At 63.7% G+C, this 51,823-nt stretch carries 38 protein-coding genes and 1 pseudogene (2 of these 39 only partly in view); 23 read left to right on the top strand and 16 right to left on the bottom strand.

Going from position 1 to position 51,823, the window contains the following annotated elements; translation table 11 throughout:
• Positions 1-1,002, bottom strand: partial view of an FAD-binding oxidoreductase gene (locus tag ABIE52_RS31700; protein ID WP_064444035.1) — the 5' portion only. 399 nt of this gene lie to the left of the window's left edge; 1,002 of the gene's 1,401 nt are visible here — the first part of the coding sequence; its start codon is at positions 1,000-1,002; its stop codon lies beyond the left edge, outside the window.
• On the opposite strand from ABIE52_RS31700, the gene ABIE52_RS31705 reads away from it, so the two are divergent.
• From ABIE52_RS31705 to ABIE52_RS31720, 4 genes are all read left to right on the top strand, one after another.
• Complete coding sequence (locus ABIE52_RS31705) at positions 1,001-1,801, top strand: enoyl-CoA hydratase/isomerase family protein (RefSeq protein ID WP_007736151.1); 801 nt, start codon at positions 1,001-1,003, stop codon at positions 1,799-1,801. The genes ABIE52_RS31700 and ABIE52_RS31705 overlap by 2 nt on opposite strands.
• 93 nt (positions 1,802-1,894) lie before the next feature.
• Complete coding sequence (locus ABIE52_RS31710; protein ID WP_007736152.1) at positions 1,895-3,088, top strand: class I adenylate-forming enzyme family protein; 1,194 nt, start codon at positions 1,895-1,897, stop codon at positions 3,086-3,088.
• A gap of 35 nt (positions 3,089-3,123) precedes the next feature.
• Positions 3,124-3,885, top strand: coding sequence for a crotonase/enoyl-CoA hydratase family protein (locus ABIE52_RS31715; RefSeq protein ID WP_042450356.1), 762 nt, complete (start codon positions 3,124-3,126; stop codon positions 3,883-3,885).
• Between the two features lie 7 nt (positions 3,886-3,892).
• The gene (locus tag ABIE52_RS31720; RefSeq protein ID WP_019749316.1) at positions 3,893-4,858 is read left to right on the top strand and encodes an adenosine deaminase; all 966 of its coding nucleotides are present in this window, start codon (positions 3,893-3,895) and stop codon (positions 4,856-4,858) included.
• A 3-nt stretch (positions 4,859-4,861) separates the two neighbouring features.
• Here ABIE52_RS31720 and ABIE52_RS31725 read toward each other — a convergent pair whose 3' ends face one another.
• A complete protein-coding gene (locus ABIE52_RS31725) occupies positions 4,862-6,175 on the bottom strand; it encodes a D-arabinono-1,4-lactone oxidase (protein ID WP_042450351.1) in 1,314 nt (437 codons plus the stop codon).
• A 78-nt stretch (positions 6,176-6,253) separates the two neighbouring features.
• On the opposite strand from ABIE52_RS31725, the gene ABIE52_RS31730 reads away from it, so the two are divergent.
• Positions 6,254-6,901: a TetR/AcrR family transcriptional regulator gene (locus ABIE52_RS31730; protein ID WP_020908434.1), complete on the top strand. Its 648-nt coding sequence runs from the start codon at positions 6,254-6,256 to the stop codon at positions 6,899-6,901.
• 70 nt (positions 6,902-6,971) lie between these two features.
• Positions 6,972-8,147: an amino acid deaminase/aldolase gene (locus tag ABIE52_RS31735; RefSeq protein ID WP_007736155.1), complete on the top strand. Its 1,176-nt coding sequence runs from the start codon at positions 6,972-6,974 to the stop codon at positions 8,145-8,147.
• A 29-nt stretch (positions 8,148-8,176) separates the two neighbouring features.
• Here the strand turns inward: ABIE52_RS31735 and ABIE52_RS31740 are convergent, their stop codons facing one another.
• A complete protein-coding gene (locus ABIE52_RS31740) occupies positions 8,177-11,620 on the bottom strand; it encodes a TM0106 family RecB-like putative nuclease (RefSeq protein ID WP_192712345.1) in 3,444 nt (1,147 codons plus the stop codon).
• A gap of 83 nt (positions 11,621-11,703) precedes the next feature.
• On the opposite strand from ABIE52_RS31740, the gene ABIE52_RS31745 reads away from it, so the two are divergent.
• Positions 11,704-12,345: an alpha/beta hydrolase gene (locus ABIE52_RS31745; protein ID WP_082920627.1), complete on the top strand. Its 642-nt coding sequence runs from the start codon at positions 11,704-11,706 to the stop codon at positions 12,343-12,345.
• A 5-nt stretch (positions 12,346-12,350) separates the two neighbouring features.
• Here the strand turns inward: ABIE52_RS31745 and ABIE52_RS31750 are convergent, their stop codons facing one another.
• Entirely contained in the window at positions 12,351-12,968 is a 618-nt protein-coding gene (locus ABIE52_RS31750; protein WP_176450541.1) for a cysteine hydrolase family protein, read from the bottom strand.
• 92 nt (positions 12,969-13,060) lie between these two features.
• On the opposite strand from ABIE52_RS31750, the gene ABIE52_RS31755 reads away from it, so the two are divergent.
• From ABIE52_RS31755 to ABIE52_RS31765, 3 genes are all read left to right on the top strand, one after another.
• Positions 13,061-13,762, top strand: coding sequence for a FadR/GntR family transcriptional regulator (locus ABIE52_RS31755; protein WP_064444038.1), 702 nt, complete (start codon positions 13,061-13,063; stop codon positions 13,760-13,762).
• Complete coding sequence (locus ABIE52_RS31760; protein ID WP_064444039.1) at positions 13,759-15,129, top strand: FAD-binding oxidoreductase; 1,371 nt, start codon at positions 13,759-13,761, stop codon at positions 15,127-15,129. The genes ABIE52_RS31755 and ABIE52_RS31760 overlap by 4 nt, the downstream gene beginning before the upstream one ends.
• A gap of 78 nt (positions 15,130-15,207) precedes the next feature.
• Positions 15,208-16,203, top strand: a complete 996-nt coding sequence (locus ABIE52_RS31765) for an NAD-dependent epimerase/dehydratase family protein (protein ID WP_082920646.1) — start codon at positions 15,208-15,210, stop codon at positions 16,201-16,203.
• 56 nt (positions 16,204-16,259) lie between these two features.
• Here the strand turns inward: ABIE52_RS31765 and ABIE52_RS31770 are convergent, their stop codons facing one another.
• The 4 genes from ABIE52_RS31770 to ABIE52_RS31785 form a co-directional block, all read right to left on the bottom strand.
• Complete coding sequence (locus ABIE52_RS31770; RefSeq protein WP_042450345.1) at positions 16,260-18,047, bottom strand: AMP-dependent synthetase/ligase; 1,788 nt, start codon at positions 18,045-18,047, stop codon at positions 16,260-16,262.
• Between the two features lie 139 nt (positions 18,048-18,186).
• The gene (locus ABIE52_RS31775; RefSeq protein WP_003945151.1) at positions 18,187-18,885 is read right to left on the bottom strand and encodes a DUF8548 family protein; all 699 of its coding nucleotides are present in this window, start codon (positions 18,883-18,885) and stop codon (positions 18,187-18,189) included.
• Between the two features lie 126 nt (positions 18,886-19,011).
• Positions 19,012-19,638, bottom strand: a complete 627-nt coding sequence (locus tag ABIE52_RS31780; RefSeq protein WP_007736162.1) for a phosphoribosyltransferase — start codon at positions 19,636-19,638, stop codon at positions 19,012-19,014.
• Between the two features lie 55 nt (positions 19,639-19,693).
• On the bottom strand, positions 19,694-20,521 hold the full coding sequence (locus tag ABIE52_RS31785; protein ID WP_064444040.1) for a carbon-nitrogen hydrolase family protein: 828 nt from the start codon (positions 20,519-20,521) through the stop codon (positions 19,694-19,696).
• A gap of 102 nt (positions 20,522-20,623) precedes the next feature.
• Here ABIE52_RS31785 and ABIE52_RS31790 point away from each other — a divergent pair, with 102 nt between their 5' ends.
• Complete coding sequence (locus ABIE52_RS31790; protein ID WP_003945121.1) at positions 20,624-22,399, top strand: DEAD/DEAH box helicase; 1,776 nt, start codon at positions 20,624-20,626, stop codon at positions 22,397-22,399.
• 101 nt (positions 22,400-22,500) lie between these two features.
• On the opposite strand, the gene ABIE52_RS31795 is transcribed toward ABIE52_RS31790, so the two are convergent.
• The 4 genes from ABIE52_RS31795 to ABIE52_RS31810 form a co-directional block, all read right to left on the bottom strand.
• Complete coding sequence (locus ABIE52_RS31795; RefSeq protein ID WP_064444252.1) at positions 22,501-24,399, bottom strand: ABC transporter ATP-binding protein; 1,899 nt, start codon at positions 24,397-24,399, stop codon at positions 22,501-22,503.
• Between the two features lie 92 nt (positions 24,400-24,491).
• On the bottom strand, positions 24,492-25,088 hold the full coding sequence (locus ABIE52_RS31800) for an AMIN-like domain-containing (lipo)protein (RefSeq protein ID WP_007736169.1): 597 nt from the start codon (positions 25,086-25,088) through the stop codon (positions 24,492-24,494).
• A 56-nt stretch (positions 25,089-25,144) separates the two neighbouring features.
• Complete coding sequence (locus ABIE52_RS31805) at positions 25,145-25,555, bottom strand: YchJ family protein (protein WP_007736170.1); 411 nt, start codon at positions 25,553-25,555, stop codon at positions 25,145-25,147.
• Between the two features lie 22 nt (positions 25,556-25,577).
• Entirely contained in the window at positions 25,578-27,140 is a 1,563-nt protein-coding gene (locus tag ABIE52_RS31810) for a long-chain-fatty-acid--CoA ligase (protein ID WP_064444041.1), read from the bottom strand.
• Between the two features lie 262 nt (positions 27,141-27,402).
• Between ABIE52_RS31810 and ABIE52_RS31815 the strand changes: the two genes are divergently transcribed.
• The 5 genes and pseudogenes from ABIE52_RS31815 to ABIE52_RS31835 all read left to right on the top strand — a co-directional run bounded on the left by ABIE52_RS31815 (position 27,403) and on the right by ABIE52_RS31835 (position 33,653).
• A complete protein-coding gene (locus ABIE52_RS31815; protein WP_003945134.1) occupies positions 27,403-28,176 on the top strand; it encodes an ABC transporter ATP-binding protein in 774 nt (257 codons plus the stop codon).
• A gap of 4 nt (positions 28,177-28,180) precedes the next feature.
• Positions 28,181-30,715, top strand: a complete 2,535-nt coding sequence (locus ABIE52_RS31820) for an ABC transporter permease (RefSeq protein ID WP_019749299.1) — start codon at positions 28,181-28,183, stop codon at positions 30,713-30,715.
• Between the two features lie 68 nt (positions 30,716-30,783).
• Positions 30,784-31,230 carry a hypothetical protein gene (locus ABIE52_RS31825; RefSeq protein ID WP_007736175.1) on the top strand — a complete coding sequence of 149 codons (447 nt, stop codon included), beginning with the start codon at positions 30,784-30,786 and terminating at the stop codon, positions 31,228-31,230.
• Positions 31,231-31,337: 107 nt separating this feature from the next.
• Positions 31,338-32,513 carry an acyl-CoA dehydrogenase family protein gene (locus ABIE52_RS31830; protein ID WP_007736177.1) on the top strand — a complete coding sequence of 392 codons (1,176 nt, stop codon included), beginning with the start codon at positions 31,338-31,340 and terminating at the stop codon, positions 32,511-32,513.
• An 8-nt stretch (positions 32,514-32,521) separates the two neighbouring features.
• Positions 32,522-33,653, top strand: a pseudogene (locus ABIE52_RS31835) (acyl-CoA dehydrogenase family protein).
• A 58-nt stretch (positions 33,654-33,711) separates the two neighbouring features.
• Here ABIE52_RS31835 and ABIE52_RS31840 read toward each other — a convergent pair.
• Complete coding sequence (locus tag ABIE52_RS31840) at positions 33,712-35,058, bottom strand: DUF5691 domain-containing protein (protein ID WP_007736181.1); 1,347 nt, start codon at positions 35,056-35,058, stop codon at positions 33,712-33,714.
• Positions 35,059-35,162: 104 nt separating this feature from the next.
• On the opposite strand from ABIE52_RS31840, the gene ABIE52_RS31845 reads away from it, so the two are divergent.
• Both ABIE52_RS31845 and ABIE52_RS31850 read left to right on the top strand, forming a co-directional pair.
• On the top strand, positions 35,163-36,374 hold the full coding sequence (locus ABIE52_RS31845; RefSeq protein ID WP_192712346.1) for a hypothetical protein: 1,212 nt from the start codon (positions 35,163-35,165) through the stop codon (positions 36,372-36,374).
• A 136-nt stretch (positions 36,375-36,510) separates the two neighbouring features.
• Positions 36,511-37,281: a hypothetical protein gene (locus tag ABIE52_RS31850; RefSeq protein ID WP_003945109.1), complete on the top strand. Its 771-nt coding sequence runs from the start codon at positions 36,511-36,513 to the stop codon at positions 37,279-37,281.
• Positions 37,282-37,283: 2 nt separating this feature from the next.
• Here the strand turns inward: ABIE52_RS31850 and ABIE52_RS31855 are convergent, their stop codons facing one another.
• A complete protein-coding gene (locus ABIE52_RS31855; protein WP_007732210.1) occupies positions 37,284-38,231 on the bottom strand; it encodes an aldo/keto reductase in 948 nt (315 codons plus the stop codon).
• Positions 38,232-38,414: 183 nt separating this feature from the next.
• Between ABIE52_RS31855 and ABIE52_RS31860 the strand changes: the two genes are divergently transcribed.
• Genes ABIE52_RS31860 through ABIE52_RS31870 form a run of 3 tightly spaced genes read left to right on the top strand, consistent with a single transcriptional unit; the run spans position 38,415 to position 43,236 of the window.
• On the top strand, positions 38,415-38,840 hold the full coding sequence (locus ABIE52_RS31860; RefSeq protein ID WP_030536906.1) for a hypothetical protein: 426 nt from the start codon (positions 38,415-38,417) through the stop codon (positions 38,838-38,840).
• Positions 38,840-42,943 (top strand): cation-translocating P-type ATPase, encoded by a 4,104-nt coding sequence (locus ABIE52_RS31865; RefSeq protein WP_192712347.1) that lies wholly within the window; start codon positions 38,840-38,842, stop codon positions 42,941-42,943. Before ABIE52_RS31860 ends, ABIE52_RS31865 begins: the two co-directional genes overlap by 1 nt.
• A gap of 11 nt (positions 42,944-42,954) precedes the next feature.
• Entirely contained in the window at positions 42,955-43,236 is a 282-nt protein-coding gene (locus ABIE52_RS31870; RefSeq protein ID WP_030536904.1) for a hypothetical protein, read from the top strand.
• Positions 43,237-43,322: 86 nt separating this feature from the next.
• Here the strand turns inward: ABIE52_RS31870 and ABIE52_RS31875 are convergent, their stop codons facing one another.
• Positions 43,323-48,806 (bottom strand): ATP-binding protein, encoded by a 5,484-nt coding sequence (locus tag ABIE52_RS31875; RefSeq protein ID WP_030536903.1) that lies wholly within the window; start codon positions 48,804-48,806, stop codon positions 43,323-43,325.
• Between the two features lie 542 nt (positions 48,807-49,348).
• Entirely contained in the window at positions 49,349-50,122 is a 774-nt protein-coding gene (locus ABIE52_RS31880) for a hypothetical protein (protein WP_238592676.1), read from the bottom strand.
• A 215-nt stretch (positions 50,123-50,337) separates the two neighbouring features.
• Between ABIE52_RS31880 and ABIE52_RS31885 the strand changes: the two genes are divergently transcribed.
• Positions 50,338-51,069 (top strand): GNAT family N-acetyltransferase, encoded by a 732-nt coding sequence (locus ABIE52_RS31885; RefSeq protein WP_192712348.1) that lies wholly within the window; start codon positions 50,338-50,340, stop codon positions 51,067-51,069.
• A gap of 53 nt (positions 51,070-51,122) precedes the next feature.
• A protein-coding gene (locus tag ABIE52_RS31890) for a sigma-70 family RNA polymerase sigma factor (protein ID WP_003945115.1) crosses the window boundary here: on the top strand, positions 51,123-51,823 show its 5' portion. It continues 274 nt past the right edge of the window; only the first 701 of its 975 coding nucleotides appear in the window; its start codon is at positions 51,123-51,125; the stop codon falls past the right edge of the window.

Raw genomic sequence — 51,823 nt, forward strand, 5'->3', positions numbered from 1 at the left:
GAAGCATTCGCGGGCCGCCCACAAGCGCGTCGAGCCGGGGGCGTCGACCGCCACTGCCGGGGTCTGCGGTGGGCCGATGCGTTCGAGCAGCTCGGCCAGGTCTTCCAGCGGATCGTGGGCCGCGGACACCTCGGCGAGGAGGTACCACGGTCGCCCCGTCGGAACCGCGGCTTTCAAATGGCGTGCGGCCAGTTCGAGACCGCGCCCGTCCAACAATTCGAGTGCGTCGACGCCGTCGAGAGTGCGCAACACTCGCCCTGCCTCGACGACGTCTTGGAGTGCGTCGAAACCGATCAGCGACGTCACGCGGTAGGTCGGTATCTTCCGTAATTTCAGGTCGACGGAAGTGACCACCCCTAGAGTTCCTTCGCTACCGACCCACAGCGCGGGCAGGTTGTATCCGGAGTTGCCCGACAGCACTTTCGGTGACCGGCGCACAGTAGTTCCGTCGGGGAGTACCACCTCGAGTCCGAGCATCTGTTCGGCCATGTTCCCGTATCGAACCGTGTGCAGGCCACCGGCATTGGTGGACACCATGCCGCCGATCGTCGCAGTGTCCCGCGAGGCTATGTCGACACCGAACTTCAAACCGGCGGCGGCGGCCGCCGAATGTACCTGCGCGAGTGCCACTCCCGCACCGACGGTGATCCGACCGGCGGCAACATCGACTTCGCCGATGGCCTGGAGGCGTTCGGTGGAGAGCAGGACGTCGTCGTGCTCGGGCACCGTCCCGGCGACCAGACCGGTTCGCCCGCCCTGAACGGTGACCGGTACGCCGCGCGAGCGGCACACGTTCAGCACTGCCGAGACTTCGGCGGTATTTCCGGGTCGGACCAGAGCGCTGGCGCGCCCGCTGTAGCGCCCTGTCTGGTCGGTGGAACGGGTCGCCAACACGTCGGCGTCGTCGACGACGAACCGGTGTCCCACAACGTCCGCGAGTGCATTTCTCAGACCCTCCACCCGACGATCGTAGGCCGGTTCGATGTGGCAGTGTGGCGGCATGACTGCTCCCGAATCGCATCCCACCCGCCTCGAGCGCTTCACCACCGATGGTGGTGCCGAGGTGGCTGTCCTGACGTTCGCGCACGGACCACTCAATCTGTTCGATCAGGCCATGTTCGACGCCGTCATCGCCGATGTTGCAGCGCTGACCGAAAACCCACCGCGCGCTGTGCTTCTGCGCGCCGAGGGCAAGGTCAACTCGGCCGGCGTCGACGTCCATGTGTTCGACGGACTGAACCCGGAGCAGGGAGCGGAATTGTGGCGCGAACTGTTCGCCCAGATCTGCCATCCGCTCGAGGCGTTGCCGTGCCCGGTCATCTACGCGGCGCACGGGCTGACGCTGACTGCTGCCTTCGAGATCTCCTTGGCCTGCGACATCATCCTCGCGGCGCCGAAGGCGAAGTTCGGACTGGTCGAGACAGTGGTCGGTCTGACGCCGTCCATGGGTGGACCGCAGCGTTTGGCCGAGCGCGCCGGTTCCGGACGGGCTCGGGAGTTGGTCATGACCGGCGATCTCTACGACGCCGCAACCCTGCACTCGTGGGGCGTCGTCAATGCAGTTCACGACGATGTCGATGCTGCGGCGCGTGCCCTGGCGGCCCGGTTGGCGGACGGGCCCACGCGAGCCCACGACGCCACCAAGCAGATCGTGGCGGCCTGGCGTTCCGGCGGGATCGCCCACGCGGATTCGGTGACTCCCGGGGTGTCCGGTGCGCTGTTCGCCACCGATGACCTACGCGGCGCTGTCCGCAGTTTCCTCGAGGTCGGACCGGGCAAAGCGGTCTACTCCGGAAAGTAAGGTTGCGACGATTATCGCCAGAGACCTCCACGAACTGTGATCCACGTCATATAGTCGAATGGCCGGTGGGTTGTCAGTGACGTGGAGGTATCGATGCGGTCGACGCTTGTGGAATACCCGTGTTCGACTCAGCTCCTCGCCGACGCCCGTGTCACCCGTGCGGGTGACGGGGTGCTTCGGTACAGCCAACTCGACCCGTCGCTGTCCGAACTCCTCGATATCGCCGTTCATCGATTCTCCTCACGCATCGCGGTGGAGGAGGTCGACGGCGAGCAGGTCACCTTCGCGGAGTTGTGGGCCGAGGCGTCGCGGGTCGCAGGCGGGCTGAAGTCGCGAGGCGTCGAGATCGGTGACCGTGTGGCCATTCGCGTCGCCGCCGGGGTGAGGTGGATGGAGGCGTGCCTCGGCGTCATTCTCGCCGGCGGTGTTCCAGTCTCCGTGGGTGTTCATCTGAGCGACGACGCGGCGGACTTCGTCATCGCGGACAGTGGCTCGGTGTTGGTGCTCGACGGGGAACTCCCACACGGTGTTCCGTTCATCGACGACGGTGCCGCCCCGGAGGAGATGGCGATCCTCGCGTACACCGCCGATTCTTCGGGCGAAATGCTGGGCGTCGAGTTGAGCAACGAGAACGTGCTCTCCGCCATCGTCGGCATTCTGCACTCGCGCGATTACGGCGTCGAAGGTGTGCGCAATCTGTTGGTGGACAATGACTTCAAGTCGGTACGGCAATTCGTGCACGTGCTCGCGACGTTGGTGGTCGGTGGAACGGTGGTCCTCGCCGGCGACTTCTGGCGTGAGAGTGTGCATACCGTCGACATCGTGACCGGGCGGCCCGAGGACCTGCTCGAGCCTCGGTTGCTCACCCTCGGGCCGGCGGCGCGTGCCGGTTCGAGGTCGGTGCAGTGGATCGATTGCAGCGGGTCGCCGATCACGGTCGAACAGGAAGCCAAGCTGCTGACCCTGTTCCCGGCTGCTCGGCATGTGATCGGGTGGGGCAAAACCGAGACCTGTGGGGCTGGTCTCATTCTGCCAACCGAGTCGGCACCCACCCACCTCGGAAGCGTCGGAATCGCTTTCGGTGGAATGGAAGTGGCGTTGTACGGCCCGGATGCTCCAGGTGGTTTCGGTGAGTTGCTGTGCCGTGGACCGAGTGTCACGCGTCGGTATTGGAACTCGCCGCAAGCGACCTCGACGAGGTTCACCCAGGGGTGGTTCTGCACTCACGACACCGCGCAGATCGACCCCGATGGCTTCGTCCGTATTGTCGAACGCAACGTCGCGTAGTCACGCGAGCGTGGTCGACAAACGAGAGGGACATCATGGCGGACGAGGTTCTCACCGAGCGGCGCGGGCGGACACTGATCATCACCATCAACCGGCCCGAGGCGCGTAACGCCATCAACTCGGCGGTCAGTCACGCATTGGCCGCTGCGGTCGAAGAGCTCGATGCGGACGACGATCTGTCCTTGGCGGTGCTGACAGGAGCCGGCGGAAACTTCTGTGCCGGTATGGATCTGAAGGCATTCGTGGCCGGCGAGAACGTACTCGTGCCGGGACGCGGTCTCGGATTCACGGAAGGGCCGCCGCGTAAGCCGATCATTTCGGCGGTCGAGGGCTTCGCGTTGGCAGGCGGCACGGAACTCGTGCTTGCCACCGACCTGGTGGTCGCGTCGTCCGAAGCGAAGTTCGGTATCCCGGAGGTCAAGCGAGGGCTGGTCGCAGGTGGAGGCGGATTGTTGCGCCTGCCCAAGCGGATTCCGTACCAGAAGGCATTGGAACTGGCCCTGACCGGTGACAGTTTCACAGCCGAGGAGGCCTACCGCTACGGCTTCGTGAACACGGTGACCGAGCCGGGTAAGGCGCTCGAAGGCGCGCTGGAGCTGGCTGATCGCATCACCCGCAACGGACCGCTCGCGGTTGCGGTCACCAAGGAGATCATCGTCAAGGCCGGCGGTTGGTCCGACGACGAAGCTTTCGCGAAGCAGTTGCAGGTCATGGCGCCGGTGTTCGCGTCCGAAGATGCACGCGAGGGCGCGACGGCGTTCGCCGAGAAGCGCGCCCCGGTCTGGAAGGGGCGGTAACACCGACATGGCTACACCTGTCGCAGAGCTGCACATGCACATCGAGGGTTCTCTGGAACCCGAACAGATTTACCGACTTGCCGAGCGCAATCGAATGGACTTGCCGTACAAGGATATCGACGATCTGAAGTCGAGGTACGAGTTCACCGATCTGCAGTCGTTCCTCGATCTCTACTTCGCCAACATGGCCGTCCTGCGCACCGCGGAGGATTTTGCCGACCTGACGCGAGCGTACTTCCGCCGCGCGGCTGCCGCCGGCGTCGCGCATGCCGAGTTCTTCTTCAATCCACAGGCGCACGTGGTCCGTGGTGTTCCGCTGACCGAGGTCCTGGACGGGATCATGGATGCGGTGGCATCGAGTGAGCGCGAGTTCGGGCTCAGCAGCGCGGCAATCGCCGCCATCCTCCGAGATCAGCCCGTCAAAGACGCCGAGGAGATCTTCTCCGAGATAATTCGCCTGCAGGCTCCAATCGTCGGGCTCGGACTCGACTCCGCGGAGGTCGGCAACCCGCCGTCACTGTTCGAGGACGTGTTCGCCCGCGCGCGTGCCGAGGGTTTGCACGTTGTGGCTCACGCCGGTGAAGAGGGACCGCCCGAGTACATCTGGCAGGCGCTCGACATTCTCGGCGCCGAGCGGATCGACCACGGAGTCCGGGCACTAGAGGATCCTGCCCTGATCGAGCGTCTGGTCGACGAGGAGATTCCACTGACGGTCTGCCCGTTGTCGAACGTTCGTCTGCGGGTGTTCGATTCGCTGTCGGATCATCCGCTTCGATCGATGCTCGAGATGGGTTTGATCGTCACGGTCAACTCCGACGACCCGGCCTACTTCGGGGGATACGTCGACGACAATTTCACCGAACTGGGCCGAGCCCTGGGTCTGACCGAGGCCGAGCGAGACACCCTCGCCCGGAACTCGATCAAAGCCTCGTTTGCGAGCGATGCGCGAAAAGCGGAACTGCTGCGGCGCTGACCGTCAGTCGCCCAGCACCTGACGCAAGTATTCGTTGTCGAACACACGATTCGCGTCGTACTTGTCTCGAACGGCGACAAAGTCGTCGAGTCGGTCGTACGTCGGACGCAGGTCGTCGACGGTCCGGTTGTGCATTTTTCCCCAATGCGGCCGGCCGTCGACGGCGCGCGCGATGGCTTCCACCGCGGCGAAGTACTCCGTTTCGGGTCGGCGGTGGTACTGGTGTACCGCGATGTATGCGGTGTCGCGTCCGTGAGCAGTGGAGAGCCAGAGGTCGTCGGCGGCAGCGAAACGTACTTCGACGGGGAAAGCGACGTTGGTTCCGGACTTCTTCATCCAGCGATCGATTTCGTGAAGTGTCTCGGTGACGTGTTCGCGGGGAATCGCGTATTCCATCTCCTTGAACTTCACCCGGCGCGAAGACGCGAATACCCGGTAGCTGCGATCTGTGAACTCGCGGGCGCCGAGCAATCGGGACGACACGTTGTTGATTCTCGGGATCGCGGCCGGTGCCAGGGTGGCAACGCGGTTGACACCTTCGAAGAGTGTGTTCGAGAGGAGTTCGTCGTCGACGAACGCGCGGACCTTGCCCACCGGATCGGGTTCGGTATCTCCCGGGAGTCGCGTATTGCTCTTCGTCAGGACACGATCGGTGTGCGGGAACCAGTAGAACTCGAAGTGATCCAGGCCCAGGCGATCGCCCTCGAGGGTGTCCAGTATGTGAGACAGCGTGTCGGGTTCCTCGATTGCGCGAAGTGTGAATCGCGGAACGCAGGCGAGAGTGATCTTCGAAATGATGCCGATTGCGCCCAATCCGAGGCGGCCCGCTTCGAACAGCTCGACGTTTTCGTCGGCGCTTGCGGTAACGACGGATCCGTCGGCGAGAACGATCTCGATTCCGCGAATCTGTGTGGCGATACCGCCGAATCGTGCGCCGGTGCCGTGCGTGCCGGTGGACGTCGCGCCGGCCAGTGACTGGACGTCTATGTCACCGAGATTTGCCATCGCATATCCGCGTTGCCACAAGGCGTCGTTGAGAGCATGAAGGCGAGTGCCTGCAAAAACAGTGACCAGCGCACCGTCGTCGGTCGGTGTGATCGAGTCGATTCCGCTCAAGTTGTCCAGGCTGACGAGGACACCGTCAGTGACCGCGACACCGGTGAACGAGTGGCCGGCGCCGACGGCCTTCACACGTTGGCCACGCGAGGCGGCCTCGGCGACCAACGACGAAAGTTCACGGGTATTTGTCGGCGTCGCAAAGCGACGCGGCGCGGCGCTTTGAGTGCCCGCCCAGTTCTGCCAAGTGTCCGAAGCCATTACGCAATAATGTACTTGGACGGTCGTCCAGGCAAGTATTGCGCGAAGATTTTGTCATTTGCGTTCTACGATCATTGGATGCTGAACAGGCTCCCGGCGGACGAACGCCGCACACAATTGGTCGAGTCCGCCTTGTCTATTGCGGAACAGCGCGGTGTCAGTTCTGTGACGGTAAGGGCGGTGGCAGAGGAGGCCGGGGTATCGCTCGGCGTCGTTCATTACTGCTTCGAGAGCAAGGAAGCGCTGATCGCGGCAATGGGTGAAACGCTCATTCTGCAGCTCAGTGCGTCGATGCAGTATGCGTTCGCGCAGGTCCGCCATGCGCCGGATCTCAGTGGCGTGCAGGGGCTCAGGGAATTGCTGCACATCGGCCTGACCGGAATGTGGCCGACCATCGAGGCAACCCCGGATCGCCAGTTGTTGACCTACGAAATTACTGCGCAGGCACTGCGTAGTCGCAATCTCGGAGCCGAACGTGCTGGGGCGGTTGCATTTGAGCAGTACCGAATCATGGATGAGCTCGCGGTGTCGTTTCTCGAAGAGTGCGCCAAGATATCGGGCACGGTGTGGACGGAGCCGTTGAGTTCGATTGCGCGACTGAGTCTTGCGATGATCGACGGCCTTGTTCTGCGATGGCTGGTCGATCGTGACTCCGACGCGACTATTGCCGAGTTCGGAGAAATGGTTCAGGTAATCGCCAACAAAGCCGTGGTCGCGCCTCAGTAGAACCGCCATCCTGGACATACGTCCAGGATTGGTGATTGACTGGTCGCACGCCGCGACGATTGGATCATCTGTGACCAGGACCCTTGATCGACTCACTGCTGCCACGCGAGAACTCGACCCGCCTCTGGCTGCTCTGGATCTGACCACACTGCGCAGTAATGCAGCCGACCTGGTGCGCCGCGCCGGTGGAACCCCGGTGCGAGTGGCGAGCAAATCGGTTCGTTGTCGGACGGTTCTGGCTGAAACTCTCGGCGACACACTGACCGCGTCCGGCGGATTCCGCGGAATCATGGCGTACTCACTGCGCGAGGCTCTGTGGCTGGTCGGGCTCGGCGCACGGGACATCCTGATGGGGTACCCGACCGCCGATCGTGGCGCCATCGCGGATCTCGCTGCCGACGACACCGCTCTCGCATCGATCACCTTGATGGTCGACGACGATGCGCAGTTGGACCTCATTCGTTCGGCGTCGACGGGGGATGCGCCTGTCCGCGTGTGTCTCGACGTCGACGCGTCACTGCGGATCGGCCCGATCCATCTGGGCGTACGACGCTCGCCACTGCGCGAACCTGGCGCGGTCGCCGCACTCGCGGCGCGTGCGCGCCAACGCGGATTCTCCGTCGTCGGAGTGATGTTCTACGAAGCCCAGATTGCCGGCCTTCCTGACACCAGTGCTCCGATCGGTTGGGTCAAGAAAGCCTCTGCCCGCGAATTGGCGTCCAGAAGGGGCGCTGTGGTCGCGGCCGTCACCGATGCCGTGGGTGCACTCGAGATCGTCAACAGCGGCGGTACGGGGTCGCTGGAGGTCAGCTCGGCCGATCCTGTGGTGACCGAGGTAACAGCAGGCTCCGGACTGTACGTACCGACCCTGTTCGACCGCTACCGTGCCTTCCGTCCCGATCCGGCGCTGTTCTTCGCGCTGTCGGCCGTGCGCAAACCGACGCCGTCGGTCACGACCCTGTTCGGTGGCGGATACATCGCGTCGGGACCTGCGGGAGCCACCCGCGTTCCGTCACCGGTCTGGCCCGCCGGTCTCAAACTGCTCCGCAACGAAGGTGCCGGCGAAGTCCAGACGCCGGTCACCGGGAAGGAAGCCGGCAACATCGCGATCGGCGACCGTGTGTGGTTCCGTCACGCCAAAGCCGGCGAGCTGTGCGAGCGCTTCGACCGCGTGTACGTGGTCGAAGCCGACGGCACCCGAACCTCGGTTCCCACCTATCGCGGCGAAGGGCAGTGCTTCGGGTAGGGCAGTGTTTCGGGTAAGACAGGCTTCGGCTAGCTCGTCAGCCTCATGAACGCGCCCAGTTCGACCAATCCCGCAGGCGTACTGGGCATGTACTGCGTCAACGCGTGCGATCGAACGATGATCGCGCACCACTTGCCGCGTGAGACAGCAACATTGAGACGGTTTCGCGACAGCAGGAACGACATCCCTCGCGGGACGTCCTCGACGGCAGATGCGGCCATCGACACGATTGCCACCGCGGCCTCGCGGCCCTGGAACTTGTCGACGGTCCCGACCTCGACCTCCGTGAGACCGGCTTCGGTGAGATCGCGCTCAACGGTACCGACCTGGGCGTTGTATGCCGCGACCACGAGGATGTCCGCCTGCTCCAGGGGCCGGGTTCCCTCGAACTCGCTCGGGTCGGACCATGGCGTACCGAGAAGGCCCTGGATCTGGCGAACGATTTCCTGGGACTCTTCCGGGGAGTACGTGGAATTGCCGCGGTGATCGACGAACACCGTGTGCACTCCGGCAGCGAGTCCGTCGAGTTTTCTTGCCGCACTCACGGTTTCCTGGGAATGCAGCTTGCCCTCGTACGACAATGCGGACACGGGCGCACACAGATCCGGGTGCATCCGCCAAGTCTTCTCGAGGAAGTAGCCGAGTTCGGGTGGCAGTGCGCCGTGTCCCTCGGCGAGCCAACCGAGCGCCGATTCGTCGACAGGTTCGGGGTGAGTACCTTGGCTCACCTGCGGCAACTGCTGCGGATCGCCCAGCAGCAACAGGTTTCGCGCGGAAATCGCGACGGCAATGGTGTTGGCGAGCGCGAACTGGCCCGCCTCGTCGACCACGAGCAGGTCCAAGCTGCCCGCCGGAACACGATCGGTGTTCGCGAAGTCCCACGCAGTGCCGCCGATGACGCAGCCGACGCCTTCGGCCTCGGCGATGAATCTCGCATATTCTTCGGATGCGATGTCCTGCCATTCTGCGGTCTTGCTGCGGCTGCCCTTCTTTGCGACCAGTGCGGGGTCCACGCCGGCCTTCAGAATGCCGCCGAGCATGTTCTCGACCACCGAATGTGATTGTGCCACGACTCCGATTCGCCAATGGTGTTGTTCGATCAGTGTCTTGACGACACGAGCGCCCGTGTAGGTTTTGCCGGTACCGGGAGGACCTTGCACCGCCACGTAGGAATCGTCGAGGTCGAGAAGTGCGGCGGTGATGGCGTCGGCGTAGTTGTTGTCGGTGCCGACGGGCGGGAGCGGTGAACCCGAGAGGGTTCTCGGGGTGCTGCGCCGGAGAATGTCGACTGCCGCGATGTGTGGCAGTTCGGGCAGGCTCTCGCTGGCGTCGGACGCGGCAGCGGCGATGGACTTCTCCATGCGTCCGGTGGGAATCGGACGACCAGGTGCCAACGCGACCGGGGAATCGATGTATTCGTCACCGCTGAGCAGTTCTTCGACGGTGACCACGTCGAGTCCTTCGGACTTGACGACGGCGGTGACCTTGACGCTGCTGGTGCCGCGTTGGGTGGGGTTCTCGCTTGCAACGGCATCGGGGGAGGGGGTTGCGTAGAGAGCGAACAGATCACTGCCCGGACTCAAAGATGTTCCGGTGCCGAAACTTCCGGTCAATTGGATGTGGCGACGAAACTTCTTCTGCCGCGCGGTGCTCTTGTGCCAGTCCGCTTCGATTTCGGACTGTTCGACCACCATGACGTCGCGGATGTCCACCAGGTCTTCGATCGGTGTGACCAATCGGTCGAAGTGGGCCCACCAGTACGGCTTCCGCTCGCGATTGTGGTAACCGACTGCTGCGGCCAGTAGAGCAGCTGCCTGCTGATCGGGGGTGCGTGTCGAACCTGCCTTGTGTCCTGCGAATTCGCGGAGTGCGATTTCCGATTCGGTGAGTTCTTCGAGTGGAATCTTGATCTGTCCGGTCGGCTCTCGAAGTTCGACGCCGTGTTCTGCGGCGCGCTCGGCGAGCCAATCGCGCAGGCGGAGAGTGGATTCGCAGTCGTACTCGTTGTAGTCGGAGATGCCCTGAAGAAGTTCCCTGGCCTGGTCGGCTTGTCCGCCGTCGCGCAATTCGCAGTAGTCGGCATAAGCGACGACCGAGGCGGCGGCGTTGGTCACGTCGCCGTCGCGGCCGTGCTCACCCATGTAGAGCGGCTCGAGTTTCTTGATGCTGTACGAGCGTTGTCCGATCCGCAGGCACGCGCGGACGATCGGGTACAGGTCGACGAGCACGTTCTCGCTGAGCAGGGTGTCCACGGTCTGCTCGCCGACACCGTGACGTGCGGCCAAGCGCAACAGCGCCGATTTCTCGTACGCGGCGTAGTGGTAGATGTGCATGCCTGGATGAGCTTCTCGACGCGCGGTGACGTAATCGAGGAAGTCGAGGAGCGCCTGGCGCTCACCCTCGCGATCGTGTGCCCAGAACGGCTTGAACACGTAGTCGTCCGCAGGCCCTTCGACCACACCGAACAGATACTCCAACCCCCAATCGGTGGACCCGTCCTCGGCCCAGAGCGGATCGCCCTCGAAGTCGAAGAAGATGTCGCCGTCGTCGGGGATGGGGAGTCCGCCGAGCGCCGAGGGTTCGTAGACCTCGAATTCGGCGTCGCCGGACAGTTCCTGGCGTAGTTGAACCGCTGCCTGTGCGCGGAGCTTGTCGAGTGTTTCCCGGCGGATTCCCTCGACTGGGCCGGTGCTCGCGGCGAGTTCGTCGATTGTCGTGATCCCCGAGACGATCAGCTGTTCACGCTGATTGCCGCGGACACCCGCAACCAGCAGCAGGTCTCGATGGCTTTCGACCTCGACGCTGCAGGTGTCGCATCGACCACAACGCAGGTACCGATCGTCGAGCCACTGTGTCGGTTTCCCCTCGGCGCGGTGCTCGTCGAGGACTCGTTCGAGTTCAGCTCTACGTGCCGCGAATACCGGCGCGATGTCTCCGATGTCGTGCGACGACGTGCTGCCGTCGCCTAGCAGTAGATGAACTTGATCGGAGGCGGCAATTGCATTGCGCTCCAACGCATCCGCGTATGCGGCGAGTTGTAGAAGTGCCGACACCTTGGCGTGCCGGGAGAGCTTGCTGTCGTAGACCGCGTAGGTGTCGCCTTCGCGGACGAGGAAATCGCAGAACCCGAGGAATCGGCCGTCGAAAAAGGTTCCCTGATAAATGACTGGCGCGCCCGATCGTGCTGCCTCGACGGTGGCCAACGTGGCAGCGGTCAGGCCTGCGCGTGAGTGTTCCGGTCGCGGCATGACGACGACGCCGTCTCCGTGTTGATCGATGAACTTCTGAAGCTGTTCGCGCTCGTGCGAGTCGCCGAGGCTCGACGTCCGCTCGAGCATCGGATCCGCCTCGGCGGCCTGGGCCGCGATCAGACCGGTACGGGCGTCGAGTTGCCGCAGCAGTGCGAACTCGCACGAGGCCGCAGCCGAGAGGTCGCTGGCGCTGTAGACGATCTGATCATCGAGTAGGAACACAGGGCGATTGTGCCATCGCTCACCGACAAGGCAACCCACCAGTAATCGCCCACGAGCCGCGGATACCGGTAGCGGCGTGCAGAATGACGATCATGCCTTTCTTCGACGGACGAACCGGTCAGGTGCACTTTCGGCATTGGCCGGCGGTAGGGGGTGCGGTGCCCACGGTGTCACTGGTCTTTCTGCACGGTCTCGGTCAGCACAGCGGCCAGTATCACCGCTTCGCGGGCGCAATGACGGCGTCGGGGATAGACGTGTGGGCGATCGATCACACCGGGCACGGTTTGTCGGAGGGTGATCTGGGAGTCGGGGCTCCGCTCTCCGATCTTGCTGCCGATGCAGCCGCGCTCGCTGACATCGCTTTGGCGGAACTGCCCGAAGTCCCGCAGGCGGTGATGGGCCATTCCTTGGGTGCGGTGACGGCGCTGACGATGCTGGCTCATCGCGATCACGATTTTGCCTCCGCAGTGCTGTGCGGCATTCCGCGCAGTGCGGTCGAGCAACACGGGTGGGCGGAACTCTCCGACGCGGGCATCCCAGTCCTGGTCGTTCACGGTACCGACGACCGGATCGCCCCGGTCGATCCCGTCCGGGACTGGGCGCGGACGCTGCGCAACGTCGAGATGCGCGAGTTCGAGGACGCCGGTCACGACCTGCTGCACGAGAAGGTTCACGCCAGTGTCACCAACGTCAGCCGTGAATTCCTTCTCGCGCATTCCAGGTAGTCCTCTCAGGAGAGCGCGCCGAGCACCTCTTTCGACGTGACGGGATGCGAGAACATCGGGTAGTCGTAGGTGATCGCGTTCTCGTGTTCGGCGACCGAAGTTCCGGCTACACAATCGGTGAGTGTGATGACCCGGTAGCCGTTCTCGTATCCGGTGCGCATGGTCGATTCGACGCAGCAGTTGGTCAGGAAACCGCCGAGAAGTATCGTGCGAATTCCTTTGCTACGCAGAATGAAATCGAGGTTGGTGCTGGCAAAAGTGTCGAGTCCACGCTTGCCCTCGATGACGATGTCGCCGTCTTTCGGAGTGAGGTCGTCGACGATAGCGGCGCCCCACGAACCCTTCACGAAGGCCTTTCCGTCGACGACGCCCTTGAGGATTCCGTACGGATGCGAGGTGATTTCGTTGTATCCCTCGGCGAAGGTGATCGGTGCGTGCATCACGGTGACACCCGCCGCACGGGCCGCATCGACCAGCGCAGTGGTGTTCGCGAGGAGTCCGTTCGATTCCATGACTGGTGCGACGGCCTCGTGAAGAACACCGCCCTCGGTGGTGAAGTCGTTCTGGTACTCGATGAGCACGACGGCGGTGGTCGCGGGATCCAATTCGAGCTTGTCGGTCATGGTCGGCACCTTCTCTGTTGTGGTCCGGGTCACGAATCTCCTCAATTAAACAGTTTGTCAGACAAGCAGGCAAGGGGTGGTAGCGTCGCGGCATGGATACGACTCCGTTGTCGCGCATGCCGCTCAGCCTTGCCGTGTCGGGACGAATCCGCGCTGCCATTCTCGACGGTTCACTCCCGGTCGGTGAGGCATTGCCCACCGAACAGGAACTTGCACAGACGTTCTCGGTGGGTCGATCGACGGTCCGTGAGGCCCTTCGGGTCCTGCAAGCGCAGGGATTGTTGACCGGCGCGGACACCACTTCTACTGCCAGGCCTCGGGTGACGCACGAGCATACGGCCGATTCCGCGGCCACAGCTCTCAGCACGGCGTTGCAGGTGGGTGCAGTTCCATTGGGCGATCTTGTCGAATTGCGAGTGCTGCTCGAAGCTGCTGCGCTGCGCACTGTCGTCGCGGTGCCAAACGGCGCCCGGGATGCGATCGAGCGGATGCGCGTCGCAACCCTTGCCGACGACTCGGTCGCATTCCACGACGCCGATGTCGACTTTCACGTTGCGCTGGCCGGAGCCGGCGGGAACAAGGCGTTCGGGTTGGTCATGACGGTTCTCCGCGACAGCATCGCCGGCTACCTGCTGAGCGAACTCGACTCGCGCGAGAACTCGGCGGCCACGCTCGGCGCACTGTTGGCCGAGCACGAGGGTATCGCCGGCGCGATCGAGCGCGGCGCAGCTGACGAGGCCGCCGTTTTGGTCGAGCGCCATGTGCGCGGATTCTACGAAGGACGAACACAATGACCACGAGTATCGATCTGTTGGGTGAACGCTTGCAGAAAGCGGTGGGGGACAGGGCGACAACCGATCCCGACCGAATGGGCGCGTACGTCCGGGATCAATCACTGCTCACCACAGCCGGAACGCCCGCCGCGCTGGTCAAGGCGAAGACGGTCGACGACGTCGTTGCGGTCATGACGGTGGCGCACGAACTCTCCGTTCCCGTGGTGACACGAGGGGCAGGTACCGGGTTGGCCGGCGCCGCCAACGCACTCGACGGATGCATCGTCTTGAGCGTCGCGGGCATGGATCGCATTCTCGAGATCGATCCTGCCGCGCGCACCGCCACGGTGGAGCCTGGAGTGATCAACGGTGACCTGGCGGAAGCTGCTGCACAGCAGGGACTTTGGTACGTACCGGATCCGGGAAGCCGGTCCATCTCGAGTATCGGCGGCAACCTGGCGACAAATGCAGGCGGCATCTGTTGCGCCAAGTACGGCGTCACCGGTGATCACGTTGCGGCCCTGACGGCGGTACTCGCCGACGGGCGTGTGATCCGTACCGGTGCACGGACGCGCAAAAACGTTGCGGGGCTGGACCTGACACATCTGCTCGTCGGGTCGGAGGGCACTCTCGCGGTCATCGTCGAAGCCACGATGCGGTTGCGTACGGCGCCCACTGCCGCGACCACTGTGGTCGCCTTCTTCGATTCCGCGGAGTCCGCGATCGATGCCGTCCTCGCCGTGTCGGCGGTGGCCGAACCGTGTCAGATGGAGTTGATGGACGACGTCACCATCGGCGCCGTCAATCGGCTGACCAAGATGGGGCTGGACGAATCGGCCGGGGCGATGCTGCTCATCCAGTGCGACGGTAGGTCGGCGGCCGCCGAGGCAGCGGACTGCGCCGCGGCGTGCGAAAGCGCCGGGGCCCGAGAGGTTTTCCACACCGACGATCCGGTGGAAGGTGAAGAGTTCACCGCCGCGCGCCGCATGGCCTTGCCGGCTCTCGAGGCGTTGGGCACGGTACTTCTCGACGACGTCGCGGTGCCGGTGCCGGCGTTGCCGTCCATGTTGGAATGCATTCGTGAAGCGGCCGATCGCCACGGCGTCACGATCGGAACCTTCGGTCACGCCGCCGACGGCAATCTCCACCCGACCATCGTGTTCGACGCTGCCGAATCGGGTGCGCAGGATCGTGCGCGCGGAGCTTTCGACGACATCGTTGCCGGCGCACTGGCGTTGGGCGGAACGATCAGCGGTGAACACGGTATCGGGGTTCTCAAAGCGCCGTACATGGCGGACATGGTCGGCCAGACCGAACGCGAAATGATGCTTGCAGTGAAGGCTGCATTCGATCCGAAGAACGTTCTCAATCCCGGACGAGGTATCTGAGCGGTTAGTCCGTGCCTCAGTCGCCGGAAGTTGCGCTACCAGACGAACGTGTTGCCGCACGACGCTTTTCAAGTGACGATGGCCCTCATGAAGCTGTTGATGCTCGGAGGAACACGGTTCCTCGGCCGCGCTCTCGTCGATGACGCTTTGGCTCGGGGCTGGGAAGTGACAGTGCTCCATCGTGGGCTCACCGGAGCGCCACCACCTACAGCGGAGGTCCTGTTCGCGGATCGCACCGATCAGCGTGCGATGGTTGATGCGCTCGGTGATCGTCGATGGGATCTTGTCGTCGACACCTGGTCGGGTAGCCCCCGAGTGGTCGGTGAGAATGCACGCGTTTTGCGCGGTCACGTCGACCGGTACGCATACATCTCCAGTGGATCCGTCTACCAATGGGGCTTGCACGTAGACGAGACCTCGCCGGTGGTTGCCGCATCTGCGACCTCCGATGACAACAGCGATTACGCGTCCGCCAAACGTGGGGCCGAACTCGCTGTCCTGGAATCCTTCCCGGACGCGTTGCTCGCGAGGGCAGGGTTGATACTCGGCCCGCGCGAGGACATCGGGCGGTTGCCGTGGTGGTTGCAGCGTATCGCGGCGGGCGGACGTGTCGTTGCTCCCGGAGTGCCGACCAGACCGTTGCAGTACGTCGATGCCCGCGACATCGCAACCTTTGTCCTGGCCGGACTGGCCGCCGGGATCAGCGGGGCATACGACGTCATCAGCCCGTCCGGCCACACCACTACCTCCGGACTCCTCCAGGCGTGCGTGGTTGCCACCGGTTCGGACGCTGAACTCGTGTGGATCGACGAGGACAGGCTGGCGGCCGCTGGAGCGCAGCCGTGGACACAACTTCCGTGTTGGGTGCCGCAGGAGGGTGAGTTCGCGGGCTTCCTCGAAGCCGACACCGCCAAGGCGGGGCAAGCAGGGCTGCGGTGCCGGCCCGTCGAAGACACCGTGCGCGATACCTGGGAGTGGATGCAGCGGGAAACTCTGCCGACTCAGCGGGAGGATCGTGCGGTGCACGGCCTTCCATCCGAGATCGAAAAGGAACTACTCTCCGCCGGACAGTGAAACGAGTCTGGCCCGGTTCGCATTCGAACCGGGCCAGACTCGTGAAAGACGATCGATCAGGCGTACAGGTCGCTGATCTTGGTCTTGTGAGCTTCGTGAATGATGTTGCGCTTGAGCTTGAGCGTCGGCGTCAATTCACCGGTCTCCTGGGTGAAGTCGACCTCGAGGATCGTGTACTTCTTGATCTGCTCGGGGTTGGAGACCTTCTTGTTCGCGTCGGCAACGGCCGAGTCGATCTCGGCGATCAGGTCGGCGTTCTTCACCAGATCGGCAATCGGGGTGCCGGCGGGCAGGCCGTTGCGCTCGACCCAACCGGGCAGAGTCTCCGGATCGAGGGTGATCAGTGCACCGATGAACGGCTGACCGTCGCCGACGACGAGGCACTGGCTGATCAGAGCGTGCGCGCGCAGGGAATCTTCGAGGCCTGCCGGTGCGACGTTCTTGCCGCCCGCGGTGACGATGATTTCCTTCTTGCGTCCGGTGATGGAGACGTAGCCCTCGTTGTCGATCGAGCCGAGGTCGCCGGTGTGGAACCAGCCGTCGACGATGGATTCGGCAGTGGCCTTCTCGTTGTGCCAGTAGCCGGCGAACACGACCGGGCCCTGCAGGAGGAGTTCGCCGTCCTCGGCGATCCGTGCTGCATGGCCGTTGATCGGCTTGCCGACGGTGCCGACGCGCTGCGCGCTCGAGGTGTTGACGGTGATTGCGGCGCTGGTCTCCGTGAGTCCGTAGCCCTCGTAGATCGGGATGCCGACGCCGCGGAAGTAGTGGCCGAGGCGCGCGCCGAGGGCTGCGCCACCGGAGACTGCACGCTCGCACTCGCCACCCAGAGCTGCGCGCAACTTCGAGTAGACGAGCTTGTCGAATACCGCGTGCTTGAGCTTGAGTGCCAGTCCGGGGCCACCCTTTTCGAGGGATTCGCTGTATTCGATGGCGGTGGCAGCAGCCTTGTCGAAGATGCTGCCCTTACCGCCGTCGACTGCCTTCTGGCGAGCCGAGTTGTACACCTTCTCGAACACGCGGGGCACCGAGAGGATGAAGTTGGGCTTGAAGCCGGCGAACTGCTCGAGCAGCGTCGTCAGGTCCGACGTGTGGGCGACGGTGACCTTGGCGTCGAAAGCGCCGAAGGAGATCGCCCGCGCGAATACGTGGGCAAGCGGCAGGAACATCAGAGTCTTCTTGCCGGGGACCATGGACTCCGGCATCGCCAGGCGGCAGGCGTTGGACTCGGCGTAGAAGTTGGAGTGCGTCAGCTGGACACCCTTGGGGCGTCCGGTGGTTCCGGAGGTGTAGATCAGGGTCGCGGGCGAGGCAGCGGTGACCTGGTGACGACGAGTGTGCAGTTCTTCGTCGGTGATTGCCGAACCGCGACTGGACAGCTCGTCGATCGCACCCGACTCGATGACAAGAACCTCGCGGAGGGCTTCTGCGCCGTCGGTGACTTCCTTGTGAGTCTCCGCGTGCTTGGCCGTTTCGACGACCAGAAGTGTCGTCGCTGAATCCTCGAGGATCCACTGCGCCTGATCAGGGGAGGAGGTCTCGTAGATCGCGACGGTGCATCCGCCTGCAGTCCAGATGGCGTAGTCGAGAACGACCCACTCGTAGCGAGTCGCTGACAGGATAGCGACGCGGTCGCCGAGCTCGACACCTGACGCGATCAGGCCCTTGGCAACTGCGGAGACCTGCTTCGCGAATTCAGCTGCAGTGACGTCGACCCATCCGCCGTTCGACGGCCTCTTGAACGGCACGAATGTGGGGTCTTCTTCGGCGTGACGGAACACGGAGTCGGCCATGGATACGTTCTCCGGAATTGAGAACGACTGTGGAACTGAGAACTCGCGCACTATTGACCCCTCCAGTGACTACTGACATTTCTGATGTGCATTGCATCACATTAGTCGTCATTTTGCACTGTCGTTACTATTCGGTAGAACTGGTCGGGCGCTGACCTGCAGTTTAGTGTGACCGCCTGTTTACAGGTACTCAGGCGACGTGTTGGAGCGTGCGACCGTGCACGGACAGCCACCGCCGAATTGCGTAGTCCAATCGGTCCGGATCCACTCCGAGTTGCTCTGCAGTAGCTGCAAGGATCTCCGAGGTGTCTCCCGGCAACTCGGTGGTGCCGAGTGTCGCGCTGATGAAGGTGTCGGCAGCGGTCCCCAGATCGGTGTGCGGAATTCCGGCCAACATCAACAGGTGGGCCCAGGTCACTTCGGAACCGTCTCCGCACGCGTCCACCCAGGCATGGTGAACGGCTTCGAGAGCGTTGTCGGAATCGGCGGCCGACAGCAGGTCCTCGACGCTGTTGATCCGCAAGTGATGGAGTTTCTCGGCGACCTGTTGGATGTGCCGTGCCTCGATCGGGACACCCGTCGCCGTGTAGCGACGCTTGTACGAGCCGATCTTGCCTGCCCACTGGTCCGAACTGCCGGCTTCCTCGAAGGTGCGGAGTAGTTCACGTGCGCCATCCGTGACGGGTTTGTCCTCGCGGGCTTTCCGGTACGCCAGGTAGCGATCGACGACGGTCACTTCGCTGTGACCCGACGTGGACTGAACGGATTCGATGATGCACAGGGCGAGGCTCTGTCGATAAGCGTCTGACGCAACCCAGGCGGAAGGGTCGCCCAGGCGGTCACGGCACGCAGCTGCGACGGCGTCGACGGTATCGGTCGAGATGGTCACGGTTCCTCCAGAAAGCCGAATTCTTTTTGTTCCATTTGGGCTATCGGCACCGAGGAGCGAAATGTTGCACACATCACAAATTCTCAGAGATCTCTTGGACTGTGCTCAGGCTGGAGAGGTGTGCACTCAGGCGAGGAAGGACAGCACTTCGTCGTCGCTGAGTTGATGAAAGTCCTCGAATGCAGCACCGACGCCGCCTAACAGGGCAGGAACGAAGGGGCAGACGACCCGATCGGCGGAGCACGCGATCACTCTCATGGCTTCGGGGGACGCTACTGGGACAGCGACGATCACGGCGGCAGCACCCGCGGTGCGCGCGCATCGGCAGGCAACGGCGGCACTCGCGCCCGTAGCCATTCCGTCGTCGACGATCACCGCAGTGCGTCCGTGGAGGGAAACCGGGGTCCGCCCCTCGCGCAGGAGATGCGCCCGCCGTTCCAATTCGGTTCGCTCGTCGCGTTCGACGGCGACGAGTTCTCTTTTCGAGACGCGAACCGCTGCGATGACGTCGTGGTTGAGGACCCGCACGCCGCCCTCACCGATGGCGCCCATCGCCAGTTCCGGGTTGTACGGACTGCCGAGCTTGCGCACCACCACGATGTCGAGCGGAGCGTTTAGTGCCGCAGCCACCTCGGCTGCGACCGGAACTCCGCCGCGCGGGAGTCCGAGAACGACGGGCTTGTCGATACGCAAGGTCTCGAGCCGCCCGGCCAGAAATTTGCCGGCGGAAGATCGATCCCGATACTGGGTCACTGCGTTGTCCTCGAGAAGCTCGAACCCCGACCAGTTCGACGCTACTCGCTGCAGGTCACCGCGACGAGACTGTGAACCTCCGCAGCGCGAGAGCGGGATTCTTCTCGCGTACCTCGGTGATGCGAGCAGCCGAAACGAGTGCGGTGGCGACCCCGACCTGCTCGCCAAGTGAACACATCACGACGCCCATCGGGTCGACGATCATGCTGGCACCCGCGCCGCCGCGCGCGCTCTGATCTGCCGCTGCGATGTACATCGTGTTCTCGATGGCCCGGGCGCGCACGAGAGTGGTCCAGTGGTCTTCCTTGAGCGGCCCCGGCACCCACTGGGCGGGCAGGAGCAAGATGTCTGCGCCGACGTCGACGATGCGCCGGGTGACTTCCGGGAAGCGCAGGTCGTAGCAGGTCTGGAGGCCGAAGGTCAGGCCGTCGCACCCGAAAGTCTGCGGTTCGGTGATCTCGCCCGCGCGGATCACGGCCGACTCCTGGTAACCGAAAGCGTCGTAAAGATGCAGTTTCCGGTAGGTCGCCACCAGTTCGCCGTTCGGGTCCATCGCGACGAGGGTGTTGGAGATTCTGCTCACGTCGTCGATCCGCTCGTTCATTCCTGCCACGAGGAAGATTCCGAACTCCGCGGCGACCGACGCCAGCGCCGAACCGAATTCGCCGTCCAGGTCCTCCGCGGACTCGATCAAACGCTCATCCGTCTTCGGTGCGGTGAACATCGAGTATTCCGGCGCCACGACAACTTTCGCGCCGCGTGCTGCTGCATCGGAAGCCAGTGATCGCAGTGATTCGAGGTTGGCTTTCTTGTCCGTCCCCGGGGCGAATTGGGCAATCGCGACAACGGTCTGGGAGGGGGTGGCTGCGGTGGCTTCGGTCATGCTTCCTACGCTAGGCGAAACCCGCTGGGAGGGTGGATCTGTCGTAAAAGCACCCCCGGTATGTCGTCGTGTCTATACTCTATCCGCTAAACTGCTGGTCAAATGAGTGATATTGAGCGTGACCCCGAACCCCCAACATTTGCCGACCTCGACATCGATGATCGGGTACTGAAGGCACTGTCAGACGTGGGCTACGAGTCGCCCTCGCCCATTCAGGCTGCCACCATTCCGCCGCTGCTCGAAGGCAAGGACGTCGTCGGTCTCGCACAGACCGGTACCGGCAAGACCGCAGCCTTCGCAGTTCCAGTCCTGTCGCGGATCGACACGTCGATCAAGCAGACCCAGGCGCTGGTGCTTGCTCCCACGCGTGAGCTGGCGCTTCAGGTTGCCGAGGCATTCGGCAAGTACTCCGCGCACATCCCCGGACTCAACGTGCTGCCGATCTACGGTGGCCAGAGCTACGGCGTCCAGCTGTCGGGCCTGCGCCGCGGCGCACACGTCGTCGTCGGTACCCCGGGTCGTGTCATCGACCATCTCGAAAAGGGCACCCTGGATCTGACCAATCTCAAGTACCTCGTTCTCGACGAGGCCGACGAGATGCTCAAGATGGGGTTCCAGGAGGACGTCGAGCGCATCCTCCGCGACACCCCCGGCGACAAGCAGGTCGCCCTGTTCTCCGCAACGATGCCCGGCTCGATTCGCCGGATCTCGAAGCAGTACCTGAACAATCCGGTCGAGATCACCGTCAAGTCCAAGACGTCGACCGCCTCGAACATCACGCAGCGCTACATTCAGGTTGCTCATCAGCGCAAGCTCGATGCACTGACCCGAGTCCTCGAGGTCGAGGCATTCGAGGCGATGATCATCTTCGTCCGTACCAAGCAGGCCACCGAAGACCTGGCGGAGAAGCTGCGGGCCCGCGGGCACTCGGCTGCCGCGATCAACGGTGACATCGTCCAGGCACAGCGTGAGCGGACCATCGGTCAGCTCAAGAACGGCGCCCTCGACATCCTCGTCGCGACCGACGTTGCCGCTCGAGGCCTCGACGTGGATCGAATCTCCCACGTCGTCAACTACGACATCCCGCATGACACGGAGTCGTACGTCCACCGCATCGGTCGTACCGGCCGCGCCGGTCGTCAGGGTGACGCGTTGCTGTTCGTCGCCCCGCGTGAGCGTCATCTGCTCAAGTCCATCGAGAAGGCGACCCGTCAGCCGCTTGCGGAGATGCAGCTTCCCAGTGTCGACGACGTCAACGCCCAGCGCGTGGCCAAGTTCGGTGACTCCATCACCGAGAGCCTGGCCTCGGAGAATCTCGCGATGTTCCGCAAGATGATCGAGGACTACGACCAGGAACACGACGTTCCGCTCATCGACATCGCTGCCGCTCTGGCGTTGCAGTCGCGCGACGGCGAAGCATTCTTGCTTTCTCCCGAGCCGCCGGCACCGCCGCGTCGTGAGCGCGAGCCTCGTGAACCACGTCCTCCCCGTCGTTTCGACGATGGCCCGGCCCCGCGCTCGCGTGGGCCCGAGGGCCAGGAGCTGGCCGCGTACCGCATTGCAGTCGGCAAGCGTCACCGCGTCGTTCCGGGTGCCATCGTCGGTGCCATCGCCAACGAGGGTGGGCTTCGTCGAAGCGACTTCGGGCACATCAGCATTCGCCCGGATCACAGCATCGTCGAGTTGCCGGCAGACCTCTCCAACGAGACTCTCGAAGCTTTGCGTCGCACACGCATCTCCGGCGTCCTGATCCAGCTGCAGCCTGATTTCGGGCCGCCGCAGGGACGTCCGAGTGGCCGTGGCGACCGTGGTGGCCGGGACGATCGTGGTGGACGTGACGACCGCCGCGGTGGCGGACGCGATCGCTACAACGACTGACCTACAGCTTCAACGACTGTCATGAAGACTGAAACAGGCGCTGCCCTCCGCGAGGAGGACAGCGCCTGTTTTCTGTGTGGGGGGCAAGGCGCTGCGCGGTATCAGATCGGCGTCGGTGCGAGGGCGCCGTTCTTCCGGGCGTTGGTGTCGAACTGCGTGCGGTACAACTCGGCGTAGCGGCCGCCGCGCGCGAGCAGTTCCTCATGGTTGCCGCGCTCGACGATCTGGCCTGCCTCGACGACAAGGATCAGGTCCGCGGAACGGATCGTCGACAATCGGTGAGCGATCACCACCGCAGTCCGCCCGGCGAGTGCTTCGCCGAGTGCTTCCTGAACCGCAGCTTCCGACGTCGAGTCGAGATGCGCGGTGGCCTCGTCCAAGATGACGACGCGAGGCTGGGCCAGGAGCAGGCGTGCGATGGTCAGGCGTTGACGCTCGCCGCCCGAGAGGCGGTAACCGCGTTCACCCACCACGGTCTCCAGTCCGTCGGGCAGCGACGCAACCAGGTCGGTGAGCCGTGCGCGCTCCAGAACCTCACGCAGATCCTCTTCGGTGGCATCCGGTCGCGCAAGGAGCAGGTTGGATCGAAGGCTCTCGTGGAACAGGTGCCCGTCCTGCGTGACCATGCCGACGGTCTCCCGGATGGAATCGGTACTGAGGTCTCGGACGTCGACGCCGCCCAACTCGACCGAACCGGAGTCGATGTCGTAGAGGCGCGGAATCATCTGCGCCACGGTCGACTTTCCGGCGCCGGACGTGCCGACCAAGGCGACCATCTGTCCTGCTTCGGTGCGGAACGACAGGTCGTGCAACACGTCCTCGCCGCCGCGGGTGTCGAGGATCGCGACTTCCTCCAGGGACGCGAGAGACACCTTGTCCGCGGATGGGTATGCAAAAGTGACGTTCTTGAACTCGACGGACACCGGTCCCTGCGGCACCGTGCGTGCATCGGGCTTCTCGGTGATGAGCGGCGCCAGATCGAGAATCTCGAATACCCGCTCGAAGCTGACCAGGGCGCTCATGACGTCCACCCGGGCGCTGGCCAGTGCGGTCAACGGCGAGTACAGCCGCGTCAACAACAATGCCATCGCCACGACGGCGCCTGCGTCCAACTGTCCGCGCAGCGCGTAGAAACCGCCGAGTCCGTAGACGAGGGCAAGAGCAAGGGCCGAGACCAGCGTCAGCGCTGTGACGAAGACGGACTGCAGCATTGCGGTCCGGACTCCGATGTTGCGCACACGCCTGGCGCGAACCGCGAACTCCGCAGATTCTTGCGACGGGCGGCCGAACAGCTTGACCAGAGTCGCGCCGGGAGCGGAGAACCGCTCCGTCATCTGGGTGCTCATGAGCGAATTATGGTTGGCTGCTTCACGATTGAGTGCTGCAAGTTTTGCGCCCATGCGCCGTGCGGGGATGACGAAGATCGGGAGAAGTAGCAGCGCGAGGACGGTGATCTGCCAGGAGATCCCGAGCATGACGATCAGCGTGATCACCAGGGTGACCAGATTGCTGACCACTCCGGACAAGGTGTCGCTGAAGGCGCGCTGAGCGCCGATGACGTCGTTGTTGAGACGGCTGACCAGTGCTCCGGTTCGAGTTCTGGTGAAGAACGCGATGGGCATCTTCTGGACGTGATCGAAGACGGTGGTGCGCAGATGCAGGATCAGGTCTTCGCCGATGCTGGCCGAGAGCCACCGGGTCAACAGTCCCAGAGCGGCTTCGAGAAGTGCTACCAGTGCGATCAGGGCGGCAAGTTTGACGACCACGTCGACGGCGTCGCCGCCGACTATCGCGTTGACCACGCGCCCGGCCAGGACAGGTGTTGCCACGGCAAGCGCAGCAGTGACGACACTCAGTACGAGGTACCAGCTGAGGTTGCGTTTCTGTGGAACTGCGAACGTCGCGATCCGCTTCAGTGTCGCCTTCGAGAACGGGCGCCGATCTTCTTGCGCGTGCATCGCGTTGTACATCGCGTTCCACGCGGTGACTTCCATACTCATGACTTCGCCCCTCCGGTCGCCGGCCACGAAGATTACGTGGCCGGTACGACACGAAGGTAGAACCTCAACCAAACTTCAGGTCAAGTGCGGCCTCAGCGGGCCACGTCGACCACCACGCGAGGAGGGTCGCTGAGCGTCGTGACCGTGAACGGCTGCTTCTCGGTCACGCCGATGAACGACTGCGTGACTCCCTCGAAGACGTTGGACCCGTTGACCTCGGTCACGACTCCGCCGACGCCGGGGACCGGGTTGGGGCCGGAGTACTGCTCGACTCCGCTGTCGAAGGGATATGCGGAACCGTCGATCAGGACCTGGATCACTGCGGCACCCTTGATGTCCACGGGCTTACCGCTGCCTTCCTGCGTCGCCGCGTCGACGTACTTGACGCGCCAACCGGGTGTGCCGGTTCCGCCCATTTCGTAGACGACACGATCGAATCCGTCGTGCTCGCCCACTCGGATGTCGACGACGGTGAGCTTGGATTCGGTGCCCGCAGCCGACGTCTTGTCGGAGCTGTCCGTCGGGACTGGTTCTGTGGTCGACGCTGCTGCACTCGAGGTCGAGGTCGAGGTGACGGCCGAGGTGGCTGCCGTGGGAGTGGTCTCCGCGTCCTGCGAACAGGCAGTCAGGCTCACGCCCACTGCGATGGCAGCGACAGCGGCAAATGATCTCGTCCGGTTCGTTGTCATGACTCGATCGTAGGGCTCGCGTTATCGGGATCCGCGGCGGCGGTGCCCGGAGTTACCTAACCGATATCGCCGTCGACATAGAGCCACTTACCCTCTGTTCGCGCAAATCGACTGCGTTCGTGGAGCATTCCCCGCTCGCGTCCGAATGTGTAGTGAGCGCGAAATTCCACGACGCCGTCGGAATCGAACAGCCCGCCCCGTTCGGTGTCCAGGATCTCCAACCGGAGCCATTTCTGGTCGGGGTCGAGATCGAGTTGGGCTGGACGATGGTCGGGATGCCAAGTCTGCGTGAGATATTCGTCGTCCATCACAGCGAAAGCCGTGTAACGCGAACGCATCAGGGTTTCGGCGGTCGGTGCGTGCGCTACTCCGCTGATGTACTTGCCGCAGCATTCGGCCAACGCGTTGCCGCTGCCGCACGGGCACGGATCGGTCGGATTGGGTGTGGTGGGGCGGCGCGAAGTCACCGCCCCATTACAGCACGCGAACTCAGACCAGTTTGTGTTCGCGGTTCTCCCAGTACGGTTTGCGGAGGTCGCGTTTGAGGATCTTTCCGGTGGGATTGCGGGGAAGAATCTCGACGACGTCGATACTGGTCGGGCACTTGAACTTTGCGAGGCGTTCCTGTGTATAGGTGATCAGTTCGGCTTCGTCGATCTGCGCTTCGGCAGTGAGAACCACGACAGCCTTGACGGTTTCACCCCAACGGTCGTCGGGAACGCCGATGACCGCGACCTCGGCGATTGCCGGATGCTCCACCAGTACTCGTTCGATCTCGGGGGAGTAGACGTTCTCGCCGCCGGTGATGATCATGTCCTTGAGGCGGTCCTCGATGAAGACGAAGCCGTCGGAGTCGGCGCGGCCCATGTCGCCGCTACGTAGCCACCCGTCTGCGGTAATCGTTTCGGCCGTCGCCTCGGGCTTACCCAGGTATCCGGGTGTGCACTGTTCGGATCGCCACCACAGTTCACCGGTCGTTCCGGTGGGCACGTCCTCGAGCGTGACGGGGTCCACCACGCGCATCTCGACGCCGGGGATCGCCGTACCTGCCGATGCCATGCGCTCGACCTGCGACTCGTCGCGGTGAACGTCCGGCATCAACGCGGTAATGACGCCTGCCATTTCGGTCATGCCGTAGACCTGCACGAATTCGGTGTCCGGCCACGCTGCGAGTGCCGCGCGCAACAGTGGGAGCGGCATGGGGGCGGCGCCGTAGGTGATGCGTTTGAATGCTTTGAAGGCGGCGACCGCCTGCTCGCCTGCGGCCAGGACTCCGGCAATGACCGGTGGGACGAGAAAGGCGATGTTGGCTCCGGCGGCGAGGCCGGCGAAGATCGACGGTCCGTCGGCTTCTCTCGTGAAGTAACAGCGGCCACCGGTGTGAATTGCCATGATGGCGTAGCACGTTCCGCCGACGTGGAACATCGGCATCGCGATCAAGAATCGGTGATCCTCGTGGGCCGGCAGGATTTCGAGGACATTGTTGCTGTGCGCGAACAGGTTTCGATGCGTGAGCTGGACACCCTTGGGGCGACCGGTCGTCCCGGAACTGTAGAGAACCAGAGCGGTGGCATCGGGGCTCACCTCGGGGCGGGCGTGCAGCGGTGTGACCTCGTCGATCCACGGCTCGAATTCGTCGTGTTCACCGCCGACGGCGAAGATCGATTCGACGGCCGTCAAGCGGTCTCGCATCGCGACGACCTGGGGGAGTAGTTCGCTGCCGACGAACAGAATGCGAGCGCCACAGTCCGCGAGGACGTAATCCAGCTCTTCGCTCGAAAGTCGCCAGTTGGGAACGACATTCGCGGCGCCGAGTAGTGAGGCGGCGTAGGTGACTTCGAGACAGGACAGATGATTCTTGTCGACGAACGCGACAGTGTCGCCGGCACCGATGCCTGATTCGGCGAGGGCGGCGGCGATACACAAGATGCGGTCCCGCCACTGAGCCCACGTGAATTCGGTCCCTTGGAAGGTCATCGCTGCTTGATCAGGCTTGACCGTCGCCCAGTGCTCTAGCCGATCGAAAATGATTCCAGCGGTGGCGTCGGACATTCGGCCGCCTCTCTCGTGTGATTGGTGTCACAAGGTTAATGTGCGCCCGGTCTTCGTATCGCTGTTTCCAGTCAATGCGCACAAGCAGGAGGGGTCGCATTCCCCCCACCCTGACCGGCTCGGCCGCAGATATCAGGGTGGTCCCCGATGGCGGGCGCGCCCGCCACCCGACAGGATGGAACCAACCATTGCGGGCGTCCGTGTTTTCACGGGCGCCCGTCACGCCCGCAAAGTAGCACCGAAGTGAACAGGAAAGGCGATCATGAGTTCGCACGCCCAGGATGTCGCGGCCCGCGCAGTCGGCCTGTCCAAGACCTACGGCACCGGAGATACCCAGGTGCACGCCCTCAGTTCGGTGTCCGCAGATTTCGCCCGCGGTGAGTTCACGGCGATCATGGGGCCGTCCGGTTCCGGTAAGTCGACGCTGATGCATTGCCTCGCCGGTCTGGATTCCGCCAGTTCGGGTTCTGTTCTCATCGGTGACACGGAACTCACGACGCTTTCCGACAAACAGATGACCCAATTACGACGCGATCGCATCGGTTTCGTTTTCCAGGCGTTCAACCTGGTGCCGACGCTGACGGCGCTCGAGAACATCACGTTGCCGCTCGACATCGCGGGACGCAAGGCGGACCCGACCTGGCTGAACAGCGTCCTGACCAAGCTGGGTCTCGGGGATCGCCTCGATCATCGGCCGGGAGAGCTCTCGGGTGGTCAGCAGCAGCGTGTGGCGTGTGCGCGTGCGCTGGCGGGTCAGCCGGAGATCATCTTCGGCGACGAGCCGACCGGAAACCTCGATTCGAAGTCCTCCGGTGAGGTGCTCTCGATCCTGCGGGCGGCCGTCGACGAGTTCAACCAGACCGTGGTGATCGTGACGCACGATCCGCGGGCAGCGGCGTATGCCGACCGGGTGGTGTTCCTCGCGGACGGCAAGATCGTCGACGAATTGCGCGAGCCTACGGCGGATTCGGTCCTCGACCGGATGAAGCGTCTGGACGCTCCGCAGGCGGTCGTGAACGTGGAAGCCGGGGCTTGAGCACATGGCTTCGGTAAGCAACTCGCCGATGCGCAAGGTTTCCCTGCGCAACTTGGCGGCACACAAGGTGCGACTTGCGCTGACGGTTCTCTCCGTGGTGCTTGGCACGGCTTTTGTCGCGGGGTCGTTCGTTTTCACCGACACCCTCCAGAAGACTTTCGATTCGATCTTCGAGAACACCGCCCAGGGCGTCGACGTCCGGGTATCGATGGAAGAGCGCAACACCAGTGGCGTTCCGGTCGAGGATGTCGACAAACTTGCCGCAGTCGACGGCGTCCGAGCGGTAGCCCCGGCCGTCAGTGGACAGATCGTCCTGATCAACGCAGACGGCGGCGCTGTTCAGACCGGCGGCGCGCCGAGTATCGGTCAGTCCTACCTACCGCCGGGCCAGGCGATTGCCGAACCCGACACCTTCGTCGAGGGCGCGCCTCCGACGCAGACCGGTCAGGTCGCGCTGAACACCAGCGCCGCCGAGCGAGCCGGACTGAAGGTGGGGGACTCCGCCAAGGTTCTGGCACCGGCCCGCGGAATCGTGGACGTGACGTTGTCCGGCATCTACGAGGGGGCGGGCAGTGACACCGGCGGGTTCATCGGCGCGCTCTTCACCGACGAGCAGGCCCGTGGACTCTTCACCGACGGCCAACACGTCGAGTACATCGACGTCGCGGGCGACGGGGTGTCGCAGACGGAACTGCAGCAACGCGTCGAGCAGGTTTTCCCCGATCTCAAGGTGCAGACCGGCGACCAGGTTCGTGAGGAGACCAAGGCCGAGGTCGACTCGGCGCTGAGCTTCATCAACTACTTCCTGTTGGCGTTCGGCGCGATTGCTCTGCTCGTCGGAACGTTCATCATCTACAACACCTTCTCGATGATCGTGGCGCAGCGTCTTCGTGAGCTGGCGCTGCTGCGTGCGATCGGTGCGAGCCGAGCGCAGGTCGGCCGTTCGGTGGTCACCGAGGCGCTCGTGGTCGGACTCATCGGCAGCATCATCGGTCTGCTCGGCGGTATCGGTCTCGCCTACGGATTGCGCAGTCTGCTCAACACATTCGACGTCGGTCTGCCGGAAGGCCCGCTCCAGGTGGGCGCCCGCACGATCATCGTCGCGTTGGTGGTCGGCGTCGTCGTCACGACGCTCAGCGCTTACGCCCCGGCTCGTCGTGCGTCGAAGATCCCGCCGGTGGCGGCCATGCGTGAGGAGTTCGCCTCCACCGGCGACTCACTGCGAGTGCGGACGTTGATCGGTGCGATTCTCGGCGTGATCGGTGTGGCACTGCTCGTGTTCGGCTCTCGCGGTACCGGCGGCGGCGCGGCGCTGATCGTCGGCCTCGGTGCGTTCTCGTTGATCATCGCGGTGCTTCTCGGGGCTCCCGCGCTGTCGCGGCCGATCGTCGGCGCGCTCGGTGCCGTGTTCGCCAAGCCGTTCGGTGCCATCGGGCGATTGGCTCGTACCAATGCGGTGCGCAATCCCCGTCGCACGGCCGCAACGGCATTCGCGTTGACTCTCGGTCTGATGCTGGTGACGGTCATCGGAGTGTTCGGTTCCTCGGCCAAGGCGAGCATCAATGCTCTTGTCGACGTGGGTGTTTCGGCCGACTACATCCTGACCGGTCCCAACGCGATCGGCGTGCCGCGAGGTGCGGCCGACGCGGTCCGACAGGTGCCCGACGTGCAGAGCGCGACGTCGTTGCACGGAGTGCGTGCGAAGGTCGACGGTGAGGACGAGCAGGGCGCTTCGTTCGACGGCCCGATCGAAGGCGTGCTCGAGTACAAGATCCTCGAGGGCACGGTCGATCTGACCGGCAACAACATGCTCGTCTCGAAGTCGACTGCGGATGACAAGGGCTGGACTGTCGGCTCGACCCAGACGTTGACCGGTCCTGGCGGCGTCGAGTACCAGACCGTTGTCGCGGGAGTGTTCGAGGACAACCAGCTGATCGGCTCGTGGATCGTCTCGGACGAGGCGTACAGGAAGCTGATGCCGGCCGAGAGTCTGCCGGACTTCGTGGTGCTGGTGAAGGCGAAGCCTGGCGCGGATCTGACAACGCTGCGATCCGAGCTCGAAACGGCCACGGAGAAGTACGTCGTCGTCCAGGTGCAGGATCGTGAGGAGTTCAAGGGAACTCAGGGCCAGCAGATCAACACGTTGTTGGCGATCCTCTACGGACTGCTTGCACTCGCGGTCGTGATCGCAATCCTGGGCATCATCAACACCCTGGCACTCTCGGTGGTCGAGCGGCGACGAGAAATCGGAATGCTGCGAGCTGTCGGCATGCAGCGAGGACAGATGCGACGCACGATCTACCTCGAGTCGGTCCTCATCGCGGTGTACGGCGCGGCGGTCGGAGTTGTTCTCGGCATCGCGTTCGGTTGGGCCTTCGTGAGCACTCTCGCGGATCAGGGCCTCGACAAGATCACGATCCCGTGGGGTCAGGTGGTCGGAATGCTGATCGGCTCGGGTGTGGTGGGTGTCTTGGCGGCGCTGTGGCCGGCCAACCGAGCGGCCAAGACGAAGCCGCTCGAGGCGATTGCAGACATGTAGGGCCTTCGGCCCCCGTGCGCACTTTTGGTAGCGGTAACAGCCGAAAGTGCGCACGGTACCGTTGCCACATGAGCACCCTTCAAGAAGTCGGCGAACGTGAATCCTGGCGCTGCTGGCTGTGTGACGAACCGGTCGATCCCGACATGTCCGTCAATGATCCGCGCGGCCCGAGTATCGACAGCATCAACACCGCAAAAAAGGGTGGCAAGACCAAAGGCGGCGTCGAACGCTTGGCGCACCGCGCATGCAACACCAAGAAGGGTGCGGTCAAACCTGTTGTGGAATGGCCGGATCGGCTGTTCGTCGTGGATCCCGCTCCGATCATCGGGGTCGTGGAGCAGCTCGAGCGAAAGGGTGGCCGCGTCGCCGTCGCTCGCTGCCCCGGCAAGGACGACGCCCAGGAAGCGTCGGATTGGTTGATCGATCGGTTGTCGCGTCTGGCTCCCGCGTTGAATGTCGAAACAAGTATCGACGCCGCGGGCGGGGGTTACCTGTTGGTCCTGAAAACCGTGTAGGGGGTCGGCCCTGAGTGCCGTCTTTTGCGGTACCTGTTCCGCCTCCATAGCTGTCGGGGTACGGTCGAACCGAACATGAATCCGGTTTCGAGTGCGAAGGAATCCCGATGAACCTGGCATTGACCGACGAGGAACTAGCGTTCCGCGACGAGATGCGGACGTTCTTCCGTACGCAAATCCCCGCGGACATCAGGGAGGCGTACGCCCACGGCGAGGAGTTGGGGCGCGACCGTATGGTCGAGGCGCAGCAGATCCTCAACGCTCACGGTCTGGCGGTACCGCACTGGCCGGTCGAGTGGGGCGGCAAGGACTGGACCCCGGTCCAGCACAACATCTGGCTCGACGAACTGCAGCTTGCGTCGGTTCCCGAACCTTTGGCGTTCAACGCCAACATGGTCGGTCCGGTCATCGCGGCCTTCGGCTCGCAGGAGCAGAAGGAGAAGTTCCTTCCGGCGACTGCGAACCTCGACATCTGGTGGTGCCAGGGATTCTCCGAACCCGAGGCCGGTTCCGATCTCGCTTCGCTCAAGACCCGTGCGGTCCGCGACGGCGACGACTGGGTCATCAATGGTCAGAAGACCTGGACGACGCTGGGACAGTACGCCGACTGGATCTTCTGCCTGGTGCGCACCAATCCCGATGCGCCCAAGCGTCAGGCCGGCATCTCGTTCATCCTTGTCGATCTGAAGACGCCTGGCGTCACGGTCCGCCCGATCAAGCTGATCGACGGCGGCTACGAGGTCAACGAAGTGTTCTTCGAGGACGTCCGCGTTCCGGGAGAGAACCTGGTAGGTGAAGAGAACCAGGGCTGGGGCTACGCCAAGTTCCTGCTCGGCAACGAGCGAACCGGTGTCACCCGCGTCGGTTTCTCGAAGGTTCGTCTGGCCCAGGCCAAGGCCCGCGCTGCCGAGGTCAAGGTCGGCAACGGAACACTGCTCGAAGATCCGCTCTTCGCTGCTCGCCTCGCCGAACTCGAAAACGAATTGCTTGCCCTCGAGCTCACTCAGCTCCGGGTGGTAGCCAGTTCCGCTGACGGCCAGCCGAACCCGGCGTCGTCGCTGCTAAAGCTTCGTGGCTCCGAATTGCAGCAGGCGAGCGTCGAACTGCTGATGGACGTGGCCGGCCCTGATTCACTGCCGTACGACGCGGGCAGCGACATCGCCTCCGCGAGCTGGGCGCAGCACACTGCCCCGACGTACCTGAACTACCGCAAGGTATCCATCTACAGCGGATCGAGCGAAGTGCAGCGCAGCATCATCGCCTCCTCGATCCTCGGATTGTGAGGCGTGGCATGGACTTCGAACTCAACGACGAACAAAAACTTCTCCGCGACACCACCAAGGATCTCCTCGCGCGTAGCTACGACGCCGAGAAGCGCAACGCGATCATCGACTCCGATCCCGGGTGGAGCCCGCAGGTCTGGAAGCAGTTGGCCGAGGTCGGCTTGCTCGGCCTGACATTCTCGGAGGACGACGGCGGCATGGACGCCGGCCCAGTGGAAATCGGCGCGGTCATGACCGAGATCGGTCGACGCTTGGCACCCGAGCCGCTACTCGACGCGGTCGTGACGCCGGGCGGGCTCATCTCCGAAGGGGGCAGCGCAGAGCAGCGCTCGTCGATTCTTCCCGGAGTGGCCGAGGGCACCACGTTCCTCGCGTTCGCCGACCAGGAACCCGGAATCCGTTGGCCGGCAACCGAACGGGCCACCGCGGCGGCCCAGGTCGACGGCGGCTGGACCATCACCGGTATCAAGAATCCCGTCGGCCACGGCGCGACGGCGGACATCTTGGTCGTGAGCGCTGCGCTCCCCAGCGGTGGCGTCGGACTGTTCCTCGTCAAGAGCGATGCCTCCGGTTTGGTACGCAAGTCCTACGCCACTCACGACGGGTTGCGCGGGGCGCAGATCGAGTTCACCGATACGCCGGCCGAAGCACTCGGTGAGGGCGGTGACGCTACTGCTCTGATCCAGGCCGCGCAGATCCGTGAGCAGGCCGCGCTGTGCGCCGAGGCTGTCGGAGCGATGGAAGAGGCGCTACGCCTGACCACCGAATACCTCAAGACCGCGTAAGCAATTCGGGGTTCCCCTCGCAAAGTTCCAGACACTGACACACCGCGCCGCCGACCTGTACGTCTCGCTCGAGTTGGCACGCAGCATGAGTCTGTACGCAACGATGTCCCTTGCCGACGGCGTCGTCGATCCAGTGATCGCTTCGCGGGTGAAGTTGCAAATCGGGCGTTCGGCTCGGCTCATCGGCCAGGAGGCGATCCAGATGCATGGTGGTATCGGTATGACCGCCGAGTACCCGGTGGGGCACTACGTGAGCCGTCTCGTCGCCATCGAGCACACCCTCGGCAGCACCGAAGATCACCTTCGGGTGTTGGCCGCCGGTGTGGCTGATCACGAGATGGTCAGCGTGGTCTGATCTTTCACGAACGACGAAGGGGCCGCATTCCGTTCCAAGGATGCGGCCCCTTCGTCGTTCAGCGGTGATTGCGCAGGACGTCCAAGCGGAGTCGGCGCTGCTCGATGTTGACGGCGCTGTCGGTGAACGCTTGTTGCCACCCGGGGTCGCTCGTTCGTGCCGCCGCGTCCTGCAGAAGCGGTACGGCGTCGAAAGGGAAGCGCGCCTGCACGCTTCGCAGGGTGGAAAAGTGACTGTGACGCGAGTGGATGCCCAAGTCCTCACCCGTCGCAGCATGCTCCATCGCTTCGTTCTCCAAGGCATTCAACAACTTTTCGGCGACGGCCAGGGGCCATGGGCGGTCGATGCCGTCGAGTAGTGCGCTGCCGTCGACGCCCAGAAGGTACTCGTCCGCGTGGCCGGCAACGATGTACTCGACGCGCTCGCGTGGGTCCGCGATGGCGACGATTCTCCGGTCGGTCGTGCGCCCGTCCCGCTCCAGAAATGCCGACGCCCACGCGGTGTTCTTCTGGAGAACGGTTGCGGCAATCCATGATTCGATCATCACCGCGCGCCATTGCTTCTCGATGGGGATGGTGAGGGCCTCGCGTGGCGAACCGGCCATAGATTCCCACAGCGTCAGCGGAGTGGCGGTCACGACTTGCCGTAACCACCAGCGCCGGATGCCCTTGTTCTTGTAGTGGACGTCTTCGATGCCGTCACGAAATGCGAGGTCGTCGAGCGAGCCGGGCAATCGGACGGCAAGGCGCGGCCGCAAGGGCTTCGTCTCGAGCCGCACCCAGGACCGAGCCCGAGTGACCATTCGAGAGGCAAACGGAGATCGGGGGAGTTGCCGTAGTAGTTGAATTGCACGCTCACGGACCCGCACGGCTGGATCGTCGAGTGCACGCTCGAGGAGCGCGTAGTCGTGTTCACCCAGCCCGACGTCGAGATGGTCGAGGAAGTGCAGCCGGCTTGCCGTGGCCTCGTCGTCCCAAGCGATCTCGAGCTCTTCGCTCGCCAGTTCCGGGTCGACCGTACGTATGTAATCGAACCAGGCCGTACGGTCGTCCCGATCGGGCGAAAGCCACAGCTCGTCCCGGCGTGATCCGATTCGTCGTAGCTGGGCCCAATCCGGGTTCTGCTCCGCCAGGTACTGCCCGCGTCGACCGGCGAGGCGAAGTAGCGCCTCGCGGTGCTCGGGATACTTCAGCGCGGCTTCCATGAAGAGCGGGACACTGGCCGCGGGCGCGAGGAATCCGCGTTGGTCGGCCATCGCGAACCATTCCGCGAGAGTCCAGGAACGAACCTGCAACAAGGACTGAAGTTGTTCGATCGCGAGGTCGGGAAGCAGCGGTTGAACTGCTGGATCAGTCTTCGATGCGCGCGAGTGACCTGCGTGCGCGTCTGATCGCAGGGAGGTCACCCGCCTACGGTATGGCAGGGGTGCGTCGAGCTGGGTCGCAGGGGTCGGGCGCGTGTCGGCAGATTCTGGAACAGTGGTAACCGGCGACCACAAGGAGGCGTGAGATGGCAGACGGAACTGATGACGTCTTTGTCGTGGCGTCGGTGACCGAACGGCGAACGCTCATCTCCACCCGAGTGAGGGAGTGGTGTGCGGCGGGGACAGTCGAGTCGAACCGGCCGGAGTTGTCCGATGATGTCGCGCTGCTGATCGCCGGCGGCTATGCGGACGAGTCGACGCGGTCGATCCTGGCGAACCGGCGCAGTGTCGGACGTTCGTTCCCGGAGATCGGCGGCTTCTCGGAGTTGCGGTATCTCACCGACGAGCTGGCCCGCACCAGACGTCGACTGCTCGCGACTCGCATCGGCCCTGTTCAGGTTGTCCTCGAACGACGGGTGCAGGCGCTCGAGAAGCGCGTTCAGTCGATGCGGTCGGCGATCGTGCATTCCAATCGTCACTTCGCGAGCAGCGTCCGTGCCATCCGCAAGGACCGGCGCGACGGCCTGCATCTCGACGTCGAGCAACGCGAGGCTCTCTTTGCCGGGCTCACCCGTACACCGGTTCCAGCCAAGCTGCCGGTGGGGCTCGGTGTCGTGGCCAGCAGTGGAAACGCAGCACTCGACAAACTCGCCGCCCAGTTCGGGAAGGTCCAGGGAACCGGTGTCATCGCCGATGCCGGAAGGCGCATCGCGGAAGTCCTCGACGGACTGGTCGATTCAGAACCCGAGGGACGCGCCGGTGAGTACGACGCCTTGCTTTACCTCGCCGGGAATCTGTTCGACCGGATCGAAAGCTGCAGCGCGTGGCATTCCGACCACTTCGTCATTCAACGCAACCAACTCGACCTGGCCGACGAGATCACCCAGATCGCGGTCGACACCGTCGCGCTGCGTTCGATTCTTGCGGAGTTGGACGACGCGGCTGCACTGGCACGCGACGAGGGAACCCGAGCCGGAATCGCTTCGCGCAGGGAAGCGCTCGGCGCGGTCTGGGACCAGCTGGTCGAGCGCGTCGCGGCCCTCGCGCGGATCGGTGACCTGGTCGCACGGGCCGAGGATCAGTTGAGTTCGCAGCGCGCGGTTGCGCATGCAGCGAGCCTCGACAGCCGGATCGACGACCTACTTGCGCGCTCGGGATCACGTGAACTTTCGGCTGCAAACACGCACTACGTCGGGGATCAATTCGACGGTGTGGAAGAGCTGATGTTCGCTCACCGGGCGGCGCTTTACGGGGACATTGCACTGCTGACCTCTGGGAACGAGCGTCGGGCGCCGTAGTCAGGCCGTCGCCGGAGCTGTAAGGTCGGGGGTACTGACCGGCCACACGATCGAAGTAAAGGCCGGGATTTCGCTCAATGCTCGACCCCGATGCCGATCCGGTGATGCGGGCGTACCCGCTCGAGACAGGTCGATCATGGAAGACACCGCAAGCCGCGGCATCAATGCGTTCATTTCCGAAGCTACGCAGCGTGGGGGCAAGGCTGTCCGTCTCACGCACTCACGTCGTAATCCCGTCGAGGTGACGGGCGCTGACGGTGTCAGCCGAATCGTCCGCGTGCGGTCCAAGCTCGACGGTGACTGGCAGGCCAGGCGTCAGGACGAGTCGCTCGAGAGTGACGACACCCGCTCCGAGTTCTGGGTGTTCGTCGACCTGGCAGCAGATCCGCACGAGTTCTACATGTTGCCCTCCAACGAGGTCGCCGACGACATCCGCGCCGAGGTCGACCTGTGGATCATGGACAGCCCCGGACGTAATCGCACCGGCCATCACGCGATTCCGCGTGGGCGCGTCGTGCACGGTCACGATCGTTGGGATGCGCTGGGCTTGGCCGCGGTCAAGGATCCGAGCATTTACGTCGAGACCCCGGTTGCGACCAAGCGTAAGACGTCGCCAGTCGCCGCGAAGAAGCGTCGCGCCAGCGGTGTCGAGGAGATCGAAGTCGTCGACAATCGCCTCGAGATGACAGCCGATTGCCACGGATATCGCTGGGTCGGGCGCTTCGACGAAACCACCGAGGTCGTCGAGATCATGCGCGGACCGATGGAAGGCCGCCGATTCCCAGATCCGACCGCGGCCGCAAATGCCGTCACCGGTCACATCTCAGGCGACACCGAGAGCCATGACGGTTGGTCGTTCTGGACGATCAACAACACGGCCCTCGGCGCTCATCTCAAAACTGCCTGATCTCAGGCTCCGACTGCCGCCGACACCCGTTCGAGAGTGTCCAGTTCATTCGACGAGAGCACCAGATTCGGGGCGTCCAGTAGCGCCGGGAGCTGCTCGGGCCGGCTGACGCTCGCGATCGGTGCGGTGATGCCCGGTCGAGTCAGCAGCCAGGCCAGCGCGACGGTCGAGATCTCGCTGTCGTGTGCCTGCGCGATTGTCGCCAGTTCCGCGACGACGTCGAGTCCGGCGTCGCTGAAGTATCCGGCCGTCAGTCGTTCGCGGGAGCTGCCTTCGATGTCCGCGCGGGTCTTGTATTTTCCGGTCAGGAAGCCGGAAGCGAGAGCGAAGTACGGGAAGACGCTGATGTTGTTGTCGGTGGCGATCTGGGCAAGTTCGGGTTCGTACGACTTGCGGTGAACCAGGTTGTAGTGCGGTTGCAGCGCGATGGGCGCGGCGTAACCGTTCTCCTCGGTGATCCGCAGCCACTCCCGGACGCGGTCGGGGCTGTAGTTGGAGATTCCGAGATAGCGAACCTTGCCCGCGACGACCAACGCATTGAAGGCTTCGAGAGTTTCCTCGAGCGGAGTCTGCGGGTCGTCGAAATGCGCGTAGTACAGATCGATGCAGTCCGTCTGCAGGCGCTGCAGCGACGCCTCAGCTGCGGCCGCGATGTTGTCGGCCTTCAGGCCCTTGAAATCGGGATGGCTACCCACCTTGGTGGCGACGACGATGTCGTTCTGCAGTCCCCGATCGGTGATCCATTTCCCGATGATCGTTTCGGATTCCCCGCCGGAATTGCCGGGAGCCGACGCCGTGTACGAGTCGGAGGTGTCGATGAAGTTTGCACCGGCTTCGGCGAACGAGTCGAGGATCTCGAAGGACGTCTTCTCGTCTGCTGTCCATCCGAAAGGGTTGCCGCCCAAGCTAAGTCGGAAGATGTCGAGGTCCGAATTTCCGATGATCGCCACTGTGTGGAACTCCCGTCGATGAAGGTGGTCGCTGCATCCCGCACCGTACCCTCTCACGGCGCTGGCGATGGCGCGCCCTCGCCAGGTTCGCCGAAAAATGTATCGGATCGTGATTGCCGCCGTCGGTGTTGGGTATGGCCTCAAATACTGAATTCTTCGATGGACTGCTGATAGGAGCGTCCGATGATGATTGTGGACGAAGCCACCCGCGTCGTTCGTGGTGTGGCAGACGCAACGACGACGGTGGCCGGAGCCGTCGGCGGTGGAGTGATCGGTGGAGTGACGGGCGGGATACGCGGATCGGCGGAGGGTGTCCGAGACGGAATTCGTGCGGGTAGTTCCTCGACGCCGACGGCGGTTCTCACGATGGCGGCCGTGGGTGCGGCGGGATTGGTGGAATGGCCGGTGCTCTTGGCAGTCGGCGGCACGGCCCTGGTACTCCACGAATGGGATCGCAAGAGCGGTCGGCCGGATCGCCAGGTCAAGGCGGTTGGCCGCACGAGCAAGCCGGAACAGGTAAAGAAGGAATCGAGCGGAAACTCCCACAAGGCGGCCGGCCGGTCACAGGATCGAACTCACAGTTCTTCGCACACTCGATCCACTCACTGATGTTCTCAGCGATGGCCCGGCGTGCGGTGTCGGTGGCAACTTTGCCGCCGCGCCTGGCGTTGTCGGGACTCGCGTTGGTGGGCGGTTCGACGATTCCGCGAACCGCTGTCAGTGACGTGGCGTTGCGGACCGGCACCCTCGCGTTGGCGGGTGTGGGGATGATTCCTGCAGCAGCGGGATCGATATTCGGTGCCCCGCGAATCCCAGGTTCCGCCTATGTCTCGGCGGCCGCGTCGGCGATCAATTATCAACCTCGGGTGCGTCGGCGAATCGAACAGCGCCTTGGCCGTTCGCTCACCGACTTCGCATTGGAGTCGGCGACGTCGTTCGCGGATGTTCTGACCTATGCGCCTGCGTCATTGGGCGTGGATTTCGGGCTGCGGACGATGCTGCTGCGCGAAACTCTGGCGGCGCGAAACTCTCGGCGGGTGTGGTCATTCGAACCTGGCGGTCGCGGTGCTTCCACGAGGCCTGACCCGAGTGGTCCGGGGGAGCGTTATGCCGACAGGATCGCTGGGGTTCAGCTGGCGGCCGGGGCTGCACTGGCTACCGTGTCCGCCGGCGGTGACACCGTCGCGACGAGTATCAAGGTTTCGGCGCCGCGGCCGCTTCGGATGTCGCGCGAATCATTCGCTGCTGGTGTGTCATACGGTCTGTGTCGGACGCACCACACCGCCGTTTCGGACTCTGCGGCTCTACGCATGCTCGATCGTATTGACACCGTCCTCGTCGATCCGAGCGTCCTCTTCGACGACTCGCTCCGGGTTTCCGACATACGAGAGGTGGCCGAGTCGGATCGCGTCGCAGTGTGGGAACAAGCCAGGAAAGCTCTGAACGACGGAACTGTCGGAGTGGGAAGGCACCGCATCGGCGGCGCCGAAGTGGTCGTGCGACCCGTGCGAAAAGGTCTGGCGGAAACACTGATAGGCGAAATACGTGCGGCCGGGGTCGCAGCCGTCACGATCGACGACGACGGGCTCGGATCACTGCGAAGTGGATTCGACGAGCTCTATCCGGCGCAATCGACTGCCGAAGCCGGCCTGCGCGAGGCTCTCTCGGCGTTGGTGGCCGAGGGTCGGACAGTTGCGATCGTGTCGAGTAGGGCGATATCGGGACAGGCAGTGCTACGCATCGGGATTTCACCACCGAGTGGCGAGCACGTGAGTGCCGACATCCACACCGACTTGGCCGGGGCGTGGCGGGTTGTCCATGCGCTCCCGGCTGCTCGAACAGCGACGAGGCGCGGTGTCGAACTCTCCTCAGGTTCTTCGGCATTGGGTGCCTTGATCATGCTTCCGGGAGTTCGAGGGGCAGGGCCGGGGCCGGTCACGGCTGGTTCGGCCGCGGGACTGTGGACCGGATACACCTTGTCCCGATCTGTGATTAAAGCGCCCGTCCCTGTCGGTACTCCGAGCGATACCTGGCATGAGATGGACGGTGATGCTGTCGTTCGCGAACTATCCGAATCCATCCGACATACACCGCACCGTGCGGAAGCTCGTGTGCGAGCGCCCGCACGGTTCAGGTTGATCCGTGACGGATTGTCGGCGTTGCGAACAGAATTGGCGGATCCACTGACGCCTGTATTGGCGACCGGCTCCGCTGCCAGTGCAGTCCTCGGTTCACCGGTAGACGCCGTCCTGGTCGGCTCGGTCTTGGTCGGCAATGCCGCGATGTCCGCTGTTCAACGGCTTCATTCGGAGCGGGCGGTGCAGCGGCTCTTGCGGACTCAGGAACCGGTAGCTCGGCGAGTAACCAACGACGGCACGGTCGAGACAGCGGCCGACGCGCTCGAACTCGGTGACGTCGTGGCAATCGAGTCCGGGGACATCGTGCCCGCAGATTGTCGCCTGTTGAGCGTCGAATCGCTGGAAGTCGACGAGTCGTCGTTGACGGGAGAGTCCCTGCCCGTCGACAAGCAGACCGACCCGACCCCTGGGATGCCACTGGCCGAGCGACGGTGCATGGCCTACGCAGGGACAACAGTGCTTGCCGGATCCGGTCGTGGCGTGGTCACGGCCATCGGAGCCCGAACGGTGACCAGGCGTGCCGATGTCGGTGTGTCCCGATCCGGACCTGCTGTGGGCCTGACCAACAGACTTCGCGAACTCACGAGGGCGACTCTGCCGGCCAGTATCGGCGGTGGGGCGTTGGTGACAGTCGCGGGTCTGCTTCGTGGTACCGGTCTGCGCCGCGCCGTCACCGGAGGTGTGGCCGTGGCTGTGGCTGCCGTGCCGGAGGGGCTGCCTCTGGTTGCCACTCTGGCTCAGCAGGCCGCAGCGCGAAGGCTCACTGCAGCAGGAGTGTTGGTTCGTGCGCCACGATCGATAGAAGCGCTCGGTCGTGTCGACGTGGTCTGTTTCGACAAGACCGGAACCCTCAGCGAGAACAAGCTACGGGTGGCCGCGGTCGAACGCGTCGACGGCTGGGACGAAAGCGAGATTCTGGAAGTTGCGGCGCGCAGTGCCCTGGGAAGTCGCGACGATCGCGTGTTTCATTCGACGGATGCCGCCGTCGTCGATGCAGCCCAGCAAGCTCTGGACGATGCTTCGGTTTTCGGTGACGTCGAGGCGAACAACCTCGTTCCGTTCAGGTCGGGGCGGCCGTACTCGGCAGCTTTGCTCGGCAGGCGGATCGCACTCAAAGGTTCGCCGGAATTCGTGACCGAAGCAGGACGAGATCCGAATGCTGTGTCGGCGACGCACGTTCAAAGCATGGCCGGACGCGGTCTGCGGGTGGTTGCCGTCGCCCAGCGCGAGTTGTCGGAACACGACGCGCGACGCGCAGGCGAAGACTCGCAATTTCTCGAACAGTGTTGCTCCGAGGGGTTGGAAGCGGTCGGCCTTCTCGGACTCTCGGACACGCTGAGACCCGAAGCAACGCAACTTGTTCGAGAACTTCGAGGCGACGGACGGCAAGTGCGCGTGCTGACCGGGGATCATCCGACAACAGCGGCCGCGGTCGCCACCGAACTGGGGTTGGACGTCGCACGCGAGGATGTTGTCACCGGTCCTGACTGGGAGAACTTCTCTCGCGCCGAAAGACGGGATGCGGTCCGCGGCAGCAGCGTCTTTGCGCGCGTGACACCCGAGCAGAAGGTCGAGATCGTGCAAGCGTTGGAGACCGACGGGCGAGTGTGCGCCATGGTCGGTGACGGCGCGAACGATGCTGCGGCGATCCGAGTTTCCAGCGTGGGAATCGGGGTGGCGTCGACCGACAGTGATCCGGCGCGCGGCGCCGCAGACATCGTGCTCCTCGACGGCCGTGTCGGCGGACTGACCGACGCATTGGACGAGGGCAGTCAATTGTGGCGGCGGGTCAGATCAGCGGTAGGGGTTTTGCTCGGAGGCAACGCGGGTGAAGTCGCATTCGCGCTGATCGGTTCTGCGTTGTCCGGCGAATCACCGCTCAACGCAAGGCAGTTGCTGCTGGTCAATCTGATGACGGACGCCTTGCCCGCTGCCGCGCTTGCGGTGAGCACCCCGTCCGAGAACGGATCCGAGAAGTCCGAACAGATGGACGCTCATGCCTTGTGGCAGACGATCGCTGTCCGCGGCGGTGCCACGGCAATCGGTGCGCTGGCAGCGTGGCTTCTGGCCCGGGCGAGCGGTAGGAGGCGGCGAGCGTCGACGGTGGCGTTGGTTGCCGTGGTGGGCACCCAACTTGGGCAGACGCTGCTCGAATCACGCAGTCCGCTGGTGGTCGCAACCGTTGCCGGATCCGCTGCGGCGCTGGCGACGCTCGTCAGTACACCCGTGGTGAGCCAATTTCTCGGTTGCACGCCGCTCGGTCCCATCGCCTGGGGCCAAGCGGTGGGCTGCGCGTCGGCGGCGACGCTGCTCGCGGCGCTGGCCCCGCGGGCGTTGGAGCGGATTGCCGCAACTGAGGAGAACGCGAACGGTCAGTCGACGATTCGCAAGATCCCGACGCGAACGAGCACTGCGTACACCTCCCGAACCGGGGGAGTCAGCGCCCGCGACAGCGTGGAAATCAGCGACGTGGAAATCAAAGAAGCGGAAACCGGTGAATCGGACACGCTTGTGAGCGTCGCTGCTGGAAGTGACACGTCGCCGAACTCCCGGGCGACCCGAGATGAATCCTGAGGAATCGTGACATGTCCCAGAACACCGTCGACCACACGAACCCCGTCGATCACCGCGCGGTAGTCGAATCCGTCCGTTCGGCACGGAGCTTCGAGTTGGAGCTACCGATCGTCGGTGCCATCCCTGTTCCGAGACCCGAGCAGATCGCCTACTTTGCGGTGATGGGACTGATGGTCGCCTTCGAGATCATCGAGTGGCCCGTGGCAGTCACCATTGCAGCGGGGCATCTGCTCGCAACAGAGCAGCACAATCACGTCCTCGAAGAGATCGGAGAGGCGCTCGAGGGCGTCTGACGCAGGCGCGCCTGGACACAAATCGAGGCCTGGACACAAATCGAGCGGCCCCGCATTTCGCGGGACCGCTCGACGTGCGGAGAAACTTACTGCGCGAGTGCGCGCTTCATGCCGCGTTCGACTGCTGCGATGATCTGCGGACGCAGTTCTGCGGCAGGGACGATCTCATCCACCGAGCCGACCTCTCGGGCCCGCTGGATGTTGTGGATCGCTTCGAATTCGGATGCCACTTCGCCGAGCTTGTCGGAGCGGACGGCGATGCGCTGAGCGTTCAGTTCTACGCGCAGATGTGCTTTCTCCGTGTCATCCTTGGCTGCTGCCAAGTCTGCCTCCAGTTGCTGCACCTTCGGGTCGTTGTTGGTGCGGGTGTTCACCTCACGGGTGAAGACCACTGCGGCGGCGGGGGCGCCGCCGAGTACCGACGCGAACGAGCCTTCGACAGCAAGAACTTCCATGTTGTCGTTGAGCGCACCGGAGAACACGACGAACGCGCCGCCGTGGTAGCGGGAGACGACGCAGAACACGATCGGTCCGTCGAAGTTGACGATGGCGCGGCCGATCTCGGCGCCGTACTCGAGCTGGATGTTGCGCAGCGACTCCGGGGAACCGTCGAAGCCGGACAGGTTGGCCAGCACCACGATCGGACGGTTGCCGCTCGCAGCATTGATCGCGCGAGCAGTCTTCTTCGACGAGTTCGGGAACAGCGTTCCCGACGTCCAAGTGTCGGGACCGTCGGCGGGGAAGTGCCCCTTACGTGGGATCGCGCGGGATTCGATGCCCACCACTGTGACCGGATGTCCGGCGAGGTGCGCGTCCAGAACGACCGAGGTGTCGGCGCCGGCCATGTCGGCCCAACGCTCGAGAACAGAGTGGTCCTGGTCGACCACCGAACGCATCACGGTGCGAATGTCGAAGGGCTTCTTGCGATCCGGGTTCTTCGCCGAGGAGAAGATGTCGCCGACCGTCTCGAAGTCGCTCGACGGGTGGGTGTGCGGGAAACTACGCACGTCGCGATCGACGGGGTCCGTCGTCGCTGCGCGGCGCGGGAACCGTTCGCCGGGAGCGAGGTACGAGTGTGCGTAGTGACGGAACAGGATCTCGCACGCCGCAGTGAGGTCGGGGGCCCAGTACTGCGCCTGGCCGTTGGGGCCCATGACGCGGTCGTAACCACCGATACCGAAGTTGTCCTCGGCCGACACACCACCGGAGTAGTCGAGAGACTGCTTGCCGGTCAGCACCATCGCGCTGTCCGGGGTCATCACCAGAATGCCCTTGGTGTGCATCAACATGGTGGCTTCGGCGTTCCAGTAGGGCTGAGCGCCGACGTTGATGCCCGTGACGACGATGTTGATCTCGCCGCCGTTCTGGGTGAAGGTGATGATCCGGCGCAGACCGCGGGAGACCCAGTCCATGTTCTCGGTGCCGCTCTCCATCGAGATGGTGGCACCGGAGGACAGTGCGAACCACTCGACCGGAGCGTTCAACTTCTCGGCCAGGTCGATGGCAGCGACGACGCGTGAGCACTCGGCCTCGGCGACGGTACCGAGCGCCTTGGTGGGGTCACCGAATAGCGCGACACGGGTCATTCCCTCGGGATAGCGCGGCGTCGGCGTGTTCACGAGGCCGACGACGATGCCGGCCTTGTTGAGCCCGTACGGACGCTCGACAGGTGACAGGACGCCCGCTTCGTCGAAGTCGTGCTCGACGAAGGTGCCCTTGGTGCCGGTCAGGAGTGGAATCAGCTCGTACGGGTACACAGTTCCGCGTGCCCGCGAACTCTGGACCTTCTGGGCGTACGCGTCGAGGGGGAGCAGCGGTTCGGTGGGGGGTGTGGTCTTGTTGATGACCACACCGGCACCCGCGCGGTAGGAGAATCGCAGCGCAACTTCCTTGGGCGCGCCGCCCTTTCGGTCCTTCAGCCGAGTGATGAGCGTGATCTCTTCGAGCCCGGCGCCGACGGTCAGTCGGGCTGCGTTCTGAGCGATCACCGAGAAGCGCTCGCTGGGAACGTCGGCGACCGGCCACACGTAGAGCACGACGCGGTTGGCTGCGAGTCGACGCTTGTCGCCCCGCTGGGACTGCGCACGACGGATACCGTCGAGGCAGGCAGCGAGCGTGCGCTCGATGGCCGGGAGTGCAACCATCTGACCTTCGTCGTCGAGTTGCGGTGTCACGTCGCGGATTTCGGCCAGAGCGATCAGGCGCTCGTCCTTCGGATTCTCCTTGGCCGAGAGGTGGAACAGGTAGGTGTTCTCCGGAGCCGGGAGGCGCTTTCCGTTGAAGTTCTTCAGGCGCCACATGTCCAGACGCTGACCCGTGAGCGGATGCATGTCGCGGATGATGTGGTCCTCGACCAGTTCGCCGTCGACGGGGCGGAAGGTGACCCACCGGACCGGATCCCCGTTCGGGTTGCAGATGATCACCGTCGCGCGGCGAGACCGTGTGATCGTCTCGTTGCGCGAGAGTTCGGTGCGCAGCGTCTCGACGAGCGCGTCGCCGTCGGCGGGCTGATCAGGCCAGTCGAGGTAGATGTCGACTACCAGCCCGCGACCGGATGGAGCATCCTGCGCGATCGTGGCGACATCGTCGAGAGCCGTACCGAGAGCGTCGAATTCGGCCACCGTCGAGACCAGATGCAGCCCGTCGCCCTTGAGGTCGAAGTTACCGGTTACGAAACGGCGGTCGACGTGCTCGAAAACGCGGACGTCTTCGAACGAGTGAATCTTGTAGTAGCGACGCGTGATGACCTCGAGCAGAGGGCCGCCATCGCGGTTGCCGAGGCCGATCTTTCGACCCAACAGGTCCAGGAGCGGTTCGGGAGTGGCGACGAGATTGGCGATTCGCTCGTCGAAATCTGCAGCGTCCGGCTGCTCTTCGAGGTAGGCGAGGTTGCCGCGTACTCCGTCGTAGACGTCTTCGCGAACTTTGCGGATGCGCGGCTCGTCGAAGAACCGGAAGCGAAGGTTGCGGGCGACGTCGCCGATGACGGGGTAGCGGACCTGCGTCGCGACGATGAGTCGATCGAGAACCTCGTTGAGCTCCTGCGCCGAGCAACCGGGAGCCTTGTCGCCGACGAGCCAGCCTTCGAGAAGTGCTGCAATGACCGGGATCTGGGCTTCCATGCGCTGCAGAGCCAGGAAGAGTCGGTACACCGCTTCCTCGACGGCCTGGCGATCTTCCAGATCGGTGACGTCGTAGTGGCGAAGTGCCCGTTCGAGTCTCGTGCGGAACGACGCCGGCAAACCTTCGCGCTCGGAGTCGAGTGAGTGCAGGAAGGTGTGGAAGTGCTCGCGGGGGCTGTGGACGGATTCGTCCTTCGCGGACTCACCCGAGGTGGGCTTGTTGCGCGAGAGTTCGCAGATGTCGGCGAAGGTGGTCAGCACAGCCAGTTCGGCCTGTACCAGTTCGCGGTCCTCGGATTCGAGTGCGCTGCGAAGTGCGTCGTACTCGGCCAGAACAGCATTTGCGTGCTTACCGCTGACGTCGTAGCCACTGATCATCGCGGTCAGTGCTTCCAGCTGTGCCAATGCATCTGCGCGGGTATCGGACCCGGAAGTTGCTGCGGGAAGATCGAATTGGACTCGCGGAGCCTTCTCCGTGACAGCTTCCTCACTGACCTGGTCGACGCGCAGGAGCGGTGCGCCGGCATCGACCTGGGAGTTGACGGTAGCGAGAACCTCACGCACTTTGCCCGCATACGGAGCGCGAACCGCGGTCTCCATCTTCATGGATTCGAGCACGACCAGAGTGGATCCGGCTTCGACGTCGTCGCCGACCGCGACCGGTACTGCTACCACTACGGCGGGAGCCGGCGCGCGGACCACTCCGGCGTCGTCCTGGCTGATCTGGTGGCTGATGCCGTCGACCTCGACGAGATAGCGAGCCGGGCTCACGACGGAAACGACGTGGAAGCGCCGATCACCGATCACCAGCCGTGACTCGAAGTCGCCGAGACGATCGACGTCGACCTCGATGTCGCCGGCGTCTCCGTCGACGCGGTAGCGGTGCGGGCCGATACGCCCGACGGTCAGTTTGTATGCCTGACCTTGGTAGTTGAGCTCGACGGTACGGCCGATCGCGTGGTTGGCGCGGGGACGGCCGCCGCGTGCCGAGGCGAGGAAGGCCGCACGCTCGAGGGACTCCTCGGCGTCGTAAGCATCGATGGCGGTGGCGATCAGTGCGACGTCCGCGCGACGAGTGGTGCCGGTCAGGGCGCCTGTGCGGTCGAGCCAGCCGGTATCCGCGGATGCCGAGATGACCTCGTCGCGATCGAGTAGATCGAGGAGGAACGACTTGGTGGTAGTGCCGCCGTCGAGTACGACAGTGGTTTCACGAAGGGCGGTACGCAGGCGCGCAAGTGCCTCGGAGCGGTTGCGGCCCCAGGCGATGACCTTCGCGACCATCGAGTCGTAGTCGGGCGGAATGACGTCCCCGGCAGCGATACCGGTGTCGACCCGGATGCCGGAGCCGAGCGGAAACTTGAGGAGTTGAACGGTGCCGGGTGCCGGCGCGAAATCGTTGTCCGCGTCCTCGGCATTGAGGCGGGCTTCGACGGCGTGGCCGAATGCGGGCGGGCAGTCACCGACCAATTCGTCACCACTGGCGACCAGAATCTGCAGTTTGACGAGATCGATTCCGGTGGTGACCTCGGTGATCGGGTGCTCGACCTGCAGACGGGTGTTGACCTCGAGGAACGTGAAGAGCTTGTTCTCGGGCTGGTAGAGGTATTCGACCGTGCCTGCGCCCTGGTATCCGGCTGCCTTGACCAGTTCGGCCGACACCTTCTTGAGGTGGTCCGACTGTTCTTCGGTCAGGACGGGGGAGGCGGATTCTTCGATGACCTTCTGGTTGCGACGCTGAATCGAGCAGTCGCGAACGCCCGGAGCCCAGACATTACCGTGGTTGTCGGCGATGACCTGTACCTCGACGTGGCGTGCATCGGTGACAAGGCGTTCGAGGAAGACGACGGGGTCGCCGAAGGACCGCTCTGCTTCGCCCTGCGTGCGCTCGAGTGCAACTTCGAGTTCGTCTTCGGCCCAGACCTTGCGGATACCGCGTCCGCCGCCGCCGCTTCGGGCCTTGATGATCAGGGGATATCCGATGGACTGAGCATGACGACGAGCGTCGGCGCGCGTTTCGACCGGTCCGCCGCTCCACGGGGCGACAGGTACGCCGACCTTCTCGGCCAGGATCTTGGCGGCAACCTTGTCGCCGAGCAGGCGCATCGCGTCGGCGCTCGGGCCGATGAACGTGATGCCCAGTTTCGCGACGATCTCCGCGAAGGCGGGATCCTCGGCCACGAAGCCCCAGCCGACCCAGACTGCGTCGGCCTTGGCTGCGAGCAGTGCTCGCTCGAGTTCGGCGTAGTCGAGGTACGGGCTACCGGTGCCGGTGCTGCGCAGGGTCACGCCCTCATCGGCCTGGCGGACGAACATGGCGCGGCGCTCGGCCTCGGTGTGCAGTGCAATGACGCGAATGCCGTAGTCGTGTTCGGCGTTCAGTTCGCGTACAGCCCTGATCAGCCGGACCGCGGCCTCACCTCGATTGACCACTGCGATTCGTTTGAACATTGTCACTGCCACCGTCCTTGATGAGATTCTTCGTCACGTACGTTGCGATATGAGCCGACCGTGTCCCACATACCCGGATTCCCCGGTTCGTGAACTACGCCGCGATGCGCTGTGTTTCCCCCGGTTGCGCGTCGGCAAGTGATTGCCCTTCCGGTTCGTCGAGTCCCCTGCGCTGAAGCACTGTGTGCACCGAGGCGCTGTGTGCGCTGAGACACTGTGTGCCTTGTGCGCCACCCTGCAGGCGTGGACTCAGAACCGCTCCAATCACGAATCAGCAACATATTGTGTCTGCTTCCAGGGAATCCCTGGTTTATCTAAGAATGCAGTATGTCGACGCTCATGTCACCTGGGCGAATTGAAGAATATTAGTCAACGTGAACCACGGTTACACATATGGTGTTAAATCATTGCGGTGCAATGGAATTCGGACTTGTGACACGGATCACGATGGTAATGTAATCGGCAAGAAAGTGAATACTCACTGGTAACAAAATCGCATATTCGGAGAATTCTCTGGGTTGCTCGATTATTACTGATCGGTACTACTGGCGAGTATTTTTTATGTCCGGTCGGACCGTATTCGAGAAATCGCGTTCGATGGTTGCGATGTGCTTTGCAATCGCGTCGAGTCCTGAGGGAGGGAGGTGCAATCCGTTGCCGAGAGCAAGTGAAGTCCGCTTGAAGTGCTCCACGAGTGGTTCGTATTTCGTGACCAGCCTCAGCCTGACGGTCTCGCTCAGGTACTTCACGCTTCCCGCGTTGTCGACGAAGTCACTGAACTTCACGAGGAACACTGCGGGATCCGCTATCGCGCGGATGACGTGATCCTGATATCCGGCGGTGGTGTTGTCGCATGGGTAGTCGATTGGATTGGTCACTGCCTCAACAAGTTCGGAGATTCTGTGGCCGAAGCGCGACGCGATGAGTGTTGACGCACGTTCCTGCGCTTCGGATGCGGACATGTCGTCTGCAGTCTGGCCACCGAGGAGCGCGATGACGGCGTGTGGTCGGTCCTCGACCGTGTCGTGAAGCGCGGTTGCGCTCAGGATCTCGACATCGGAGCACCCGTACCGAAGCAGCCGCAATACATTTCGTAGGGGATGAACGATGTAGGGATCCTCGTCGGACTTGATCCCGTTCTTTCTGAACTGATCGAGGTGCGCAAGGGTCGCGACCTCCATGGCGAGCCGTAGGGTTTCACCCGAGATCGCCAGCTCGTCGACGGCGCTCTCGATGGCGAAGACCAGCGTTGCAGCGTCCATCTCCTTCAGGGGCAACTGGTCGAATGCAGACCTGATCGGGTCGGAGTTGCTCATGCCAAATAGCCTTCCGGTTGGTGAGGCGTCGCGACGAATGTCCTGGTGCAGATCTGCAATCGAGCCCTGATTGACGCCGGAAATACAGGTCGAGGTCAGAATCATCTTGATTCTATCCGGCGACTACGACAGCAAGTGTTCCTAGCGTTGTCATAGAGGTGGGCGGGGAGGTTCGTTCGCCTCCATCACAGGCAAATAGGGCAGGAAGAGGTTCGATGACCACGGAGGCGACCCTGGCGTCGTTTGTCGAGACAGTTGACACGGATGTCGACACCCATCCGCTGGACGATCCTGTGCGACAAGGACTTCGCGGACATCATGCGCAATTCGCTCGCTGGGCAGAGAGAGTTGCGCGGTACGACCCGACGGTCCCGCCGTTTGTCGGTCATCCGCCCGAGTTGGACGCCGAGGACTGGGAGAACCTACTCACACTCGTAGGTCCTGGCGGCACAGTAGGTTTACGAGGATTTGATCACCGCCCGCCGGAAGGGTGGCGCGTTGTGGATCAGTTCGGCTCGGTGCAGATGGACGGATCCGCACTCGAAGTCTCCGTTGATCCGTCGGTCGAACTTCTCGGAACGGGCGACGTTCCCGAAATTCTGGCATTGATCGAGCGCACCAAGCCAGGACCGTTTCTTCCTCGTACCGTCGAGATGGGCAGTTACTACGGCATTCGCGTCGACGGAAGACTTGTTGCCATGGCGGGGGAGCGGTTGCACCCTCCGGGATGGACGGAAATCAGTGCGGTGTGCACTGACAGCGACTTTCGGGGTCGAGGCCTGGGTACGACGCTGATCCGTGCCGTCGCTGCCGGGATTCGCGAGCGCGGCGAGCTGCCATTTCTCCATGCAGTGCAATCGAATACGAATGCGATCAGACTCTACGAATCACTGGGGTTCGTTCTCCGGAAGAGATCCAGGTTGACTGCGGTGCAGGCGCCTGCCTGATCGAATTCTCGCCGACGCCTGTGTTTCGGGCGCTCGGCCACTAGTCTGAACAAATGACAGTCGATCAGGCGTTGGACAGTGATTTCCTCACTCTTGCCGATCCGTACCGCCGCGAGTTGCTGGCGCACTGCTATCGCATGATGGGGTCGATTCACGACGCCGAAGACCAGGTCCAGGAGACGTTCATCCGGGCTTGGCGCGGGTTCGACGGTTACAAGGGCCAGTCATCTCTGAGGACCTGGCTCTACCGCATCGCGACGAATACCTGCCTGACCGCGCTGGAGGGGAGATCGAGGCGTCCCCTCCCGACCGGCCTCGGCGCACCTAGTTCGGACCCGGCCGACGATTTGATCGAGCGCAACGAGATTGCCTGGTTGGAACCGATCGCCGATTCTGCGTTGGGCGACGTCAATGATCCGGCCGTCATGGTCGTCAATCGCGATTCGGTCAGGCTCGCGCTTGTTGCCGCTTTGCAGCACTTGTCCGCGCGCCAACGTGCGGTTCTGGTTCTACGTGACGTTCTGCAGTGGAAGGCGTCGGAAGTTGCGGAGGCGCTGGACACCACAACCACTGCGGTAAACAGCCTGCTGCAGCGGGCTCGCGCGCAGATCAATCACATCGGACCCACCGAGGACGATCTCGTGGAACCGACTACCGAGGCTGCTCGGAAGTTGCTTCGCGACTACGTGCACAGCTTCGAGAGCTACGACGTCGAGGCCATCGTCGAACTGTTCACGCGCGAAGCCATCTGGGA

Origin of the sequence: Rhodococcus sp. OAS809, assembly GCF_040546695.1 — a bacterium.
Lineage (GTDB): Bacteria > Actinomycetota > Actinomycetes > Mycobacteriales > Mycobacteriaceae > Rhodococcus_F > Rhodococcus_F qingshengii.

Bases quoted from the DNA above. Each gene is read 5' to 3' on its own strand.
- ABIE52_RS31705 (WP_007736151.1), top strand. From the start codon at position 1,001: ATGACTGCTCCCGAATCGCATCCCACCCGCCTCGAGCGCTTCACCACC.
- ABIE52_RS31790 (WP_003945121.1), top strand. From the start codon at position 20,624: ATGAGTGATATTGAGCGTGACCCCGAACCCCCAACATTTGCCGACCTC.
- ABIE52_RS31755 (WP_064444038.1), top strand. From the start codon at position 13,061: ATGGATACGACTCCGTTGTCGCGCATGCCGCTCAGCCTTGCCGTGTCG.
- ABIE52_RS31810 (WP_064444041.1), bottom strand. From the start codon at position 27,140: ATGTCCGACGCCACCGCTGGAATCATTTTCGATCGGCTAGAGCACTGG.
- ABIE52_RS31750 (WP_176450541.1), bottom strand. From the start codon at position 12,968: ATGACCGACAAGCTCGAATTGGATCCCGCGACCACCGCCGTCGTGCTC.
- ABIE52_RS31765 (WP_082920646.1), top strand. From the start codon at position 15,208: ATGGCCCTCATGAAGCTGTTGATGCTCGGAGGAACACGGTTCCTCGGC.
- ABIE52_RS31845 (WP_192712346.1), top strand. From the start codon at position 35,163: ATGGCAGACGGAACTGATGACGTCTTTGTCGTGGCGTCGGTGACCGAA.
- ABIE52_RS31795 (WP_064444252.1), bottom strand. From the start codon at position 24,399: ATGAGTATGGAAGTCACCGCGTGGAACGCGATGTACAACGCGATGCAC.
- ABIE52_RS31710 (WP_007736152.1), top strand. From the start codon at position 1,895: ATGCGGTCGACGCTTGTGGAATACCCGTGTTCGACTCAGCTCCTCGCC.
- ABIE52_RS31715 (WP_042450356.1), top strand. From the start codon at position 3,124: ATGGCGGACGAGGTTCTCACCGAGCGGCGCGGGCGGACACTGATCATC.
- ABIE52_RS31725 (WP_042450351.1), bottom strand. From the start codon at position 6,175: ATGGCTTCGGACACTTGGCAGAACTGGGCGGGCACTCAAAGCGCCGCG.
- ABIE52_RS31870 (WP_030536904.1), top strand. From the start codon at position 42,955: ATGTCCCAGAACACCGTCGACCACACGAACCCCGTCGATCACCGCGCG.
- ABIE52_RS31830 (WP_007736177.1), top strand. From the start codon at position 31,338: ATGAACCTGGCATTGACCGACGAGGAACTAGCGTTCCGCGACGAGATG.
- ABIE52_RS31875 (WP_030536903.1), bottom strand. From the start codon at position 48,806: ATGTTCAAACGAATCGCAGTGGTCAATCGAGGTGAGGCCGCGGTCCGG.
- ABIE52_RS31785 (WP_064444040.1), bottom strand. From the start codon at position 20,521: ATGACCGAAGCCACCGCAGCCACCCCCTCCCAGACCGTTGTCGCGATT.
- ABIE52_RS31860 (WP_030536906.1), top strand. From the start codon at position 38,415: ATGATGATTGTGGACGAAGCCACCCGCGTCGTTCGTGGTGTGGCAGAC.
- ABIE52_RS31850 (WP_003945109.1), top strand. From the start codon at position 36,511: ATGGAAGACACCGCAAGCCGCGGCATCAATGCGTTCATTTCCGAAGCT.
- ABIE52_RS31820 (WP_019749299.1), top strand. From the start codon at position 28,181: ATGGCTTCGGTAAGCAACTCGCCGATGCGCAAGGTTTCCCTGCGCAAC.
- ABIE52_RS31825 (WP_007736175.1), top strand. From the start codon at position 30,784: ATGAGCACCCTTCAAGAAGTCGGCGAACGTGAATCCTGGCGCTGCTGG.
- ABIE52_RS31745 (WP_082920627.1), top strand. From the start codon at position 11,704: ATGACGATCATGCCTTTCTTCGACGGACGAACCGGTCAGGTGCACTTT.
- ABIE52_RS31865 (WP_192712347.1), top strand. From the start codon at position 38,840: ATGTTCTCAGCGATGGCCCGGCGTGCGGTGTCGGTGGCAACTTTGCCG.
- ABIE52_RS31880 (WP_238592676.1), bottom strand. From the start codon at position 50,122: ATGAGCAACTCCGACCCGATCAGGTCTGCATTCGACCAGTTGCCCCTG.
- ABIE52_RS31760 (WP_064444039.1), top strand. From the start codon at position 13,759: ATGACCACGAGTATCGATCTGTTGGGTGAACGCTTGCAGAAAGCGGTG.
- ABIE52_RS31815 (WP_003945134.1), top strand. From the start codon at position 27,403: ATGAGTTCGCACGCCCAGGATGTCGCGGCCCGCGCAGTCGGCCTGTCC.
- ABIE52_RS31885 (WP_192712348.1), top strand. From the start codon at position 50,338: ATGACCACGGAGGCGACCCTGGCGTCGTTTGTCGAGACAGTTGACACG.
- ABIE52_RS31720 (WP_019749316.1), top strand. From the start codon at position 3,893: ATGGCTACACCTGTCGCAGAGCTGCACATGCACATCGAGGGTTCTCTG.
- ABIE52_RS31730 (WP_020908434.1), top strand. From the start codon at position 6,254: ATGCTGAACAGGCTCCCGGCGGACGAACGCCGCACACAATTGGTCGAG.
- ABIE52_RS31800 (WP_007736169.1), bottom strand. From the start codon at position 25,088: ATGACAACGAACCGGACGAGATCATTTGCCGCTGTCGCTGCCATCGCA.